This window comes from Streptomyces sp. NPDC042259 (genome assembly GCF_055582085.1).
The window spans coordinates 283,775-327,149 of record NZ_JBVJDW010000009.1; the positions used below are offsets into that span (position 1 = coordinate 283,775).

At 72.3% G+C, this 43,375-nt stretch carries 35 protein-coding genes (1 of these 35 only partly in view); 22 read left to right on the forward strand and 13 right to left on the reverse strand.

The genetic code is table 11. The features are described from left to right. Nucleotides 1-1,174: the 3' portion of an ATP-binding protein gene (locus ACZ6MA_RS24150; protein WP_469436001.1), read on the forward strand. The gene continues 104 nt to the left of window position 1, outside the view; 1,174 of the gene's 1,278 nt are visible here — the last part of the coding sequence; the start codon falls outside the window, past its left edge; the stop codon is at nt 1,172-1,174. Between the two features lie 38 nt (nt 1,175-1,212). Here the strand turns inward: ACZ6MA_RS24150 and ACZ6MA_RS24155 are convergent, their stop codons facing one another. After that, nucleotides 1,213-1,728: a GtrA family protein gene (locus ACZ6MA_RS24155; RefSeq protein ID WP_469436002.1), complete on the reverse strand. Its 516-nt coding sequence runs from the start codon at nt 1,726-1,728 to the stop codon at nt 1,213-1,215. A gap of 202 nt (nt 1,729-1,930) precedes the next feature. On the opposite strand from ACZ6MA_RS24155, the gene ACZ6MA_RS24160 reads away from it, so the two are divergent. Genes ACZ6MA_RS24160 through ACZ6MA_RS24170 form a run of 3 tightly spaced genes read left to right on the forward strand, consistent with a single transcriptional unit; the run spans nt 1,931 to nt 4,811 of the window. Continuing rightward, nucleotides 1,931-3,082, forward strand: a complete 1,152-nt coding sequence (locus tag ACZ6MA_RS24160; RefSeq protein ID WP_469436003.1) for a 5-(carboxyamino)imidazole ribonucleotide synthase — start codon at nt 1,931-1,933, stop codon at nt 3,080-3,082. Beyond that, complete coding sequence (gene purE / locus ACZ6MA_RS24165; RefSeq protein WP_469436004.1) at nt 3,079-3,603, forward strand: 5-(carboxyamino)imidazole ribonucleotide mutase; 525 nt, start codon at nt 3,079-3,081, stop codon at nt 3,601-3,603. Before ACZ6MA_RS24160 ends, purE begins: the two co-directional genes overlap by 4 nt. Before the next feature lie 2 nt (nt 3,604-3,605). Continuing rightward, nucleotides 3,606-4,811: a dipeptidase gene (locus ACZ6MA_RS24170; protein ID WP_469436005.1), complete on the forward strand. Its 1,206-nt coding sequence runs from the start codon at nt 3,606-3,608 to the stop codon at nt 4,809-4,811. A gap of 81 nt (nt 4,812-4,892) precedes the next feature. Here the strand turns inward: ACZ6MA_RS24170 and ACZ6MA_RS24175 are convergent, their stop codons facing one another. After that, nucleotides 4,893-6,233 (reverse strand): UDP-glucose dehydrogenase family protein, encoded by a 1,341-nt coding sequence (locus ACZ6MA_RS24175; protein WP_469436006.1) that lies wholly within the window; start codon nt 6,231-6,233, stop codon nt 4,893-4,895. A 188-nt stretch (nt 6,234-6,421) separates the two neighbouring features. On the opposite strand from ACZ6MA_RS24175, the gene ACZ6MA_RS24180 reads away from it, so the two are divergent. Both ACZ6MA_RS24180 and ACZ6MA_RS24185 read left to right on the forward strand, forming a co-directional pair. Next, nucleotides 6,422-7,582, forward strand: a complete 1,161-nt coding sequence (locus ACZ6MA_RS24180; protein WP_469436007.1) for an acyl-CoA dehydrogenase — start codon at nt 6,422-6,424, stop codon at nt 7,580-7,582. 139 nt (nt 7,583-7,721) lie between these two features. Next, nucleotides 7,722-8,513, forward strand: coding sequence for a VOC family protein (locus ACZ6MA_RS24185; RefSeq protein WP_469436008.1), 792 nt, complete (start codon nt 7,722-7,724; stop codon nt 8,511-8,513). A 77-nt stretch (nt 8,514-8,590) separates the two neighbouring features. Here the strand turns inward: ACZ6MA_RS24185 and ACZ6MA_RS24190 are convergent, their stop codons facing one another. Next, nucleotides 8,591-9,964, reverse strand: coding sequence for an LCP family protein (locus ACZ6MA_RS24190; protein WP_469436009.1), 1,374 nt, complete (start codon nt 9,962-9,964; stop codon nt 8,591-8,593). Nucleotides 9,965-10,083: 119 nt separating this feature from the next. On the opposite strand from ACZ6MA_RS24190, the gene ACZ6MA_RS24195 reads away from it, so the two are divergent. Then, nucleotides 10,084-10,632, forward strand: a complete 549-nt coding sequence (locus tag ACZ6MA_RS24195; RefSeq protein WP_469436010.1) for an acyl-CoA thioesterase — start codon at nt 10,084-10,086, stop codon at nt 10,630-10,632. Nucleotides 10,633-10,801: 169 nt separating this feature from the next. Here the strand turns inward: ACZ6MA_RS24195 and ACZ6MA_RS24200 are convergent, their stop codons facing one another. Then, a complete protein-coding gene (locus ACZ6MA_RS24200) occupies nt 10,802-12,304 on the reverse strand; it encodes an LCP family protein (RefSeq protein WP_469436011.1) in 1,503 nt (500 codons plus the stop codon). A 187-nt stretch (nt 12,305-12,491) separates the two neighbouring features. On the opposite strand from ACZ6MA_RS24200, the gene ACZ6MA_RS24205 reads away from it, so the two are divergent. Next, complete coding sequence (locus tag ACZ6MA_RS24205) at nt 12,492-13,523, forward strand: glycosyltransferase family 2 protein (protein ID WP_469436012.1); 1,032 nt, start codon at nt 12,492-12,494, stop codon at nt 13,521-13,523. A 206-nt stretch (nt 13,524-13,729) separates the two neighbouring features. On the opposite strand, the gene ACZ6MA_RS24210 is transcribed toward ACZ6MA_RS24205, so the two are convergent. The 4 genes from ACZ6MA_RS24210 to ACZ6MA_RS24225 form a co-directional block, all read right to left on the reverse strand. After that, on the reverse strand, nt 13,730-15,733 hold the full coding sequence (locus ACZ6MA_RS24210) for an LCP family protein (protein WP_469436013.1): 2,004 nt from the start codon (nt 15,731-15,733) through the stop codon (nt 13,730-13,732). 99 nt (nt 15,734-15,832) lie between these two features. After that, nucleotides 15,833-17,605 (reverse strand): LCP family protein, encoded by a 1,773-nt coding sequence (locus ACZ6MA_RS24215; RefSeq protein ID WP_469436014.1) that lies wholly within the window; start codon nt 17,603-17,605, stop codon nt 15,833-15,835. A gap of 240 nt (nt 17,606-17,845) precedes the next feature. After that, the gene (locus ACZ6MA_RS24220; protein ID WP_469436015.1) at nt 17,846-19,177 is read right to left on the reverse strand and encodes an LCP family protein; all 1,332 of its coding nucleotides are present in this window, start codon (nt 19,175-19,177) and stop codon (nt 17,846-17,848) included. A 151-nt stretch (nt 19,178-19,328) separates the two neighbouring features. Continuing rightward, nucleotides 19,329-20,081 (reverse strand): TIGR03089 family protein, encoded by a 753-nt coding sequence (locus ACZ6MA_RS24225; RefSeq protein ID WP_469436016.1) that lies wholly within the window; start codon nt 20,079-20,081, stop codon nt 19,329-19,331. 139 nt (nt 20,082-20,220) lie between these two features. Here ACZ6MA_RS24225 and ACZ6MA_RS24230 point away from each other — a divergent pair, with 139 nt between their 5' ends. From ACZ6MA_RS24230 to ACZ6MA_RS24240, 3 genes are all read left to right on the forward strand, one after another. Next, on the forward strand, nt 20,221-21,765 hold the full coding sequence (locus tag ACZ6MA_RS24230; RefSeq protein ID WP_469436017.1) for a peptidoglycan recognition protein family protein: 1,545 nt from the start codon (nt 20,221-20,223) through the stop codon (nt 21,763-21,765). A gap of 82 nt (nt 21,766-21,847) precedes the next feature. After that, a complete protein-coding gene (manB, locus tag ACZ6MA_RS24235) occupies nt 21,848-22,930 on the forward strand; it encodes a mannose-1-phosphate guanylyltransferase (protein WP_469436018.1) in 1,083 nt (360 codons plus the stop codon). A gap of 97 nt (nt 22,931-23,027) precedes the next feature. Further along, entirely contained in the window at nt 23,028-24,023 is a 996-nt protein-coding gene (locus ACZ6MA_RS24240; protein WP_469436019.1) for a DNA-3-methyladenine glycosylase family protein, read from the forward strand. A 105-nt stretch (nt 24,024-24,128) separates the two neighbouring features. Here ACZ6MA_RS24240 and ACZ6MA_RS24245 read toward each other — a convergent pair whose 3' ends face one another. The 3 genes from ACZ6MA_RS24245 to ACZ6MA_RS24255 all read right to left on the reverse strand — a co-directional run bounded on the left by ACZ6MA_RS24245 (nt 24,129) and on the right by ACZ6MA_RS24255 (nt 27,064). Beyond that, complete coding sequence (locus ACZ6MA_RS24245) at nt 24,129-25,463, reverse strand: coenzyme F420-0:L-glutamate ligase (protein WP_469436020.1); 1,335 nt, start codon at nt 25,461-25,463, stop codon at nt 24,129-24,131. After that, nucleotides 25,460-26,422, reverse strand: a complete 963-nt coding sequence (gene cofD, locus ACZ6MA_RS24250) for a 2-phospho-L-lactate transferase (protein ID WP_469436021.1) — start codon at nt 26,420-26,422, stop codon at nt 25,460-25,462. Before cofD ends, ACZ6MA_RS24245 begins: the two co-directional genes overlap by 4 nt. Before the next feature lie 123 nt (nt 26,423-26,545). Next, on the reverse strand, nt 26,546-27,064 hold the full coding sequence (locus ACZ6MA_RS24255; RefSeq protein ID WP_469436022.1) for a cysteine dioxygenase: 519 nt from the start codon (nt 27,062-27,064) through the stop codon (nt 26,546-26,548). Between the two features lie 629 nt (nt 27,065-27,693). On the opposite strand from ACZ6MA_RS24255, the gene ACZ6MA_RS24260 reads away from it, so the two are divergent. The 3 genes from ACZ6MA_RS24260 (at nt 27,694) to ACZ6MA_RS24270 (ending at nt 33,700) form a co-directional block, all read left to right on the forward strand. Next, a complete protein-coding gene (locus tag ACZ6MA_RS24260) occupies nt 27,694-27,957 on the forward strand; it encodes a WhiB family transcriptional regulator (protein WP_004952403.1) in 264 nt (87 codons plus the stop codon). A 443-nt stretch (nt 27,958-28,400) separates the two neighbouring features. Next, a complete protein-coding gene (locus ACZ6MA_RS24265; RefSeq protein ID WP_469436023.1) occupies nt 28,401-32,177 on the forward strand; it encodes a glycosyltransferase in 3,777 nt (1,258 codons plus the stop codon). After that, the gene (locus ACZ6MA_RS24270; RefSeq protein WP_469436024.1) at nt 32,174-33,700 is read left to right on the forward strand and encodes a DUF5719 family protein; all 1,527 of its coding nucleotides are present in this window, start codon (nt 32,174-32,176) and stop codon (nt 33,698-33,700) included. The genes ACZ6MA_RS24265 and ACZ6MA_RS24270 overlap by 4 nt, the downstream gene beginning before the upstream one ends. A 20-nt stretch (nt 33,701-33,720) precedes the next feature. Here the strand turns inward: ACZ6MA_RS24270 and ACZ6MA_RS24275 are convergent, their stop codons facing one another. Continuing rightward, a complete protein-coding gene (locus ACZ6MA_RS24275; protein ID WP_469436047.1) occupies nt 33,721-34,200 on the reverse strand; it encodes a metallopeptidase family protein in 480 nt (159 codons plus the stop codon). Nucleotides 34,201-34,474: 274 nt separating this feature from the next. Here ACZ6MA_RS24275 and ACZ6MA_RS24280 point away from each other — a divergent pair, with 274 nt between their 5' ends. The 8 genes from ACZ6MA_RS24280 to ACZ6MA_RS24315 all read left to right on the forward strand — a co-directional run bounded on the left by ACZ6MA_RS24280 (nt 34,475) and on the right by ACZ6MA_RS24315 (nt 42,990). Next, nucleotides 34,475-34,915: a DUF3499 domain-containing protein gene (locus ACZ6MA_RS24280; RefSeq protein ID WP_469436025.1), complete on the forward strand. Its 441-nt coding sequence runs from the start codon at nt 34,475-34,477 to the stop codon at nt 34,913-34,915. Nucleotides 34,916-35,094: 179 nt separating this feature from the next. Beyond that, nucleotides 35,095-36,453, forward strand: a complete 1,359-nt coding sequence (locus tag ACZ6MA_RS24285; RefSeq protein ID WP_469436026.1) for a phosphomannomutase/phosphoglucomutase — start codon at nt 35,095-35,097, stop codon at nt 36,451-36,453. 263 nt (nt 36,454-36,716) lie between these two features. Further along, nucleotides 36,717-36,902, forward strand: coding sequence for a Trm112 family protein (locus ACZ6MA_RS24290; protein ID WP_469436027.1), 186 nt, complete (start codon nt 36,717-36,719; stop codon nt 36,900-36,902). A gap of 84 nt (nt 36,903-36,986) precedes the next feature. Beyond that, the gene (locus tag ACZ6MA_RS24295; RefSeq protein WP_469436028.1) at nt 36,987-38,141 is read left to right on the forward strand and encodes an SIS domain-containing protein; all 1,155 of its coding nucleotides are present in this window, start codon (nt 36,987-36,989) and stop codon (nt 38,139-38,141) included. 103 nt (nt 38,142-38,244) lie between these two features. After that, nucleotides 38,245-39,447, forward strand: a complete 1,203-nt coding sequence (manA, locus tag ACZ6MA_RS24300) for a mannose-6-phosphate isomerase, class I (protein ID WP_469436029.1) — start codon at nt 38,245-38,247, stop codon at nt 39,445-39,447. 88 nt (nt 39,448-39,535) lie between these two features. Beyond that, a complete protein-coding gene (locus tag ACZ6MA_RS24305) occupies nt 39,536-40,504 on the forward strand; it encodes a cation diffusion facilitator family transporter (protein ID WP_469436030.1) in 969 nt (322 codons plus the stop codon). Nucleotides 40,505-40,828: 324 nt separating this feature from the next. Next, entirely contained in the window at nt 40,829-42,286 is a 1,458-nt protein-coding gene (gene ahcY / locus ACZ6MA_RS24310; protein ID WP_469436031.1) for an adenosylhomocysteinase, read from the forward strand. 89 nt (nt 42,287-42,375) lie between these two features. After that, nucleotides 42,376-42,990, forward strand: a complete 615-nt coding sequence (locus ACZ6MA_RS24315; RefSeq protein WP_469436032.1) for a hypothetical protein — start codon at nt 42,376-42,378, stop codon at nt 42,988-42,990. A gap of 154 nt (nt 42,991-43,144) precedes the next feature. Here ACZ6MA_RS24315 and ACZ6MA_RS24320 read toward each other — a convergent pair. Further along, nucleotides 43,145-43,375: hypothetical protein (locus ACZ6MA_RS24320; RefSeq protein WP_469436033.1), on the reverse strand; the 231-nt coding region annotated here is incomplete at its 5' end.

Below are 43,375 nucleotides of genomic sequence, written 5' to 3' on the forward strand. Positions count from 1 at the left end.
CGCGCGGGAGAGCGTGCAGTCCGAGGCCGTCCGGCTGGTGAGCATCCTCGACAGCCGGCTGATCGGCGGCGAGCGCGTGGAGTCGGGGGTGCTGCGCGAGCAGATCACCCCCGACCGGTACGCGCGGGTCGACATCCCCGGCCGGGCCCCCATCGAGATCGGCGAGCGCCCCGGGGGCGATGTCATCGCCTCCACGGAGCGGGGCGAGCAGGGCGAGACCGTCCGGGTCGAGGAGTCCCGCTCGGCGGTCAGCAAGGAGCTGGGCCGCACCCTGATGGTGATCCTCACGGTGGCGCTGCTGGCCGTGATCGCGGCCGTCTTCCTCGCCGTGCGCCAGGCGAACCGGCTCACCGCGCCGCTGACCGACCTCGCCGAGACGGCCGAGCGGCTGGGCTCCGGCGACCCCCGCCCCCGCCACCGCCGCTACGGGGTGCCCGAGCTGGACCGGGTCGCGGACGTCCTGGACGCCAGCGCGGAGCGGATCGCCCGGATGCTCACCGCCGAGCGGCGGCTCGCCGCCGACGCCTCGCACCAGCTCCGTACGCCGCTGACCGCGCTGTCGATGCGGCTGGAGGAGATCACGCTGACCGACGACCCCGAGACGGTGAAGGACGAGGCGACCATCGCCCTCACCCAGGTGGAGCGGCTCACCGACGTCGTCCAGCGGCTGCTGACCAATTCCCGCGACCCGCAGTCGGGCTCGGCGGTGACCTTCGACCTCGACGAGGTCATCAAGCAGCAGCTCGAGGAATGGCGGCCCGCCACCCGCAGCGAGGGCCGGGCCCTGGTCCGCTCCGGCAAGCAGGGACTGCGGGCCGTCGGCACGCCCGGGGCGGTCGCCCAGGTGCTCGCCACCCTCATCGAGAACTCGCTGATGCACGGGGACGGCACGGTCGCCCTGCGCACCCGCGTCACCGGCAACCAGGCGGTGGTGGAGGTCACCGACGAGGGCCCCGGGGTGTCGCCGGACCTCGGATCGCGGGTCTTCGAGCGGACCGTCAGCGGCCGGAACTCCACGGGCCTGGGGCTGGCCGTCGCCCGGGACCTGGCGGAGGCGGACGGCGGGCGGCTCGAACTCCTCCAGCCGTATCCGCCGGTCTTCGCGCTGTTCCTGAGCCGGGAGGCGGGCGACCACGGGGACTGGCAGCCGGAAACGGGCCCGCCCGACGCCTGAGGACGCGCCCGCGGGGCGCTCGCCGCCGCGGGCCGGTCCTACCGGCCCGTTTCGCCGGCGCCGGCCCGCTGCGGCCGGTTGTCCAGGAACGATTCAGCAGTCTCCACGGCCACACGGGCGGGCAGTGCCCGGAACACCCAGGTGCGGTAGGACCAGAAGCGGAAGACCGTGCCGAGGCCGAGGCCGACGACGTTCTTGGCGATGTTGTCCGCCAGCGGCGAGGTCAGCCCGAAGCCGTAGTGCGAGAGCGCCAGAATGCCGTTCTCGATCACCAGCCCCACGCCGCTGAACAGCAGGAACAGCGTCAGCTCACGGCTGCGCCGGTTCCTGTCGCCGGCCCGGTAGGTCCAGTAGCGGTTGCCCACGTAGTTGGTGCCGATCGCCACACCGGTCGCTATGACGCCCGAGCGGACCACCGCGAGATCGAGGCCGTGCCGGCAGATGTTGAAGACGATGAAGTTCACCACGAAGCCGACGGCACCCACCGCCCCGAACTTCGCGACCTCGCGGGCCAGTCGCTCCAGCCGGGCACGCACTGCGGACCGTTGACTCATAGGGATCGTCAGGCTCCGTTGCTGGGCGAAACTGGGCAGAGGGCAGCCTTCATGCTAACCAGCGGGGCCCGCCGGCAACCCTGGAGCCCGGTGAACGGCCGGCGAACGCACCCCCCTTACGGCCCCGGCCGGGGCACCCCGGCTCTTGGACGATCCTCCAGGGGCGGTCGGCACGGATCGTCCGTACGGATACTCTGGGAGCGTGACGTTCCCGGTAGTCGGCATGGTCGGCGGCGGCCAGCTCGCCCGTATGACCCACGAGGCGGGCATCCCCCTCGGCATCAAGTTCAAGCTGCTCAGCGAGACCCCGCAGGACTCGGCGGCCCAGGCGGTCGGGGAAGTCGTCATCGGCGACTACCGCGACCTGGACACCCTTCGTGCTTTCGCACAAGGCTGTGACGTGATCACCTTCGATCACGAGCACGTCCCCACCGAGCACCTACGGGCCCTGGAGGCGGACGGCATTCCCGTCCGCCCCGGGCCCGACGCGCTGGTCCACGCCCAGGACAAGGGCGTGATGCGGGCCAAGCTCATGGAGATCGGAGTGCCGTGTCCCCGGCACCGCATCGTCGAGGACCCCGCCGACGTGGCGCGGTTCGCGGCGGAGGGCGACGGGTTCCCCGTCGTGCTCAAGACGGTGCGCGGCGGCTACGACGGCAAGGGGGTGTGGATCGTCCGCGGCGTGGAGGACGCGAGCGAGCCCTTCCGGGCCGGCGTGCCCGTCCTCGCGGAGGAGAAGGTCGCCTTCACCCGCGAGCTGGCCGCCAACGTCGTCCGCTCCCCGCACGGCCAGGCCGTCTCCTACCCGGTCGTGGAGTCCATCCAGGTCGACGGCGTCTGCGACACCGTCATCGCGCCCGCGCCCGATCTCTCCCCCGAGCTGTCCGCCCACGCGCAGCGGCTCGCCCTCAAGGTGGCCGCGGAGCTGGGCGTGGTCGGACACCTCGCCGTGGAACTCTTCGAGATCCGCAACGCCGACGGCTCCCACGAGGTGCTCGTCAACGAGCTGGCGATGCGCCCGCACAACTCCGGCCACTGGACCCAGGACGGCGCGGTCACCTCGCAATTCGCCAACCATGTGCGGGCGGTGCTGGACCTGCCGCTCGGCGACCCGCGCCCGCGCGCCAAGTGGACCGTCATGGCCAATGTGCTCGGCGGCGACTATCCGGACATGTATTCCGCGTACCTCCATTGCATGGCACGCGATCCCGGGTTGAAGATCCACATGTACGGCAAGGACGTCAAGCCCGGTCGCAAGGTCGGACACGTCAACACTTACGGCGACGACCTGGCGGAGGTGCGCGAGCGCGCCGCCCACGCCGCCGGATACCTGCGAGGAACGATCACGGAATGACTGCTCCTGTTATCGGCATCGTCATGGGCTCGGACTCCGACTGGTCCGTCATGGAGGCCGCCGCCCAGGCCCTGGACGAGTTCGAGGTCCCCTACGAGGTCGACGTGGTCTCCGCGCACCGGATGCCGCGCGAGATGATCGCGTACGGCGAGGGTGCCGCGGGCCGCGGGCTGAAGGCGGTCATCGCGGGCGCGGGCGGCGCGGCCCACCTGCCCGGCATGCTGGCGTCCGTCACCCCACTGCCGGTCATCGGCGTGCCCGTGCCGCTGAAGTACCTCGACGGCATGGACTCCCTGCTCTCCATCGTGCAGATGCCCGCCGGCGTGCCCGTCGCCACCGTCTCCGTCGCGGGCGCCCGCAACGCGGGGCTGCTCGCCGTCCGGATGCTCGCCGCCCACGACACCGAGCTGATGGCCCGGATGCGGCACTTCCAGGACGAGCTGAACGAGCAGGCCACCGAGAAGGGCAAGCGGCTGCGCGCCAAGGCCATGGGCAACGCCCGCTTCGGGTTCGGGAAGTGACCATGAGCGCCACCCCGGCCGCCGGTCACCTCGCCCGCGCCCACGAGCTGCTCGCCGCGCACCCCGTCGTCGACGGCCACAACGACCTCCCCTGGGCCCTGCGCGAGCAGGTCCGCTACGACCTGGACCGGCGTGACATCGCCACCGACCAGAGCGGCACCGGCCTGCACACCGACCTGCCCCGGCTGCGGGCGGGCGGCGTCGGGGCCCAGTTCTGGTCCGTGTACGTCCGCACGGACATGGCCGGCGACGAGGCGGTCAGCGCGACGCTCGAACAGATCGACGTCGTGCGGCGGCTGGTGAATCGTTACCCCAAGGAGCTGCGGCTCGCGCTCACCGCCGACGACATGGAGGCCGCCCGCGCCGAGGGCCGCATCGCCTCCCTGATGGGCGCCGAGGGCGGGCACAGCATCAACTGCTCCCTGGCCACCCTGCGCGCCCTGCACCGCCTCGGTGTCCGCTATATGACGCTGACCCACAACGACAACGTCCCGTGGGCGGACTCCGCGACCGACGAGCCCGTGGCGAACGGTCTGACCCGCTTCGGCGAGGAGGTCGTCCGCGAGATGAACCGCCTCGGCATGCTGGTCGACCTCTCGCACGTCTCGGCCGACACGATGCGGGACGCGCTGCGGGTCACCGACGCGCCGGTGGTCTTCTCGCACTCCTCGGCGCGCGCCGTCTGCGACCACCCGCGCAACGTCCCCGACGACGTGCTCGGCTCGCTCGCCGCGAACGGGGGCGTGGCGATGGTGACCTTCGTGCCGAAGTTCGTCCTGCCCGCCGCCGTCGAGTGGACCCGCCGGGCGGACGAGAACATGCGCGCCAACGGTCTGCACCACCTCGACACGTCCCCCGCCGCGATGGCCGTGCACCGCGCCTTCGAGGCCGCGAATCCGCGCCCGGTCGCCACGGCGGCGACGGTCGCCGACCACCTCGACCACATGCGCGAGGTCGCGGGCATCGACCACATCGGCATCGGCGGCGACTTCGACGGCACGGCGTTCACCCCGGCGGACCTCGCGGACGTGGCCGGCTACCCCAACCTGATCGCGGAACTGCTGCACCGCGGCTGGTCCGACACCGACCTGGCGAAGCTGACCTGGCAGAACGCGGTACGGGTCCTGAGGGCGGCGGAGGACGTGGCCCGCCGGCTCCAGACGGTGCGGGGCCCGTCGATCGCGACGATCGACCAGCTGGACGGCTGAGGTCAGGGCGCCCTCGATCGCCGGACAGGCTGGAAAATCCAGCCCGTCCGGCGATTGAGGACAGATCTTTGAGCGGCCCGCTCAGGCCCGAGGCCGGCCCATGGCCCGGTAGGTCCAGCCGGCGGAACGCCAAGCGCCGGCGTCCAGCGCGTTGCGCCCGTCCAGGATCCGCCGCTCCGACACGACCTCGCCCAGCGCCGCCGGGTCCAGCTCGCGGAACTCGCCCCACTCCGTGAGGTGCAGCACCACGTGCGCCCCCTGGCACGCCTCCAGGGCGGTCGGCGCGTAGCCGAGGGTCGGGAAGAGGCGGCGGGCGTTGTCCATGCCCTTGGGGTCGTAGACGGTGACCTGGCCGCCCTGCAGGTGGATCTGTCCGGCGACGTTCAGCGCGGGGGAGTCGCGGACGTCGTCGGAGTCCGGCTTGAACGTGGCGCCGAGCACCGCGACCCGCTGCCCGAGGAAGCCGCCGCCCACCGTCTCGCGGGCCAGCTCCACCATGTGGCCGCGGCGACGCATGTTGATGGAGTCGACCTCGCGGAGGAACGTCAGCGCCTGGTCGGCGCCCAGCTCCCCGGCGCGGGCCATGAAGGCGCGGATGTCCTTGGGCAGGCAGCCGCCGCCGAAGCCGATGCCGGCCCGCAGGAACTTCTTCCCGATCCGCTCGTCGTGGCCGATCGCCTCCGCCAGCTTGGCCACATCGCCGTCGGCGGCCTCGCAGACCTCGGCCATGGCGTTGATGAAGGAGATCTTCGTGGCGAGGAAGGAGTTGGCGGCCGTCTTGACCAGCTCGGCCGTCGGATAATCGGCGACGACGAACGGCGACCCCTCGCCGATCGGCTTCGCGTACACCTCGCGCAGCAGCTTCTCGCCGCGCTCACCGGCGACGCCCACCACAATGCGGTCCGGGTGCAGGGTGTCCTGGACGGCGTAGCCCTCGCGCAGGAACTCCGGGTTCCAGGCCAGCTCGACGTCCGCGCCCGCCGGGGCCAGTTCGGTGAGGCGGGCCGCGAGCCGGGCCGCGCTGCCGACCGGGACGGTGGACTTGCCGACGACCAGCGCCGGGCGGCGCAGATGCGGGGCCAGGGCGTCGAAGGCGCTCTCGACGTAACTCATGTCGCACGCGTACTCACCGTGCTTCTGCGGGGTGTTCACGCAGACGAAGTGGACGTCGCCGAACTCGCCGGCCTCCTCCCACGACATGGTGAAGCGCAGCCGGCCGGTCGATCCCTCGATCCCGGCGACGTGCCGGCGGAGCAGTTCCTCCAGCCCCGGCTCGTACATCGGCACCTTGCCGCGCCCGAGCATCTCGATCTTCTCGGGCACCACGTCCAGGCCGAGCACCTCGAACCCGAGCTCGGCCATGGCCGCGGCGTGGGTGGCACCGAGGTAGCCGGTGCCGATCACGGTGATCTTGGGGGCCATGCGTGCGCTCCATGTGCTGGCGGGCTGGACTGTGCGCCGAGCATAGTCGGGGCCCGGAGCGGGAAGGTCCCGGGGAGATCCCGGCGCCGCCCGGGCGCTGTCGGCAAGCTCACGTATCCCCGTGCGGGGGGCCGCCCCTAGAATCGGGTTACTAAACGGTAGTTAACTCTTTGGGGAGTGAATCCACCTTGGCGGGATCAAAGGACTTCGACCTGTACCGGCCGTCCGAGGAGCACGACGAGCTCCGTAAGGTCGTGCGCTCGCTCGCCGAGGCGAAGATCGCGCCGTTCGCCGCCGAGGTGGATGAGGAGGGCCGCTTCCCGCAGGAGGCGCTCGACGCGCTGGTCGCCTCCGACCTGCACGCGATCCACGTGCCCGAGGAGTACGGCGGCGCCGGCGCCGACGCGCTCGCCACCGTCCTCGTCATCGAGGAGGTCGCCCGGGTGTGCGCGTCCTCCTCGCTGATCCCGGCGGTCAACAAGCTCGGCTCGCTGCCGGTCGTGCTGTCCGGCTCCGAGGAGCTGAAGAAGCGCTACCTGAGCCCGCTCGCCAAGGGCGACGGCATGTTCTCGTACGCCCTCTCCGAGCCCGACGCGGGCTCGGACGCGGCCGGCATGAAGACCAAGGCCGTGCGCGACGGCGACTTCTGGGTCCTCAACGGCGTCAAGCGCTGGATCACCAACGCGGGCGTCAGCGAGTACTACACGGTGATGGCCGTCACCGACCCCGAGAAGCGTTCCAAGGGCATCTCCGCGTTCGTCGTCGAGAAGTCCGACGAGGGCGTCTCCTTCGGCGCCCCGGAGCGCAAGCTCGGCATCAAGGGCTCCCCGACGCGCGAGGTCTACCTCGACAACGTCCGGATCCCCGCCGACCGCATGATCGGCGAGGAGGGCACCGGATTCGCCACGGCGATGAAGACCCTCGACCACACCCGTATCACCATCGCCGCCCAGGCCCTCGGCATCGCCCAGGGCGCCCTCGACTACGCCAAGGGCTACGTCCAGGAGCGCAAGCAGTTCGGCAAGCCGATCGGCGACTTCCAGGGCATCCAGTTCATGCTCGCCGACATGGCCATGAAGATCGAGGCCGCCCGCCAGCTGACGTACGCGGCCGCCGCCAAGTCCGAGCGCGGCGACAGCGACCTCACCTTCCAGGGCGCGGCCGCCAAGTGCTTCGCCTCGGACGTGGCGATGGAGGTCACCACCGACGCCGTCCAGCTCCTCGGCGGCTACGGCTACACCCGTGACTACCCGGTCGAGCGCATGATGCGCGACGCCAAGATCACGCAGATTTACGAAGGCACGAACCAGGTCCAGCGCATCGTCATGGCGCGCAACCTGCCGAAGTAACCCTTCGGGCGCCCGCCGCGACGGCCCCCGGCAGTCCGCCGGGGGCCGTCGCGCGTACGGGTGAACGCCGGTGGCGGTATCGGGCCGGGGCGCCGAAGGTGGGGGCGGTGGGGGTCGTACTGCCCTGGAGGCTCATGACATGCCCGAGGTAACCGCTCCGTACAAGCCCGGCACCCCCTGCTGGGTCGACCTCATGGTCCCCGACCAGCAGGCGGCGCTCGACTTCTACCGCGACGTGCTCGGGTGGCAGGGCGAGATCGGGCCGCCGGAGACCGGTGGGTACGCGGTCTGCACCCTGAACGGGAAACCCGTGGCCGGCATCATGACCTCGATGTCACCCGACCCCGACCAGCCGACCCCGCCGACCGTGTGGACCACCTACCTTGCCGCCTCCGACGTGGACGCCGTCGAGAAGAGGATCGCCGACAACGGCGGCACCGTGGTGATGCCGGGCATGGACGTGCTCACGCTCGGCCGGATGTCGGTCGTCGCCGACCCCACGGGGGCGATCTTCGGGCTCTGGCAGGCCCGGGACTTCCCCGGCGCGCAGGTCGTCAACGAGCCCGGGGCGCTGATCTGGAACGAGCTGAACACCAGCGACCCACAGGCCGCCGCCGCCTTCTACTCCGCCGCGCTCGGCATCGAGACGCTCCCCATGGAAGGAGCGGAGGACTACTCGGCGCTCCAGGTCGAGGGCCGGGCCGTCGGCGGCACCCAGGGGCTGGACAAGCTGCCGCCCGGCACGCCCTCGCACTGGCTGTGCTACTTCGCCGTCGACGACACCGACAGCACCGTCGACGCCCTGACCCGGGGCGGCGGCAGCGTGCTCGTCCCGCCCTTCGACATGGTGGCCGGGCGGATGGCCATCGTGCGGGACCCGCAGGGCGGCACCTTCGCGGTCATCGACGCGGCGGGGCCCGCGTCCCCCTAAGGCACCGCCGCCCGCAGGGGAACACGGCAGGGCCCGTGGCCGGTCACCGGCCACGGGCCCTGCCGTCATGCCCGCGCTCACTTGTCGGAGACGGTGACCTTCTGGTCCTTCTTGAGCTGGTCGAAGAGCTGCTTGGCCTTCGCCGTGTCCCACTTCACCGCGACACCGTCCGTGCGGGTCGGGTAGTTCGCGCTCGCGATCGGCACGGTCATCTGCTTGCCGTCACCGCCCGTGGCGCCCTTCATCGCCCAGAACATCGAGGCGAGGTCCCACAGCTCCATGTCCTTGTCGACGATGAGCGTGTCGAGACCGGAGCCGATGACGGGGTAGAGGCGGAACGGATTGAGGATCGTCGAGGGCGAGGCCGCCTGGTTGGCCAGGGTGTTCAGGAACTTCTGCTGATTGCGCATCCGGCCCAGGTCCTGGTCCGCCTCCTGGTGGCGCTGGCGCACGAAGGCCAGCGACTGGGCGCCGCTCAGCTCCTGGCAGCCCGCCTTGAAGTCCGCACCCGAGTCCCGGTCCTTCAGCGGCTTGTCCAGGCACATCTCCACGCCGCCCAGCGCGTCCACCAGATTGCGGAAGCCGCCGAAGCCGATCTCCGCGTAGTGGTCGATGCGCAGGCCCGTGTTGAACTCGATGGTCTGCGCCAGCAGCTCCGGGCCGCCGTCCGCGTACGCCTGGTTCAGCTTGTGCGTGGCGGCGGGGAAGCTCTTGCCGGACTCCTTCCCCTTGAAGGCGGGGATGGTGACGTAGGAGTCACGCGGCAGGCTCAGCATCGTCGTGCCGTTGTCGCCCGTGTGCACGATCATCATCGAGTCGGTGCGCTTGCCCTCCGCCGACCCGGTGTGCAGTTCCTTCTTGTCTCCGTCCGAGAGGCCCTCGCGGCTGTCGGAGCCGACGATCAGGTAATTGGTGCCCTCGCCCGCCGCCGGACGGTCCTTGACCTGACCGAGGTCGACCTCGCGGCGCACCTTGGAGTCGGCCCAGAAGTACGTGCCCACCGAAACGGTCAGCAGCGCCGCGACGAACGCGATACCGCCGATCTTGACGCGCTTGCGCCAGTCCGGGGCGCCGGCCCGCGAACCGTGCGGGCGACGGCCGCCCGGGCCGCCGCCCGGACCGCCGCCGGTGGGGCCGTGCCGGTGTCCGCCGGGGCCGGACGGGCCGCCACGGCCGTAGACCTGGCCCGTGTTGTAACCGTCGCCCGGGCCGCCGGCCGCGTGGGCCGCGCCCTCGCCGTACCCGCCGCCCTGGCCCGGCACACCGTGGCCGCCGCCCGGGGCCCGCGCGTAGCCGGGCCCGGGGGCCGGCTCGGCGGGGCGGCGCTGCGGGGGCGGGGCGGTGCGCCGGATCCGCGGCATGGCACGCGCGCCTTCCGGCTCGGCGTTCGCGGCGCCGTTTCCGTACCCGTCCTGGCGGTCGTCGGTCCGCCCATCGGCCCAATTGCTCATGACACGAGTGTGCCCGCTGTGGCGACCCGCCTTACAGGGGGGAGACGGGTTCGGGGCCGGGCTGTAGCAGAGCTGATGCAAAGCCGCCGGTGCCCCCGGGCCCGCATACAGTGGTGGACATGACCAATCAGGACCGCAGCCCGGAGGCGGAGATACCGGGCAAGCCGACGTCCGCTTCCCGCACGACGCTCTCCCACATCATGACCGGCAGCGACACCAATCTGCTGGGCACCGTCCACGGCGGCGTGATCATGAAGCTGGTGGACGACGCCGCGGGCGCGGTCGCCGGGCGGCACTCCGGCGGCCCCGCCGTCACGGCCTCGATGGACGAGATGGCCTTTCTCGAACCGGTCCGGGTCGGTGACCTCGTCCATGTGAAGGCCCAGGTCAACTGGACCGGCCGGTCGTCCATGGAGGTCGGCGTGCGGGTACTCGCCGAGCGCTGGAACGAGTCGACGCCCGCCACCCAGGTCGGCAGCGCCTACCTGGTCTTCGCCGCCGTCGACGAGGAAGGCAAGCCCCGGCGCGTTCCGCCGGTGGTCCCGGAGACGGAGAAGGACAAGCGCCGCTACCAGGAGGCCCAGATCCGGCGCACGCACCGGTTGGCTCGCCGCCGGGCGATCATGGAGCTGCGCGAGAAGAGGATCGCCGAAGGCTTCGGGGACTGATCCCGGCGGCGGCGAGCGCCCTGCGGGCGCGTCCTCAAACGCCGGACGGGCTGGAATGGGCTGAGCCCGGCCCCATCAGCCCGTCCGGCGATTGAGGACACCGCCGCGCAGCGGTGGTGCGCACACCACGGGTCGCAGCGCCCGCCCACATGACCCGCCGGGCTACGGCCTACGCGGCGGACGGGCAGACCACCTGGTCTCCCCGGACGGCCGTCGGTGCGGCACCGGCCTGCTGGGGCGGGTCCTGGGCGCGTACCTGCTGCACGCCCTTGAAGTCCGTGCCCAGCGTCACCTTCATCAGCGGGCCCTGCCCCGGCGCCGGGCGCAGCTCCGCGCCCGGCAGCGCCGCCGCGACCGAGCGGACCGAACGGTCCCAGCGCGGATCGTAGGAGATCACCGTCCGCTGAGCCGGCGGCCCGGGCGCGTCCGTGGGCAGCCCGGTGGTGGCGAAGCCCGTCGCGTGCAGCGCCTGGTCGGTCTCGCGGCCCAGCCCGGGGCGGCCGCTGCCGTTGAGGACCTGCACCCGGATCTGCCCGGGGGCCACGTCCACCGGCGTCGCGGGCTGGTTCGCCGACGGGCCCTGCGGCTTCGCGTCCTGCGGCCGCCGGGGGGCGTGCACGGTCAGCGGCCGGTCCTCGCGCAGGGCCTGGAACATCTTCTGGGCCGCCGCCTCGTCCCACTTCACCGTCGAGCCGACGCGCGGGACGGGGAAATTCGCGATGCCGATCGGCACCGACGCGAACTCCGCCGAGGCGGGCGTCAGATTCTTCATCCCCTGGGCCAGCCCGACCAGCTCGTCGCTGCCGAAGCCCCGGTCGGCGCGCACCGAGCCGAGCAGCGTCGTCGACACCTCGTGGAACTTCACCGGGTTCAGCAGGCCGTCACCGCCGGCCGCCTTGTGGATCAGCGAGGCGAGGAACCGCTGCTGCCGCTGCATCCGGCCGAGGTCGGAGCCTCCGTCGAGATGCCGGGAGCGCACGTACTGGAGCGCCTGCCCGCCGTTGAGGTCGCTGGGGCCCACGGGCAGGTCGAGACCGGTGTAGGCGTCCTTGAGCGGCCGTACCGTGCACACCCGGACCCCGCCCAGCACGTCGACCGTCTTCATGAAGCTCGCGAAGTCGACCTCCAGGTAGTGGTCGACGTGCACCCGGGTCAGCTGTTCCACCGCCCGGACGGTCAGGCTCGGGCCGCCCTCCGCGTACGCCGCGTTGAGCTTCTGCGGATGGGCGGGACGGATCCGCCCCTGCGCGTCGGCGCGTTCGGGGATCTCGACGTAGGTGTCGCGCGGCAGGCTGATCACGGTGGCCCGGTCGTGCCCGGCGGAAAGGTGCACCAGCATCACCGTGTCGGTGCAGTGACAGGGCGCGCCGCCCAGCCGGTAACGGGTCCGCTCCTCCGCCGTGATCTTGTCGCGGCCGTCCGTGCCGACGACGAGGATGTTCTTGCCCTGGCTGCTCCGCGGCCGGTCCGACAGCCCCCCGAACGGATCCACCCGCCCGATGCCGCCCTCGATCCCCGCGACCACCGCGTGTCCGATGCCACCGGTGCCCAGCACGGCCACGGCGGCTCCGGTGGCCAGCCGCAGTCCCCAGCGCGGGCGGCGCGGGGCGCCGTGGCGGGGCCGGTTCGGGCGGGGGCGGGCCTGGCGGGGGGAGCGGGCCGGTGCGGTCACTTCGAACCTCCGCGACGGACTGGGCAGAACCGGGGAAACGGTAGGCCCATACGATCGTCGGTTCGCGGCCCCACGCCGTCCGAGCGGGGCCTGCCACCCGGGCGGGGCGCTTTCGGGTGCCCCATTGGCGTAACGTGACCGACGATCCGCCGTCCGCCGGGGGCACCCCCCGTACCGCCGAGGAACCATGCCCGATCAGCAGCCGCCCGCCGTTTCCGTCATCATGCCGGTGCTCAATGAGGAGCGGTATCTGCGCACCTCCGTGCGGCACATCCTGGAACAGGACTACGCCGGTGAACTCGAGGTCGTGATCGCCCTCGGTCCCTCCACGGACCGCACCGACGAAATCGCCGCCGACCTGGTGCGGGAGACCGCGAACCACCCCCGCGCCCGGGTCCACACCGTGCCGAACCCGACCGGCCGCACCCCCGCCGCCCTCAACGCCGCGATCAAGGCGTCACGCCACCCGATCGTGGTACGGGTCGACGGTCACGGAATGCTCTCGCCGAACTACATCGCGACCGCCGTGCGGCTGCTGGACGAGACCGGTGCCCAGAACGTCGGCGGCATCATGCACGCCGAGGGCGAGAACGACTGGGAGCGGGCCGTCGCCGCCGCCATGACCTCGAAGATCGGGGTGGGCAACGCGGCCTTCCACACGGGAGGCGCGGCCGGCGAGGCGGAAACCGTGTATCTGGGTGTCTTCCGGCGGGAGGCCCTGGAGCAGCAGGGCGGGTACAACGAGGAGTTCATCCGGGCCCAGGACTGGGAGCTGAACTTCCGGATCCGTGAGGCGGGCGGGCTGATCTGGTTCTCCCCGGAACTCAAGGTCTCCTACCGGCCCCGCCCCAGCGTGCGGGCGCTCGCCAAGCAGTACAAGGACTACGGGCGTTGGCGGCACGTCGTCGCCCGCTTCCACCAGGGCTCGATCAACATGCGCTACCTGGCCCCGCCGACCGCCGTGCTCGCCATCGCGGCCGGGATCGTGGTCGGCGCGACCGTCACCCCGTGGGGTCTGCTGGTCCCGGCCGGGTACCTGGCGGCGATCACCGCCGGTTCGCTGCCGGCGGGCAAGGGACTGTCGCCGGCCGCCCGCGTCCGGATCCCGGTGGCCCTCGCGACGATGCACATGTCCTGGGGATTCGGCTTCCTCACGAGTCCGCGTGCGCTGGCCAAACGGGTCATCGCCAGCCGTCGCCCGGCCGTCCGGGCGGGCTAGGCCTGTCCTCAATCGCCGGACGGGCTGCTGTTCTGTGTCCTCAATCGCCGGACGGGCTGGATTTTCCAGCCCGTCCGGCGATTGAGGACGCGCCCGCAGGGCGCTCGCCGCCGCAGGCGGCAACGGCCCGCAGGCGAAGAACCGCCGGCCAGGCGAGAGGCGCCCCGCCGCCGCAGGCGGCACAACCGGCCGTTGGGCGAGGCGATTCAGAAACGATTCAGCGGATTGACGTTCATGCACGCCGACGTGTTGTCACCACTGAGCGGGTCCGAACTCTTGGGTGCCTTGTTGTCGCCGTCCTTGTCGCCCTTGCCGTCCTTCTTGCCGCCGTCACCGTTCTTGGCGTCGTCCGACGCCCCCGCACCGGCCGTCGGCTCGGCCGACGCGTCGCTGTCCTCGGCTTCGCCCGTCTTCGGGTACTTCGTGCCCGTACGCCAGTCACCGCCGATGACCAGCGTCACCCGGTCGACGGTCGGCGACATCCGCAGCGCGCTCTCCGGCAGCCCCAGGGCCTTGGCCACCGCTTCGGCGTCCGGGCGCTCGGCGGTCTTCGGGTAGGTGATGGTCGTGTCCGCCTGCGCGCGCGGAGCGGAGTCCGACATCGCCTTGGTGAAACCCGCCTTCACGAGGAACTCGGCGATGTCCGAGGCCCGACGGGTGGCCGGCGGCTGGGCGGCGGTGCCGGTGCCGTTGAACACGGTGAGTTCGATGGCGCCCTTCGGCGCGGCCGGCGCCGTGGGCTTCGGGCCGCCCTTGTCGGACTTCTTGTCCTTGCCGTCCAGCGCGATGTCGTTGCGGACGAGCGAGAAGAGCTTGTCGGCGTCGCCCGGCTTGGGTATCACGTGCGCTTCCGGGTCCAGCGGGTCCGGCAGCCACGGCATGGTGGACATCGTGATCCGCTCGGACGGCACCCGCTTCATGTCGTTGCCGAGGTCGTAGAGCTTCTTGACCGAACCGAGGTCCTTGTCGACGGTGAGCGACTTGGTGGCGGCCTCCGCGAGATCGGTGAGCTGACCGGGGTCGGAGAGCTTGGTGCCGGACTTCAGCTGGCGGACCATGGCGTTCATATAGATGTGCTGGGCGTGGGTACGGCCTATGTCGCTGCCGTCCTCGAAGCCGTGCCGGGTGCGCAGCCACTGCAGGGCCTGCTTGCCCTTGACCTTGTGCGAGCCCTTGGTCAGCCGCAGTCCGGAGTCCTTGTCGTACACATTGGCGTCCACGCACACCGGAACGCCGCCGACCGCGTCGGCCATGCTCACCACACCGGCGAAGTCGATCATCATGAAGTGGTCGACGGGGATGCCGGTCAGCTCCTCCCAGGCGGCGACCGTGCAGCCCGGGCCGCCGTTCATCAGACTGGTGTTGATGATCTGCCGGTCGGTCTCCGGGTAGACGGTGCCGTCTTCCGGGTCGGTGCACTTGGGAATCGTCACCCGGGTGTCGCGCGGCACGCTGATCACCGACATGTTGCTGCGGTCGGCCGAGACGTGCACCAGCATCTGGACGTCGGCGAGGGGCTTGCGCCCGACGTCCTCGTGGGCGCCGCCGAGCGCGACGTTCTCCTTGCTGTTCCGGCTGTCGGAGCCCAGGATCAGGATGTTCAGGGGGCGTTGGCCGGCCGCGTTGGCCGCACTCCGGTCGAGCTGTTTGTCGCCGAGGTTGAGGTCGCCCTTTTTGAGGTTGCCGTTGAGGTGCTCGTAGTAGAAGTACCCGGCGGTCGCCGCGCCGAGGATGAGGACCGCGAGGGAGAGCGCGGTCCAGCGGGCTATTCGCGCGGTACGGCGGCGCTTGGCCGCGCGGGCTTCGGTGGCCTTCTTGGCACGGGTGGCCTTGCGGCCGGGCCCTGCGCTTTCGGCGGCCGGGAGGGACGACGCGGCAGCACCGCTGCCGGCACCCTCGGCTCCGGTAGCGGCTTCGGCGGGTTCGCCACCGGTGGCGTCGTCCCCGGAACCGTCGCCCCGGGGGCCGTCGCCCCCGGAACCCGTACGAGCGCCGGCGCCGGCTGCGTGCTTCTTCGCCCGGCGGCCCCGGCGCCCGGACTTCCTGGCGTTCGGGACCGTGCCGCCGGTCCGCGCGGCACCGGCCGACTCGCCGGCCGAGGCGCCGGCCAGCTCGTCAGCCGACTCGTCGGCCGACGAACCAGCCGACGAACCCGCCGTTTCGTCGGCCGAGGCGCCGGCCGCCCCCCGCACGCCTCTGCTCTGCCGCATCGGGCCTCCCCTGAATGGTCCGTCCGGCCCGAAGGGCAGGCGTGTTGAACCTGGTGTAACTCTTGTTACCGGCCTAGATGCGGCAGCGGGGGGCCAGGTTCATTTGGCGCAGATGTTCTTGTCGTCGGCTTCGATCTTTTGGATCTCTTTGGGTGCTTTCGCGGGGGCCTTCGTGACGACCGGAGTTCCGGCCGCCTTGAAATCCGCGCCCAGGACGAGCGTCATCCCCGCCGTCGGCGCGGCGTCCGCGGAACCCTGCTTGAGGGCCTCGACCGGCAGGCCCATGATCTCCGCGAGCCGGCGCGCCTGGTCCGCCTGATTGGGGGCGAACTCCAGGATCGTCTTGTCCTTCTTGCCGCCGGTGGCGTTGCCGCCGTTGCTCGTGAGACGCATGCCCTGGGAGTTCTGCATCCAGGTGACGGCCTCCTGGGCGGCGCCCACCCGGCCGCTGCCGTTCTGCACCTTCACCCGTACCGCCGAGGGCTCCGCCTTCGGCCCCTTGAGCAGGGCGGCCTGCTTGGCGTCCGCCTCCTCGCTGGCCTTCTTCTCCTTCGCCTTCACCTCGGTGAGGGAGACGTCCTGACGAACCATGGCGAACAGCGGATCGGCCTTGGGGGGGTCCAGGACGACCGTCTTGTGGTTCTTGCCCTCGGCGGGGTTGTCCTTGACGGGGACGGTCGCGAAGGTGATGTTCTCGAGGTTGACCTTGCTGAGCTCCTTGCCCAGGCTGGTCAGTTTGCTCACGGAACCTATGCCGGTGTCGACGGTGAGCGACTTGGTCGCCGCGTTGCCCAGGTCGTACAGCTTCTTGGGGTTGGAGAGCGTGTCACCGGACTTCATCTTCCGGATCATCGAACTCAGAAACTGCTGCTGGAGCTTGATGCGGTCCAGGTCGCTCTCGAAGCCCACGCTGTGCCGGGTCCGGACGAACGCGAGGGCGTCCTCACCCTCGATCTCGTGCCGGCCCTTGCTCAGCTTGAGGTGCGACTTGGGGTCGTTGATGTCCTTGCCCAGGCACACCTCGACACCGCCGACCGCCGACGACAGCTCCTTGACGGCGTTGAAGTCGGCCATCATGAAGTGCGTGACCTTCAGCCCGGTGAGCGACTCGACGGTCCGCCAGGTGCAGCCCGGGTCGCGGCCCTCCTGGCCCAGGCTCTCGTTGAAGCGGACGCCCTTCGTGCCCGGGATGACGGTGGTCTTGCCGTCCTTCTTGGTGGGGCACTCCGGGATGTCGGTGATCATGTCGCGGGGGATGGAGAGCGCCGTGGCGTTCGTCCGGTCCTCCGAGACGTGGAACAGCAGCGTGGTGTCGGCGTGGCCGACGCTGCCCTCGTCGCCGTAGCCCTCGTTGCCCTTGCCGTCGCGCTTGTCGGTCCCGATGACCAGGATGTTCACCGGGCCGTCGATGACCGCGTCGTTGTTTATCCCGACATCGACCTTGTCGATGTTGTTGTTGAAGTGCTGGTAGACCAGATAGGCCGCCACCGAGCCGCCGACCAGGACGAAGGCGAGCGTGCCGCCCGTCCACATCAGGGCCTTCTTCTTCTTGCTCTGCTTCGGCTTCGGCTTGCGCCGCCCCTGTGCCGGTTTCGCTCCGGCGCGGCGGGGGTTGCCGCGCTGTCCGGGCACCGTACGGCGGCCGGGTTTGCCCTGGGTACCGGTCCGCGATCTCGCGGGGGCCGGTACGGCAGGGGAATCGGAACCTGCGGAGGCAGGGGACGAAGCCGTCGCGGACGTGCCGCTCCCGGGAGTCGCCTCCGACTCCTCGGCATGGTCAAGACGCAGCTCGTAGCTGCCTGTTTTCGGGTCGAAGACCCACTGGTCGGCGGGATCGATGTCGCCCGCCCGCCCACGGCCCTGCGCGTCCACGGTCGCTTGAATCCTCCGTCGGTGCCACGCGGCGCCTACCCCCCCGAGGCGCTCGGTCACGTCGTCTGTGCAGTGCGCGGTCAGCCCGGCCGTGCGCACCGGATCGCTCACACTATCCGCCCAGTTCAGCGTCAAGCGACGCCGGTGACAAATTGCACTCCCCTACAACTGGGCATTCTGCCCAATCCTTTCGCCCGAACGATCATCCGGAGGAAAAGGTGATCGTACCTTTCGGCAAAATCATCCACACATGCCACGTGCTGCGGTGGTTCCCTCGTACGTGGGCGGAGTGGTGGGGTTGGGCGACCCCGTGGACGGTCCCGTGGGCGGTGCCGAAGTGGCGGGGTCCGCCGGTGCCGGTGGGGCCTGCGCGGGGGTCTCCCCCTCGGCCGCCCCGGATTCCCCCGCCTCTCCCGGGGCCACGGGAGGCATCGGCTCCTCGTCTCGTCCGGGCTTGTCGCCGGCCGCCCGCACATGCCGGCCGACCGCCACCGGGCGGTCCTGCCGCAACTGCTCGAAGAGCTGGTCGGCGTCCGGCTGCACCAGTTCGTCACGGGCACTGTTGTAGACGTACGGGCGGCGCGGCACGGTGAGGAACTGCACCCGGTCGGAGGGGATGTTCCGTACGGTTCGCACCAGGTCGTACAGCTTGCGGAGGGTGTCCAGCCCGGAGTCCGTGGTCAGCGAGGAGGTGGCCGCGTCGAGCACCGGGTAGAGCCGGGCGGGGTTGAGCAGCACACCGCTGCTCTGCATCTCCCGGAACAACGACCCCAGGAACTCCTGCTGGCGTCCCATCCGTTCGGTGTCGCTGCCGTTGCCGAGGCTGTAGCGGGCCCTGACGTACCCCAGGGCCGCCTCCCCGCGCAGCACCTGGCGGCCCGCGGGCAGCCGCAGCTTCGCCTCGTGGTCGTCCACGGGCTGCTGGAGGCAGACCTCGACGCCGTCGATGGCGTCGACCAGCCGCTTGAAACCGGTGAAGTCCACGATCACGTGGTGGTCGACGCGGATCCGGGTGATGTTCTCGACCGTACGGATCGTGCAGGCCGCGCCCGCCAGCTCGTACGCCCAGTTGAACTGCGCGAACCGCTCATTGGTCCGGGAGCCGTCGGGCTGCCGGCAGCTCGGGATCTTCGCCATCAGGTCCCGGGGGAGGCTGACGGCGGTCGCGCTGCGCCGGTCCGCGGCCAGGTGCAGCAGGATCGTGGTGTCCGAGCGCTGGGTGCCGCTGTCGGTGCCGTACGCGCCGTTTCCGGCGCCGCGGGTGTCGGAGCCGATGATCAGGATGTTCTGCGCGCCGTGCACCAGGGCGACGGGCCGTTCCTTCTCCCAGCGCGCCAGCTCGTTCGCGGTGTCGGTGTCGGTGGTGATGTTGCCGTCGAGCCGCTGGTAGAGCGTCCAGCCGATCCCGGCCGCGGTGAGCACCAGCATCGTCAGCCCCAGCGCCAGCCAGCGCGGCCAACGGCGCTTTCGCCGGGGCCGGGGCTCGGGGGCGGGCGGCGGGGCGCCCCACGCCCCGCCGGTGGGGCCGGTGGGTGTGCCGGGGCTGCTGGGATCTCCAGGACGGTCGGTCACGGCTGCGGCCCTCCCTCACGGAGTCGGCGGCCTCGCACCAGTGGGAGCCGTAGCGGAGGGCCGGGGTCCGGCCCTCCGCGCCCTGGTGTGGCGTACGTAACGTCGTGCGGCGTACGTACGATCATCGCGCGATCCGGGCGCTCCGGCAGCGTCAGGGGGCCGTCACGGTGACGCGCTCGCTCTCCCGGCGCTTGTCCAGGGCCCCGGCGGAGAGCCGGTCGAGGTGGCGGCAGAGCACCACCGAACCGCCGGCGGCGAGCGGTGCGTACAGCCCGGCGGACAGCCCGTGCCAGCCGTTGTAGGGCAGGCCGGACAGCAGCCGGGAGCCCTCGCCGAGCCCGTGCTGGGCGGCGTCGGTCCGGGCCCGTTCGACGATCTGCGCACCGGTCAGCTCCGTGCCGTCCACGACGAGCGCGGGGGCGTTCGGGTCCACCGGTGCGAAGGGGGCGAAGCGGTCGCCCTGGCCGGGCACCTCGACGGCGTAGTCGGCGAAGCCCTGGGGGGCCTGCGGGAAGCGCCCGCCCAGGGGGCGCAGTGCGAGCGCGACGCGCTCCCCGGAGCAGGCGCGTGCCTCCTCCAGGGCGTCCGGCCCGCTGACGACGAGATCCGCGTCGGCCGGGTCGCCGCCGACCTCGGCGACGACGCCGACCGAGGAGCAGGCGAGCAGCCAGACGGCCGTCTGCCAGTGGGCGGGCAGCAGGAGGGCGAGGCGGTCCCCGGGCCCGGCGGCGAGATCGCCCTGGAGCAGGTTGGCGGTCTTCGCCACCCAATTGGCGAAGGTGGCCACGGAGAGTTCCACGCGCTCGCCGGTGGCGTCGTCGTAGAAGGTCACGAGCGGGCGGGCCGGGTCCGCGGCGAGCGCGGAACGCAGCAGGTCGGCAGGGGTGCGATCGGTGGCGTTCATCGTCGTCAGCGTACGTGGCGGGCGTGTTGACGGTCAGTCGGACGGGCGAGCGGCCCGTCCGGCCGGAGGGCGGGTACGACCGACTGGCCGTCACCTTTCAAATGGACAGATATCTAGTGATATGACCAGGATTTTCACTATGCGTGGAATCTTCGTTACTTCTACCGTCACCGCCTGTGCCGCCGCCCTCACCCTGCCGCTGTTCACCACCCCCACCGGCGCCGTCACCCCGCCCGCCGCCCGGGCCGTTCCCGCCCTCCCCGACGGGGGGAGCGGAGTGCCGGGCACGACCCGGTCGGTGCCGCTGGTCCCGCTCACCGGCAGTGACCGCGCGTCCGGCGCCGGTGCCGCCGAACGGGGGCTGCCGGCCCGGGAGGTCGAACCGTTCTCCCTCGTCGGCATCGTCTGGGACAACGCCGCCGCCGAACTGCGCGGCCAGGCCCAGGTCCGTACCCGCGCGGTGGGCAGCGGCCGGTGGTCCGAGTGGCAGGACGTACAGATCCACGACGACGACCGCCCCGACCTCGACTCCCCCGAGGGCGTCAGCGGCCACCGGCGCGGGGCCACCGCGCCGCTGTGGGTCGGCGCCTCCGACGCCGTCCAGGTCCGCGTCCGCGCCGAGACCGTGACCGACCGGACCCCCGAGGGGCCGGCCTTCCCCGTGGGGCTGCGCCTCGAACTCGTCGATCCCGGCAAGGACCCGGACCCGGCCGCCGAACCCGCCCGGCCCCAGGCCCAGACGCCGTCGGTCCCGGCGCCCGCCACGCCCCTCACGCCCGCCACGGGCGCCTCCCCGCCCCGGAAGACCGAGGAGCAGCCCGTCACCTCGCCCCCACGCCTCAGCGACGTGGAGGCCGCCACCTCGGCGGCCAATACCGCCCTCGCCCCCCTGGGCGCCACCGAGATCCCCGCCCGCGACAAAATGGCGTCCGGGGCCGACATCGCCGCCACCGGCCCCGGCGACGCCCCCGTCAAGAGCCCGCCCCAGGACCCCGACACCGACGGCGACCCGGACGTGGACACCACGGGCGGTGACGTCACCGACCAGGGAGCACGCCTGGTCGAGGCCGCCGGCGAGTACATCGGACCGCGCCCCCGCATCGTCACCCGGGCGGGCTGGGGCGCCGACGAGTCCCTCCGCGAGCGGGGCTTCGTCTACACCAAGACCGTGCGGGTGGCGTTCGTGCACCACACCGCCTCCGGCAACAAATACAGCTGCTCCCAGTCCGCCTCGGTCATCCGGGGGATCTACCGCTACCACGTCAAGAGCAGCGGCTGGCGGGACCTGGGCTACAACTTCCTCGTGGACAAATGCGGCACCATCTACGAAGGCCGAGCGGGTGGGGTGGCGAAAGCCGTCATGGGTGCCCATACGCTCGGTTTCAACTCCAACAGCATGGGCATCGCCGTTCTCGGGACATTCAAAAGTTCCAACCCGTCCACCGCCGCGGTCGACGCCGTGGCCAGACTCACCGCTTGGAAGCTCGGGCTGTTCGGCCGCAACCCCCTCGGCTCCACGACCCTGGTGTCCGCCGGCGGGAACCTGTTCAAGAAGGGGACCAAGGTCAGACTCAAGGTCATCTCGGGGCACCGCGACGGCTACGTCACCGAATGCCCCGGGGACCTCCTCTACAACAAGCTCGGCCAGGCCCGCAGCACCGCGGGCCGCCTCCAGGGACGCTGACCGGGGCGAGCCGGGACACAGGGTCTGCATACACTGGCCGCCGATCACGGCCCGGCCCCCAGCAGGAAGCAGAGACGACAAGGTGACAGAAGCGATCCTCCTGGTCGGGGGCAAGGGCACCAGGCTGCGCCCGCTCACGGTGCACACGCCCAAACCCATGGTTCCGGCGGCCGGAGTCCCCTTCCTCACGCACCAACTGGCGCGGGCGCGCGCGGCGGGGATCGAGCACATCGTGCTCGCCACGTCCTATCTGGCCGAGGTCTTCGAGCCGTACTTCGGCGACGGCTCCGCGCTGGGTCTGCACCTGGAGTACGTCACCGAGGAGGAACCGCTCGGCACCGGCGGAGCCATCCGCAACGTCGCCTCCAAGCTGCACTCCGCCCCGGACGACCCCGTGCTGATCTTCAACGGCGACATCCTCACCGGCCTCGACATCGAGGCGCTGGTCGACACGCACCGCACCGCGGGCGCGGACGTCTCCCTGCACCTGACCCGGGTCGAGGACCCCCGGGCCTTCGGCCTCGTGCCCACCGACGCCGACGGCCGGGTCACCGCCTTCCTGGAGAAGCCGCAGACGCCCGAGGAGATCGTCACCGACCAGATCAACGCGGGCGCGTACGTCTTCAACCGGTCCGTCATCGACACCATCCCGGCCGGCCGGCCCGTCTCCGTGGAGCGCGAGACCTTCCCCGGACTGCTCGCCTCGGGCGCGCACCTCCAGGGCATGGTCGACTCCACGTACTGGCTCGACCTCGGCACCCCGCAGGCCTTCGTCCGCGGCTCCGCCGACCTGGTCCTCGGCCGCGCCCCGTCCCCGGCCGTACCGGGCCGCTGCGGCGACCGGCTGATCCTCGACAGCGCCGACGTCGCCCCGGACGCCAAGATCACCGGCGGCTCGGTCATCGGCGCGGGAGCCCGCGTCGAGCCCGGCGCGCGCGTCGACGGCAGCACGGTGCTGGACGGCGCGGTCGTCGAGGCGGGCGCGGACATCCGCGACTCGCTCGTCGGCGCGGGCGCGCACGTAGGGGCGCGCACGGTTTTGACGGGCGCCGTCATCGGTGACGGCGCGCACATCGGCGCCGACAACGAACTGCGGGACGGGGTCCGGGTCTGGTGCGGCGCGGTCCTGCCGGACGGCGCGGTGCGCTTCTCCTCCGACCAGTAATTCCACCAGGGGTTTCACCAGAAGCGGCCGGGAGCCGTCGCCGGATGTCAGCGGGTGCGCCTACGCTCGTAGGTGCACCCGAACCCAGGACATCCCCGTGGAACCCACCGCCGACCGGCTGACCCGAACCACCGTGCGCGGTGGTCGCACGGCCGTGCCCGGGAGCAGGCCCCGACCGGTGGCGGCGGGTTCGCGGACCCGCCGCTGGACCCCACCGGGCCCGCTGCACCTGGGCGTCACCCTCGGCCCCCTGCGCCGCGGCCCGGGCGATCCGACGTTCCGCGTCACCCCGGACGGATCGGTGTGGCGGGCCTCCTGCACCCCCGCCGGCCCCGGCACCCTGCGCGTCGCCCGCAGCGGGGAGACGATCGAGGCCGAGGCCTGGGGCCCGGGCGCCGACTGGCTCCTGGACGGCCTTCCGGCCCTCCTCGGCGCCGAGGACGACCCGGCGGGCTTCACCCCCCGCCACCGCGTCGTCCACGAGGCCCACCGCCGCAACCCCGGCCTGCGCCTCACCCGCACCGGCCTGGTCCTGGAATCCCTGATCCCCTCGATCCTGGAACAGAAGGTCACCGCCGACGAGGCCTACCGCGCCTGGCGCCTGCTCGTACGCCGGTACGGCCCCCCGGCCCCCGGCCCGGCGGACCGGATGCACACACCGCCGGACCCCCGCACCTGGGCCCGCATCCCCTCCTGGGACTGGCACAAGGCGGGAGTGGACGGCAAGAGATCGGCCACGATCGTCCGGGCCGCGAAGGTCTTCCCCCGCATGGAGGAAGCGACGACGATGGACGCGGAACGGGCCACCCGGCGCCTGTGCGCCGTCGACGGCATCGGCCCCTGGACGGCGGCCGAGACCCTCCAGCGCAGCAACGGCGCGCCCGACGCGGTCACGGTCGGCGACCTCCATCTGCCGAAGATCATCGGCTATGCCCTCACGGGCCTCCGCGACACGGACGACGCGACGATGCTCGACCTCCTGACCCCCTACGAGGGCCATCGCCACCGGGCGGCCCGCCTGATCCTCCTCAGCGGCCTGGTTCCACCCCGGAGGGCACCGAGGCTGTCGGTGAACGACATCAGGGCGCTGTAACGGGCTGCTGTCCTGTGTCCTCAATCGCCGGACGGGCTCGAATTAAGCCCGTCCGGCGATTGAGGACAAAGCAGGGCGCCCGCCGCCGCAGGCGGCGAACCGTGGCTACCGAACCGTCACAAACTCCGCAGCGCTCCGCGCAGCCCGTTCCGGCGGGGGCGCCGCCGCGTGGCCCACGGCCACCGCGCCCATCGGGTCCCAGTCGGCCGGCAGGCCGAGCACGTCCCGCACCACGTCGCGGCAGAACATCGTCGACGACACCCACGCCGACCCCAGCCGCTCGGCCGCCAGCGCCACCAAGAAGTTCTGCACGCCCGCGCCCGCCGCGACGACGAACATCTCCCGCTCACCGGCGTTGCGCCGGGCATCGGGGTAGGTGTGCGAACCGTCCGTCACCAGGCACGGCACCACCAGGTACGGGGCCTTGCGCAGCACGTCCCCGCGGCGTACGCGGCGGGCGATGTTCTCCTCGGTGAAGCCGTCGCCGCGCAGGTCGGCGATCCAGGCGTCGCGCATCGCGTCGAGCAGCCGCACCCGCGCCTCGGCCGACTCCAGGAGTACGAACCGCCACGGCGTCGTGTGATGCGGGGCGGGCGCCGTGACCGCCGCGGCGACGGCCCGGCGTACGGCGCCGCCGTCCACCGGTTCGTCCGTGAACTCCCGGACGGTGCGCCGCAGCGTCATCGCTTCGCGGATTGCCTCGGACGTCCCCAGCCGGAACATGTCGTCGGCCGCGGGGCGCACGAGCGCCCGGGCCCCCGCGTCGCCCTCACCGGAGCCCTCGTCCGCGGACACGACGTGCGCCAGCCCCCGCACCACGGCGACCGGCAGCCCTCCCGTCTTGCCCTTGACCAGGTCACCCGCGGCCGCCAGCTCGTCGGCGGTGGCCACGACGGTCGCGCTCAGCGGGTTGCCGTGCGCGTCCGTGCCGCCGCGCAGGTCGTCCAGGACCCGCACCCCGGCCGCCCCGATCGCGACGTCCGTCAACCCGCCGCGCCACGGTCGCCCGAACGTGTCCGTGACGATGACGCCGACGTTCACACCGAGCGCGTCCCGCAGGGCCGTCCGGATCCGCCGGGCCGAGGCGTCGGGGTCCTCGGGCAGGAGCAGGACCGTGCCCGAGGGGGTGTTGGAGGCGTCGACCCCGGCCGCGGCCATGATCAGACCGAGCCGGTTCTCGACGATGCGCAGCGGGCCGCGCCGGGCCACGACCCGCACGGTCTCGGCGTCGATGGCGGCCTCACGGTCCGCGGCCTGGACGACCCGGCCCTCGGCCTTGCTGACGATCTTCGAGGTGACCACCAGGACGTCACCGTCGGCCAGACCCGGCAGCCCCTCGGCGGTCGCCGCCGAGGCGATGAGCTTGGCGAGGTCGTCCCCGGCGCGCACCTCGGGGATGCCGGGCAGTGCCCAGACCCGGTACGCGGGCAGCCCGGTCACGCGCGGACCTCCTCGGCCAGGGCGAGGGCCTCGGCGGCCATCCGGGCCGTGGCGTCGACGTCGGTCATCATCAGCGGCACGGCGCGACAGCGGATGCCCGCGGCCTCCACCTCGGGCACGGCGCCCGCGTCGACCGTGTCGACCAGCCAGCCGTCGATGAGGTCCGAGCCGTAGTGCCGGGCGACCGCGGCGGCCGTGGACTCGACGCCGACGGCCGCGAGGACCTTGTCGGCCATGCCGCGCACGGGCGCGCCCCCGACGATGGGGGACAGGCCGACGACGGGCGCCTTCGACGCCGCGACGGCCTCCCGCACGCCGGGCACCGCCAGGATCGTGCCGACGCTGACGATGGGATTGGACGGCGGGAAGAGCACGACGTCGGCGGCGGCGAGGGCCTCCAGGACACCCGGAGCCGGCTTCGCCGCCTCCGCACCGACGGGGATGATCGCGTGGGCGGGCACGGAGGCCCGCAGCCGCACCCAGTACTCCTGGAAGTGCACGGCCTTGCGCCCGCCGTCGGCGTCGTCGACGAGGACGTGGGTCTCGACGCGGTCGTCGGTCATCGGCAGCAGCCGGACGCCCGGCCGCCACCGGTCGCACAGCGCCTCGGTGACCGCGCTGAGCGGATAGCCCGCGCCGATCATCTGCGTACGGACGATGTGCGTGGCGAAGTCGCGGTCGCCCAGCCCGAACCACTCGGGCCCCACGCCGTAGGCCGCCAACTCCTCCTTCACCGCGAAGGTCTCGTCGGACCGGCCCCACCCCTGCTCCTCGTGGATGCCGCCGCCGAGGGTGTACATCACGGTGTCGAGGTCGGGGCAGACCTTGAGGCCGAAGAGGTGGATGTCGTCTCCGGTGTTCCCGACGACGGTGATCTCCGCGTCGGGGACTGCTGACTTGAGGCCGCGGAGGAAGCGGGCGCCCCCGATTCCGCCGGCCAAAACCACAATGCGCTGCATGAGCGCAGTCTGTCAGCCGGGGGCGGCCGCGCCGCAGAGTGGTGGGCGGGTGCCGGGCCCGCCGGTCACCCGCCCACCGAAGTCACTCGTACGAGGGATCCTCGACGGGCCGTGAGCGGGCCGTCAGCGGGTGACGGCGCCCTGGGCGACGGACGGCACGACGTTTACCTGGGGAGCCGCGTGATGCATCGGCATCTCGGTCAGACCGGGGGAGTAGATGTGCAGGCTGACGGCCGGTTCGAGGGAGTCGTTGACGACCTCGTGGGCGTAGCCGGGGGCGAAGACGCGCTGGTCACCGGCACGGAGCCGACGGCGGGCGCCGCCGGTGGCGCCGGTCACCTCCGTCAGTTCGCCGCTCAGGACGGTCAGCACCCCGGAGGAGGGGCCGTGGTCGTGCTGCCCGCTGCCCTGGCCGGGCACCCAGCTCAGCAGCCACACCTCGTAGCCGGGGCCGGTGCGCAGCCGGTGGTACCAGCGGCTGGCGGCGTCGTAGCGGACGAGGTGGGCCCAGCCCTCACGGTCGGCGGCGATCGCGCGGGCCAGACCGGCGAACTCGGCGACGGTGGAGGGGTGGGCGGGCGCGGGCGGCATGAGGTGGGGGACGGCGAGCGGGTCGCCGGCGATCTGGACGTCGCTGTTCATGTGCGGGAGTTCCTCGGCAGGGATGCGGGCGGCACGGGGAGACAGGCGAGCACGGAGCGTACGCGCGCGGAGGCACGGCGCCATGCGGGAGAAAGATCAGCTGGAGCTCGGTGGCTTCAACAGCTGGAACAGCGACAGCGGGCCTGCACAGCGCAGCGGGACCCGTAAGCACGGGTCAGGCGGAGCGCGGAGGTTGCTGGCATGGCATCAAGGAGACCGGTTTGGAAGCGCTCTGTCAACCACGTGTCTGGTTTGAGGTAAATCTTTCACCTCATCCGGTTACTGTGCGCGATGAAAGGTTTGTGGTTGTGGAGGTGCGGACAGGTGGCGCTCCGACCGGTTCCGTAAACATCGTTCAGCCGGAGCGGTGCAACGGGTTGGGCGTGAGTGTCGTCCTCTCTTCGAAGAGAAAGACGAGATGACTGCGGCAGGCGGGTGGAAGTGTCCAAACTTGTGACATTTTGGCCACTTTCCGCTTAGCCTTGGTTCCGCAGAGTGAATATGGGGCCCAATAGCAGATCTCGGCTTGACTGGCCCGGATCGGCACACTTGTAATTTCACTCGTGTCGTTCTGCCGCACCCGATGGCGGCAGCACCACGGGGACGCAAATGACAGACGAGGGGCGCACATGACCGAGCTGTTCCAGCAACTGCTGGTCGAGGAGGCGGACGAGGAGCTCGGCTGGCAGGAGCGCGCGTTGTGCGCCCAGACCGATCCCGAGTCCTTCTTCCCCGAAAAGGGCGGATCCACGCGGGAGGCGAAGAAAGTCTGCCTCGCCTGTGAAGTCCGTTCCGAGTGCCTTGAATACGCCCTTGCCAACGACGAACGCTTCGGTATCTGGGGCGGTTTGTCCGAGCGTGAGCGCCGCCGCCTGAAGAAGGCCGCGGTCTGATTTCACCTCTCGCCTGGTCGGCGGTTCGTCGGCTACGGGCCGTCGTGGCCGCCTGCGGCGGCGAGCGCCCTGCGGGCGCGTCCTCAATCGCCGGACGGGCTTGAGGGGGCTGGCCTCAGCCAAACAAGCCCGTCCGGCGTTTGAGGACAGAGCGCAGCAGCCCGTCCGGCGTTTGAGGACACAGCACGGCAGCCCGTCCGGCGCTTGAGGACAGAGCACAACAAGCCCGTCCGGCGCTTGAGGACACCACCACCCAACGCGCCGTGGCGCGATACGCGCGATACGAGCGGGCCGCCGTCCACTCATGCGAACCGCCGGACGGCCTAAGGTAGGGGCCCGTCCGCGACGTGCCGACGCCCCAGTGGGCGCGCGCGTCCAGCGCAGTCCAGCACCGCGTCTTCCGGGGGCATTCCCCGGACCCCGGCCGGAGGGCCCGTACCCCGATGTCCGTGCACAGCAATACGGCGGCCCCCTACCCGGCCGCCTCGTTCGACCAGCCCGCCGGCCCCCCGGCGTTCCCCCGCCACGTCGTCACCGCCGTGCTCGTCGCCCACGACGGCGCCCGCTGGCTGCCCGACGCCCTCGCCGGACTGCTCGGCCAGGAACGGCCCGTGCAGAACGCGGTCGCCGCCGACACCGGCAGCGCCGACGACTCCGCCCGGCTGCTCACCGAGGCCCTCGGCGCGGACCGGGTCCTGCACCTCGCCCGCCGCGCGGGCTTCGGCACCGCCGTCGACGAAGCCGTCCGCGCGGCCCCCGCGCCCACCGCCGACGAGCTGCCGTACCTCAAGAGCTCCAGCGGCTGGGACCCCGTCAGCCGCACCTGGCGCGACGACGACTACGACGCGTACGGCCGGGACGGCACGGGACACCGCGACCGCGACCTCGAACCCGTCCACTGGCTGTGGCTGCTGCACGACGACTGCGCACCCGAACCCGGCGCCCTGCACGAACTGCTGCGCGTCGCCGACGCCGAACCCCACGCCGCCGTCATCGGCCCCAAGCTGCGCAGCTGGTACGACCGGCGGCAGCTGCTGGAGGTCGGCGTCTCCATCGCCCGCAGCGGCCGCCGCTGGACCGGCCTGGAACGCCGCGAACAGGACCAGGGTCAGCACGACCAGGTGCGGCCCGTGCTGTCGGTGTCCACCGCCGGCATGCTCGTCCGCCGCGACGTCTTCACGAAGCTCGGCGGCTTCGACCCGCGGCTGCCCCTCATGCGCGACGATGTCGACCTGTGCTGGCGCGCCCACGCCGCCGGCCACCGGGTCCTCGTCGCCCCCGACGCCGTGCTCCGGCACGCCGAGGCCGCCGCCCGCGAGCGCCGCCCCGTCGACTGCGCGGGCCGCACCGCCGCCAATCCGCACCGCGTCGACAAGGCGGGGGCCGTCTACACCCTGCTCGCCAACACCCGTGGCGCGCTGCTGCCGTACGTCATGCTCCGGCTCGTCCTCGGCACCCTCCTGCGCACCCTCGCCTACCTCGTGGGCAAGGTCCCCGGGCAGGCGCTCGACGAGTTCACCGGCCTGGTCGCCACCCTGCTGCGCCCCGGCCGGATCCGCGCCGCCCGCAAACGGCGCGGCACACCGGCCGTCGCCGCGGGCGAGCTGCGGCACCTCTTCCCGCCGCCCGGCGCGACCGTCCGCGCCACCGTGGAGCAGGTCGCGAGCAACTTCGGCGGCACCTCGGAGGCCGAACTCTCCTCCGCCGGCCGCCACGGCGCCGTCGAGTCCGGGCCCGGCGGGGACGACGCCGACTACCTGGAAGTCGAACAGTTCGCCCGGCTCAAACGCCTTGCACGCAAACCCGGCCCCGTCCTCTTCGCCCTGCTGCTGCTCGTCTCGGTCATCGCCTGCCGGGGACTGTTCGGCGGCGGCGCCCTGTCCGGCGGGGCGCTGCTGCCCGTCCCCGACACCGTCTCCGACCTGTGGGCGCGCTACACCGACGGCTGGCACCCGGTCGGCGTGGGCGGCACCGGCAGCGCACCCCCCTACCTGGCGATCCTCGCCGGGCTCGGCACGCTCCTCCTCGGCTCCACGTCCTTCACGCTCACCCTGCTGCTCGTCTGCTCGGTGCCGCTCGCCGGACTCACCGCCTACTTCGCCTCCCGCCCGCTCGTCGACTCCCGGCTGCTGCGGGCCTGGGCGAGCGTGGCGTACGCCTTCCTGCCCGCCGTCACCGGCGCGCTGGCCACCGGCAGACTGGGCACCGCCGTCCTCGCCGTCCTGCTGCCGCTGATGGCCCGTGCGGCCGTCACCGCCGGCGGACTGCGCACGCCGGCCGGCCGGCCGCCGTGGCGGGCCACCTGGACGTACGCGCTGCTGCTCACCGTCACCACCGCCTTCACCCCCGTCGTCTGGCCGCTCGCCCTCGCCCTGGGGCTCGGCGTGCTGGTGCTGCGCTGCGTGCGGGGCGGCGGGGCGGTGCTCACCGCGCACGGGCCGCGTTTCCTGGCCGCGCACGGCACTCCGCTCGTCGTGCTCGCCCCCTGGTCGTTCGGGCTGCTCGGCCACCCGGGCCGGTTCCTCGCCGAGGCCGGGCTCGACCTCGGCGGCACGGCACCCGGCCCGCTGCACCTGCTCACCGCCGACCCCGGCGGCCCCAAGACCCTCGGCCTCCTGCTGCCGGCCGGCATCGTCCTGGCCGCGCTGGCCGCCCTGCTGCGCGCGGACCGACGGCTCGCGACCGGTGCCGCCTGGGTCACGGCGCTCGCCGCGCTGCTCTGCGCGGGGATCACGACCGGATCCGGGTGGGCGGGCCCGGCCACCCTCGTCCAGGGGCTGGCGCTGATCGCCGCGGCCGTCGTCGGCGCCGAGGGCGCGCGCGAACGCGTCGCGGCGCTCAGCTTCGGCTGGCGGCAGCCCGTCGCGGCCCTGATCGCCCTCGCCGCGGGCGCCGCCCCGCTGGTCGCCGCCGTCGCCTGGATGGCGGGCGGCGCGGCCGGGCCGCTCCAGCGGCGTGACCCGGTGCAGGTCCCCGCGTTCGTCGCGGAGGAGGCGGGCACCCGCGACCAGGCCCGCACCCTCGTGCTCGGCGGTGACCCCGGCCGCGTCACCTACACCCTCGTGCGCGGCTCCGGGGCGCGGCTCGGTGACGCCGAGGCCGCCGCGGCCGCCGGCCGGGACAAGAGGCTCGACGACGTGGTCGCCCATCTCGTCGCGGGATCCGGCGCCGACCAGACGGGCCGCCTCGGCGAGTACGCGGTCGGCTACGTGCTCGTCGGGGGCGACGCCCCGGCGGCCATGAGCCGGGTCCTGGACGCCACCCCCGGCCTCACCCGGCTCAGCCAGGAGGGCCGCAGCGCCCTGTGGCGGGTCGACCGGCGCACCGCCCGCGTGACGATCGTCGGCGGCCCGTCCTCGCGGGGCGGCACCGGGCCGGTGCCCGTCGCCGCCGGACCGGTCTCGGCGCACACCACGATCCCGGACGGCCCCGAGGGCCGGGTGCTGCGGCTCGCCGACAAGGCGGCCCCCGGCTGGCGGGCCACCCTCGACGGCAAGGCCCTCAAGAGCACTACCGTCGACGGCTGGGCCCAGGGCTTCGGCCTGCCCACCACCGGCGGCAAGCTGGCCCTGACCTACGAGACACCGGTGGCGCACACCCTCTGGCTGTGGGCTCAGGGCGCCCTCGCCGTCGTCCTCGTCGTGCTCGCCCTGCCCGGCCGGCGGCGCGAGATCGACGACGACCTGCCGGAGGACGGCGGCGCGGCATCGCCGGTGCGGGCCGTGCCCGTGCCCGCCCAGGCCACGTCCGGCGAGGGCCGGCGGGCCCGCAGGCTGCGGGCCGCCGCCGGTGAGGCCACCGGCGAGCGGCCCCCCGCCCCGGAGGCCGTGGAGTACGCCGCCCCGGCCGCCGACCCGTACGCGCAGCCGACGGCCGACCCGTACGCGGCGGTGCCGCACCAGCGCTACGGGCAGGAGGCCCCGCCCGGCGACGGCTGGGGGAACGACGCGGCCCCCGCCCCGGACTACGCGCAGCAGCCGTACCCGCAGGACCCGTACCCGCAGGACCCGTACGCGGGCCAGTACCAGCAGGCCCACTTCCCCCAGGGGCAGCACGGGGACGGCTCGTACGCCCAGCCGTACCCGGCCGACCCCTACGCCGGCGACGGCCAAGACCCGTACGACCCCTACGACCCGTACGGCTACGGACGGCAGCAGCCCTACGACACGACGTACGGCGGCGGTAACGAGCCCCACCGTGACGGGAGCGAGCAGCAGTGAAGCGCACCACCCTGTCCCTGTTCGGCGCCGTCGCGGCGCTCGCCGCCGTCACGGGTGCCGCCGCGCTGGGGGGCGCGTCGCCCGCTGCCGAGACGGGCGCCAAGGCCCCCACCCGGCTGCCCGTGCAGCGCTCGACCGCGCTGTGCCCGGCGCCCACCTCGTCCGACGTCGGCGAGACGACGTACACCTCCTTCACCCCGCGGGGGAAGGCGGCGGGCGGGCAGAAGGCGGCGGCCCGACTGCTGTCGGCGGCGGGCCCCGCGCCGAGGAGCGACACCAAGGCCGACCCCAAGAAGGCGGGCAAGGGCGCGAAGGCCCCGCAGGAGGCGGGCAAGCCCGTCCTGGCGGTCGCGGAGCCCGGCAGGCCCGCCACCGCCACCACGGGCAGTTCCGACGCCCCCGCCCTCGTCGGCACCGCCGACGGCTCGCTCGCCCCCGGCTGGACCACCCAGCAGACCACGGTGATCGCGGCGGGCGCCGGACGCGGGCTGCACGGGGTGCGCTGCGCGGCCCCCGACACCTCCTTCTGGTTCCCCGGCGTCAGCACCGCCAAGGGCCGCCAGGACTACGTCCACGTGACCAACCCGGACCCGACGGCGGCCGTCGTCGATCTCGAACTCCACGGCAAGGACGGCCGGATCAAGGCGCCCACGGGCGAGGCCGTGAACGTTCCGCCCCGCTCGACCGTGCCGGTGCTGCTGTCGACCCTGACGGACACGCCCACCGAGGACCTGACCCTGCACGTCGCGGCCCGCAACGGCCGGGTGGGGGCGGCCGTGCAGGCGTCCGACGAGAAGCTCGGCGGCGACTGGATCGCCCCGTCCGCCGACGCCGCCCCCAGCGTCGTCCTTCCCGGCATCCCGGCCGACGCGACCTCCGTGCGGCTCGTCGCCCACGTGCCCGGTGACGACGACGCCGACCTCACGGTGCGCCTTGCCGGGCCGACCGGTTCGATCAGCCCGGCCGGCCACGAGACGCTGCACGTCAAGAGCGGTATGACCACCGCCGTCGACCTCGGGGACGTCACCAAGGGCCAGCCCGGGTCGCTGCTGCTCACGGCGCAGGGCGACAGCGCCCCCGTCGTCGCCGCGCTGCGGGTCACCCGCGGCAAGGGCGACAAGCAGGAGACGGCGTACATCCCCGCGACCGCGGCCCTCGACGGGCGCGGGACCGTCGCCGACAACCGCCCCAAGAGCAGCACCCTGTCCCTGGCGGCGCCCGGCAAGGAGGCCCGGGTGAAGGTGACGTCCTCGGCGGGCGCGGACGGCGGCAGCCCGGTGAGCAAGCTCTACACCGTCAAGGCGGGCACCACGCTGGCCGTGGAGCCACCGCAGCCGGGCGGGACGAAGGGGCCCTACGCCGTGACGGTCGAGAAGGTCTCCGGCGGCCCGGTGCACGTCTCACGCACGCTCGCGCTGCCCAAGGACGGGTTGCCCATGTTCACGATCCAGCCGCTGCCGGACGACCGGTCGACGGTGGCGGTCCCGGAGGCGGAGCAGGACCTGTCGATGCTGAACCGCTGACCGCGCCGGGCCGGGGGGCCTCAGTCCTGGCCGTAGCGCGGGTCCACCGACTCCGGCGCGAGCCCGAGGAGTTCGGCGACCTGCTCGACCACCACCTCGTGGACGAGCAGGGCCCGCTCGTCACGGCTCTTGGTGCGGATCTCCACGGGGCGGCGGTAGACCACGATCCGGTCCGGGCTGTCGCCGTGTGCCTCGACGTACCGGCCGAGCGGCACGGAGTCGCCGTCGAGCCCGAAGGGGGCCGGGCCGTCCGGGTCGTCCGGACCGCCGTCACCGCCGGTGACCGGCACCTCGCGGACGATGAAGTCGACCGCGGCCAGCTGCGGCCAGAGCCGCTCGAGCCGCTCGGCGGAATCGTGCACCAGGTCGATGAAGGCCTCACCCCGGCTGACGGACAGCGGAACCTGGGGCGGTGCGATCGGTCCGCGCATGCCGCGTCCGTGTCGGTCGCGGCGGCGTGGGCGCGGTTCGGCCTGGCGGGGCGGTACGGGGCTGTCCATCACCTCCGAGAGTATCCGCCACCCGGCCGCGCGCACGCGGTACCCGCGCATCTCATCGCATGTCGCCTGATGAGCGTTCTGGCCATCTATGCGATCAATTACAGCCAGGTACCAGACCGGCGACCGCATGCCGAATGACACTATGTATGCCGGGTGATGACAGATTTCTTTACCCCCGGGCGCAGGGCCACCGCCGCCCGACACAGGTCGACCAGGAGGTTCGACGGCGGTGCCCGCGGGGCGATCCGGGGCGACACAAAGGAGTGAGGCGGGGGTGAGTCGTCGCGGCCCGCTCAAGAGTGCGGTACCGTCCAACCTCGTGAGCCCTGTACGTCGCTGTTCGCGCACCGCGTGCGGCCGCCCGGCCGTCGCGACGCTGACGTACGTCTACGCCGATTCGACCGCCGTTCTCGGACCGCTCGCCACCTATGCCGAACCCCATTGCTACGACCTGTGTGCCGAGCACTCGGAGCGCCTGACCGCGCCCCGCGGCTGGGAGGTCGTCCGCCTCGCCATCGACAGCGGGCCCGCCCGGCCCAGCGGCGATGACCTCGAAGCGCTGGCCAACGCCGTGCGCGAGGCGGGCCGCCCGCCGGAGCGTGCGCCCGGGCCGGTCACCACGCCCGGTCCCGTCGGTCCGAGCGTCCGGGAGGCCAACCCCATGGAGGTCGCCCGCCGGGGCCACCTCAGGGTGCTGCGCTCGCCCGACTCCTGACGGCACGTACCCCGCCCGAAATGCCGACCTAGCTACCGCCTTTGTGTGTTCTGTCTGGTTCCGCCGTTTCTAGGGGCCTTCTTCGGTCATGACGGAATCCTGTTCTCGTCCGGCGTCCGGATTGTCGGAGCCTCCGGGTAGGTTTGTCTTCCCGTACCGGACTCCAGGAGGGGTTGGCTGTGGCTGATCTGTCGCAGATCGTGAAGGCGTACGACGTGCGCGGTGTGGTCCCCGATCAGTGGGACGAAACCCTGGCCGAACTCTTCGGCGCGGCCTTCGCACAGGTGACGGGCGCGAGCGCGATCGTGGTCGGCCACGACATGCGGCCCTCGTCGCCCGGCCTCTCGGGCGCCTTCGCGCGCGGGGCGGCGGCACGCGGCGTGGACGTCACCGAGATCGGGCTCTGCTCGACCGACCAGTTGTACTTCGCCAGCGGCCAACTCGGCCTGCCCGGCGCGATGTTCACCGCCAGCCACAACCCCGCCCAGTACAACGGCATCAAGCTGTGCCGCGCGGGCGCCGCGCCGGTCGGCCAGGACACCGGCCTCGCCGAGATCCGCACCCTCGTGGAGGGCTGGGCCGACGGCGGCGCGCCCGAGGCCGCGGGCAGCGCCGGTGCCATCACCCGGCGGGACGTCCTCGCGGACTACGCCACGCACCTGCGCGCCCTGGTGGACCTGCGCAAGAGCCGGCCCCTGAAGGTCGTCGTGGACGCGGGCAACGGCATGGGCGGCCACACCGTCCCGACCGTCTTCGACGGCCTGCCGATCGACCTCGTGCCCATGTACTTCGAGCTGGACGGCACGTTCCCCAACCACGAGGCCAACCCGCTCGACCCGAAGAACCTGGTCGACCTCCAGGCCAAGGTCCGGGAGACGGGCGCCGACATCGGCCTCGCCTTCGACGGCGACGCCGACCGCTGCTTCGTGGTGGACGAGCGCGGCGAGCCGGTCTCGCCGTCCGCGATCACCGCCCTGGTCGCCGCCCGTGAGCTGGCCAAGCACCCCGGCGGTACGGTCATCCACAACCTCATCACCTCCTGGTCGGTGCCGGAGGTCGTCAAGGAGCACGGCGGCAAGCCCGTCCGCACCCGGGTGGGGCACTCGTTCATCAAGGAGGAGATGGCCCGCACCGGCGCGATCTTCGGTGGCGAGCACTCCGCGCACTACTACTTCCGCGACTTCTGGAACGCCGACACCGGCATGCTCGCCGCGCTGCATGTGCTCGCGGCGCTCGGCGGCCAGGACGGCCCGCTCTCCGAGCTGGTCCGGCAGTACGACCGCTACGCCGCCTCCGGCGAGATCAACAGCACCGTCGCCGACCAGGCCGGCCGCGCCGCCGCGGTCAAGGCCGCGTACGAGGCCGTCGACGGCGCGCGGCTGGACGAGCTGGACGGCCTGACGGTGACGACCGCCGACTGGTGGTTCAACCTCCGCGCCTCCAACACGGAGCCGCTGCTGCGGCTGAACGTGGAGGCGCGGGACGCGGCCACGGTGGCGCGCGTGCGCGACGAGGTCCTGGCGATCGTCCGCGCGTAGCCTCCGGCTACGGGCCGTCTTGCCGCCTGCGGCGGCGGGCGCCCTGCGGGCGCGTCCTCAAGCGCCGGACGGGCTGATATCGGCGGAGGCCAGCCAAGTCCAGCCCGTCCGGCGTTTGAGGACTACCGCCGCGCAGCGGTGGTGCGCACGACCCGGCCCGGCGGCCAGCCGACGGGGGGGGCGACAGGCCCGATACCTTCCCCAGGCCGGCAAGGCCAGAGGTAGGCTGACCGCACAGAAACGCACATTCCGAAGGGAACCCCATGCCGCTCGAAGCCGGTCTCCTGGAGATCCTCGCCTGCCCGGCGTGCCACGCCCCCCTGCGCGAGGAAGCCGACGCCGAGCCGAACCCCGAGCTGGTGTGCGAGAGCCAGGGCTGTGGGCTGGCCTACCCGGTCCGCGACGGCATCCCCGTCCTGCTCGTGGACGAGGCCCGCCGCCCCGCCTGATCCCCGTACGGCCTGACTCCGTCACCCTGACCCCGTCAGGCACACCGCATGGCTTGTCCCACGGCGACCGGAGGCTGATCAACGGTGTTCGACGAGTCCCTTCTCGATGACCCGGAAGCTCTGTCCCGCGCCGACACCCACGGTCTCCTCCGCGGTGCCGCCGAGTGCGGCGCCCGGGTCCGTACGGCCGCGCGCAACGCGACCGAGGCCGGCGTCGACGCCCTGAAACCGGACGGGCGGCCGCGCGCCGTCCTGGTCGCCGGCCCCGGCCCCACGGCCGACGGCATCGCCGACCTGCTCACCGCGCTCGCGGGCGGCGGCTGCCCCGTCGCCCTGATCCGCCCGGTCGGCGTCGCCCCCGCGCCGGGCGCCCTGACCTGGACGCTCCCCGGCTGGGCCGGGCCGCTCGACCTGCTGCTCGTCGCCAGCCCGGACGGTTCGGAGCCGGGCCTGGCCCTCCTCATCGAGCAGGCCTACCGCCGCGGCTGCTCCATCGCCGGCGTGACACCCGTGGGCGCCCCGCTGGCCGACGCCACCGTCCAGGCCCGCGGCCTGGCGGTCCCGCTGGCCACCGCCCCCTACGAGTCCGTGGCCGGTGACGGAGGCGCGGAAGGCGCCCCCGCCCTGCCCATCGGCCCCGGCACCCTCTGGTCCCTGCTCACCCCGCTGCTCGCCCTCATGGGGCGCATCGGCCTGCTCGACGTACCGCCGACCGCCCTGGAAGCGCTCGCGGACCGCCTCGACGCGATCGCCGAACGCTGCGGCCCCGCCACCGCCACCTACGGCAACCCCGCGAAGACCCTCGCGGCCGAGCTGGCGGACACCCTCCCGCTCATCTGGACCGAGGGCGAGCTGTCCGCCGCCGTGGGCCGCCACTTCGCCACCGTCCTCGCCGCGCTCGCCGGGCGTCCCGCGCTCGCCGCCGAACTGCCCGAGGCGCTGACCACGCACGGCACCCTGCTCGCCGGGGCCTTCGCCGCCGGCGCGGACCCCGAGGACTTCTTCCGCGACCGGGTCGAGGACTCCCGGGAGCTGCATGCCCGGGTCTTCCTCCTCCGCGACCGCGAGGAAGACGTCACCTCGCCCTCGCCCGCAGCCCGCGCGCTGGCCCTGCAACGCGAGACGCCCGTCAGCGAACTGGAGGCCGCCGAGGGCAGCAGCCCCCTGGAGACCGCCGCCGAACTCCTCGCCATCACGGATTTCGCCGCCGTCTACCTGACGCTCGCCTGCACTCCCTAGCGGCGTTCCCCAGACCCCGTAGAAACGATCCAGGTGGTGGGCGCGGCGGCCCGCCCCCGCCCGCAGCCGGGTCACAGCCGTACGAACAGTCAGGAACCGCCCCATGGACCGCCTCGACAACACCGCGCGCCCCTACGCCTGGGGCTCCACCACCGCGATCCCCGAGCTGCTCGGCACCCCGCCCACCGGTGAGCCCCAGGCCGAGCTGTGGATGGGCGCACACCCCGGCGCACCCTCCCGCCTCGACCGGGGCGACGGCCCCCGCGCGCTCTCCGACACGATCGCCGCCGACCCCGAGGGCGAACTGGGCGCCGCGGCCGTGCGGCGCTTCGGGCCGCGCCTGCCGTTCCTCCTCAAGGTCCTCGCCGCCGCCGCCCCGCTCTCCCTGCAGGTCCACCCCGACCTCGCCCAGGCCCGCGACGGCTTCGCCGCCGAAGAGGCACGCGGCGTCCCCCTCGACGCCCCGGACCGCAACTACAAGGACGCCAACCACAAGCCCGAGCTGATCTGCGCGCTCACGCTCTTCAGCGGCTTCTGCGGCTTCCGGGCCCCCACCGCCACCGCCGAACTGCTCGCCGCCCTCGAGGTCGACTCCCTCAAGCCGTACGTCGACCTGCTGCACGCCCACCCCGAGGCGGACGCCCTGCGCGAGGTGCTCACCGCCGTCCTGACCGCCGACCGCGCCGGCATGGCCGAGACCGTCACCCGGGCCGCCGAGGCCACGGCCCGGCTCGCCGCCGAAGACGGCCCGCACCGGGAGGCGTATGCCGCCTACGCCGCCGCGGCACGGCACTTCCCCGGCGACCCCGGGGTCATCGCCGCCATGCTCCTCAACCACGTGCGCCTCCAGCCCGGTGAAGCCCTCTACCTCGGCGCCGGTGTCCCGCACGCCTACCTCGACGGTCTCGGGGTCGAAATCATGGCCAACTCGGACAACGTGCTGCGCTGCGGTCTGACACCCAAGCACGTCGACGTCCCCGAACTGCTGCGCGTCGTCCGCTTCGAGAGCGGTGACCCCGCGATCCTGCGCCCCGAGGCCGACGCGGCGGGCGAAGAGGTCTACGAGACGCCGATCGACGAGTTCCGGCTCTCCCGGTACGTCCTCGCGCCCTGCGCCGAGCCGGGGGCCGTCCTGCCGTCCGGCACCGCGCAGATCCTGCTGTGCACCGACGGCACCGCCGTCCTGCGGGACGCCGACGGCGGTGAACTGCTGCTCGACCGGGGCCAGTCCGCCTTCGTACGGGCCGACGAGCGCATCGAACTGCACGGCGAGGCCACCGTCTTCCGCGCCACAGTGATGGCCTGACGCGCGCCGCCGTCCCACGGCTGCGACAATGACCCGCCGTAAAGGAAAAGCAAAGCAATTCCAGGGGCGGAAGGGACAAAGGGCACACATGAGTGCATCAGGCGGAACCAAGGCCATCGTCGCCGCGCTGGGCGCGAATCTGGCCATCGCCGTGGCGAAGTTCGTCGCGTTCGCGTTCAGCGGCTCGTCGTCGATGCTCGCCGAAGGCGTGCACTCGGTGGCCGACTCGGGCAACCAGGCCCTGCTCCTCCTCGGGGGCAAGAAGGCTCAGAAGCAGGCGAACGAGGAACACCCCTTCGGCTACGGCCGCGAGCGGTACATCTACGGATTCCTCGTCTCGATCGTCCTCTTCACCATCGGTGGCGTCTTCGCCCTCTACGAGGGCTACGAGAAGATCAAGCACCCGCACGACCTGGACAACTGGTACTGGCCCGTCGGTGTGCTCGCCTTCGCGATCCTCGCCGAGGGCTTCTCGTTCCGCACGGCCATCAAGGAGTCGAACGAGCTGCGCGGCAAGCAGTCGTGGGGTTCCTTCATCCGTACGGCCAAGGCCCCCGAGCTGCCCGTCGTGCTGCTGGAGGACTTCGGCGCGCTCGTCGGCCTCGTGCTCGCGTTCGGCGGCGTGCTGCTGACCATGGCCACCGGAGACGGCGTCTGGGACGGCATCGGCACGCTGTGCATCGGCGCCCTGCTCGTCCTGATCGCGCTGGTCCTGGCCGCCGAGACGAAGTCGCTGCTGCTGGGCGAGGCGGCCGGACCGGACCAGGTGGCGAAGATCCGCACCGCGGCCGTCGACGGCGCGTCCGTGACCCGGGTCATCCACATGCGCACCCTCCACCTGGGCCCGGAGGAGCTGCTGGTCGCCGCCAAGATCGCGGTACCGGCCGAGTCGTCCGCCACCCAGGTCGCCGCGGCGATCGACGCGGCCGAGGCACGGATCCGCGAGGCCGTCCCGATCGCCCGGGTGATCTACCTGGAGCCGGACATCTACAGCGCGGCCGCCGCCGCCGCGGGCCCGGACCCCGCCAGCACCCCCGGCGGCCCGGCCCACCACTGACACACGGCGGGCACACGTCGGGCATTCCGGCCCCTCGAACCACGGCCCCGGCTGGGCCGCTGAGGGGCCGGAACCCGTCCCTCCGCCCAGCTCGGGCCGAACGGGGCTGGGGTTCACCGGGTAGCCCGGTGTAGATTCGTGACCAGAGCCAGACGTCGCTGCTGATGGCGGTCGGGCGGCCCGCACGACGGACCGGCCGAGGGAGAGAGGGCCTCCGACGGACTGCGCTGCGGCCAGGGGACGAGTATGTACACAATGTCCAGCAGCCTGACCGCGTGCACGGCCGTACCCACCCTCGCTCGCCCCTCAGGAGGAGCAGCCCGTATGACCACCACCTCCACCGGCCAGGACTTCAAGGTCGCGGACCTGTCGCTGGCAGCTTTCGGTCGCAAGGAGATCACCCTCGCCGAGCACGAGATGCCCGGTCTGATGGCGATCCGCAAGGAGTACGCGGAGGCGCAGCCGCTGGCGGGCGCCCGTGTCACCGGTTCGCTGCACATGACCGTGCAGACGGCCGTGCTCATCGAGACGCTGGTCGCGCTGGGCGCCGAGGTGCGCTGGGCGTCCTGCAACATCTTCTCCACCCAGGACCACGCCGCCGCGGCCATCGCCGTCGGCCCGGACGGCACCCCCGAGGACCCCAAGGGCGTCCCGGTCTTCGCCTGGAAGGGCGAGACCCTGGAGGAGTACTGGTGGTGCACGGAGCAGGCGCTGACCTGGCCGAACACCCCCACGGGCGGCCCGAACATGATCCTGGACGACGGCGGTGACGCCACGCTCCTGGTCCACAAGGGAGTCGAGTTCGAGAAGGCCGGCGCCGCTCCGGACCCGGCCACCGCGGACAGCGAGGAGTACGCACAGATCCTCACCCTGCTGAACCGCACCCTCGGCGAGAACCCGCAGAAGTGGACGCAGCTGGCGTCCGAGATCCGCGGTGTCACCGAGGAGACCACGACGGGCGTCCACCGCCTGTACGAGATGCAGCGCGACGGCAACCTGCTCTTCCCGGCGATCAACGTCAACGACGCCGTCACGAAGTCGAAGTTCGACAACAAGTACGGCTGCCGCCACTCGCTGATCGACGGCATCAACCGCGCCACCGACGTCCTCATCGGCGGCAAGGTCGCGGTCGTCTGCGGCTACGGCGACGTGGGCAAGGGCTGCGCCGAGTCGCTGCGCGGCCAGGGCGCCCGGGTCATCGTCACCGAGATCGACCCCATCAACGCGCTGCAGGCCGCGATGGACGGCTACCAGGTCACCACCCTGGACGACGTCGTCGAGACCGCCGACATCTTCATCACCACGACGGGCAACAAGGACATCATCATGGCCGCCGACATGGCCAAGATGAAGCACCAGGCCATCGTGGGCAACATCGGCCACTTCGACAACGAGATCGACATGGCCGGCCTGGCCAAGATCCCGGGCATCGTCAAGGACGAGGTCAAGCCGCAGGTCCACACCTGGACCTTCTCCGACGGCAAGGTCCTCATCGTGCTCTCCGAGGGCCGCCTGCTGAACCTGGGCAACGCGACCGGGCACCCCTCCTTCGTGATGTCGAACTCGTTCGCGGACCAGACCCTGGCCCAGATCGAGCTGTTCACGAAGCCGGAGTCCTACCCGACCGACGTCTACGTGCTGCCGAAGCACCTGGACGAGAAGGTCGCCCGTCTCCACCTCGACGCCCTGGGCGTCAAGCTCACGACGCTCCGCCCGGAGCAGGCCGCCTACATCGGCGTTCCGGTCGAGGGCCCGTACAAGCCGGACCACTACCGCTACTGAGCGCACCCGCGCCGCAAGCCGGTAGATCACGGCCTAGGCCCCCGCCCTCCGGCGGGGGCCTGTCCCGTTCCCCCGTCAAGGACCCAACGATGCCCCGCGGCCGCTACTCCCTCCACGATCCGCACGATCACACCCCCCTGGGTGCGGAGCACTTCCACTGCGCCACCGGCCCGTCCGGCTGGCGCTACGTCTCCCAGACCACCGCCCCCTCCGGCGATCACTCCGGTTCCGTCGACCTCACCCTCGACGAACTCGGCCGCCCGATCCGGCTCCAGCTCCATGCCGCGAGCTGGCAGGTGCGCGGTGCCGCGCTCGACGGCGTGACCTGGGTCCGTACGGACCCGACCGGTGCGCACGCGACAGAGGGCAACGTCGCGGCCCACACCTTCACCGGTGCTTCCCCGGCCTTCTACGTGGCCGTCTCCCGTCTCCTCCGGCTGTCTCCCGGCGGGGGAGCAACTCGCGTCCGACTCGTCGCCTTCACCGCCCCCGTCCTCGCCCCGCGCACCCTCGACCAGTCGTGGGCGCTGATCGGCAGGACGGCACACGCCACGGACACCGGCCCGCTGGAGGTGGACGAGTACCAGGTCAGCGCCCTGGACACCGGTGAGCAGCACATGGTCCACCTCGCCGGCGACGTGGTCCTGTCGGCCCCGGGCATCGAGCTGGAGGAACTGGAGAGCCCGCCCTCCTCGTTCGCCTGAGGCCACGCCACGACCGACGCGGCGCCGGCGGATGTGCGTCGAGCCCCGCTGACCTGCTAGTGTCCTCTTCACCCCAGGAAACCTGTTGACACAGGATGACGGGGGAGGTAGATTTGAGCAGTTGCAACGAACTGGACAAGTTCACTCGCAACCGTTAAGATCTGAATCGCTTCGGACTGTGGATTGAATTCACGCCGAGCATCTTCGACTCCTTGTTGGAAGCGGAAAGGCCGATTAGCTCGGCCGGAACGAGTCTGATAAAGTCGGAATCGCCGGAAAGCGAAAGCAACAAGGCGAAACCCCTTTCGACGGGGATCGGAAACGAATTCGAGCCGGGAACGGCACGGAAAAGGATCTGATAGAGTCGGAACACGAAATACCGAAG

Excerpts from the sequence above, each read along its gene's own strand:
- ACZ6MA_RS24155 (WP_469436002.1), bottom strand. The coding sequence starts at position 1,728 with ATGAGTCAACGGTCCGCAGTGCGTGCCCGGCTGGAGCGACTGGCCCGC.
- purE (WP_469436004.1), top strand. The coding sequence starts at position 3,079 with ATGACTGCTCCTGTTATCGGCATCGTCATGGGCTCGGACTCCGACTGG.
- ACZ6MA_RS24170 (WP_469436005.1), top strand. The coding sequence starts at position 3,606 with ATGAGCGCCACCCCGGCCGCCGGTCACCTCGCCCGCGCCCACGAGCTG.
- ACZ6MA_RS24175 (WP_469436006.1), bottom strand. The coding sequence starts at position 6,233 with ATGGCCCCCAAGATCACCGTGATCGGCACCGGCTACCTCGGTGCCACC.
- ACZ6MA_RS24185 (WP_469436008.1), top strand. The coding sequence starts at position 7,722 with ATGCCCGAGGTAACCGCTCCGTACAAGCCCGGCACCCCCTGCTGGGTC.
- ACZ6MA_RS24190 (WP_469436009.1), bottom strand. The coding sequence starts at position 9,964 with ATGAGCAATTGGGCCGATGGGCGGACCGACGACCGCCAGGACGGGTAC.
- ACZ6MA_RS24195 (WP_469436010.1), top strand. The coding sequence starts at position 10,084 with ATGACCAATCAGGACCGCAGCCCGGAGGCGGAGATACCGGGCAAGCCG.
- ACZ6MA_RS24205 (WP_469436012.1), top strand. The coding sequence starts at position 12,492 with ATGCCCGATCAGCAGCCGCCCGCCGTTTCCGTCATCATGCCGGTGCTC.
- ACZ6MA_RS24210 (WP_469436013.1), bottom strand. The coding sequence starts at position 15,733 with ATGCGGCAGAGCAGAGGCGTGCGGGGGGCGGCCGGCGCCTCGGCCGAC.
- ACZ6MA_RS24225 (WP_469436016.1), bottom strand. The coding sequence starts at position 20,081 with ATGAACGCCACCGATCGCACCCCTGCCGACCTGCTGCGTTCCGCGCTC.
- ACZ6MA_RS24230 (WP_469436017.1), top strand. The coding sequence starts at position 20,221 with ATGCGTGGAATCTTCGTTACTTCTACCGTCACCGCCTGTGCCGCCGCC.
- cofD (WP_469436021.1), bottom strand. The coding sequence starts at position 26,422 with ATGCAGCGCATTGTGGTTTTGGCCGGCGGAATCGGGGGCGCCCGCTTC.
- ACZ6MA_RS24255 (WP_469436022.1), bottom strand. The coding sequence starts at position 27,064 with ATGAACAGCGACGTCCAGATCGCCGGCGACCCGCTCGCCGTCCCCCAC.
- ACZ6MA_RS24260 (WP_004952403.1), top strand. The coding sequence starts at position 27,694 with ATGACCGAGCTGTTCCAGCAACTGCTGGTCGAGGAGGCGGACGAGGAG.
- ACZ6MA_RS24265 (WP_469436023.1), top strand. The coding sequence starts at position 28,401 with ATGTCCGTGCACAGCAATACGGCGGCCCCCTACCCGGCCGCCTCGTTC.
- ACZ6MA_RS24275 (WP_469436047.1), bottom strand. The coding sequence starts at position 34,200 with ATGGACAGCCCCGTACCGCCCCGCCAGGCCGAACCGCGCCCACGCCGC.
- ACZ6MA_RS24290 (WP_469436027.1), top strand. The coding sequence starts at position 36,717 with ATGCCGCTCGAAGCCGGTCTCCTGGAGATCCTCGCCTGCCCGGCGTGC.
- manA (WP_469436029.1), top strand. The coding sequence starts at position 38,245 with ATGGACCGCCTCGACAACACCGCGCGCCCCTACGCCTGGGGCTCCACC.
- ACZ6MA_RS24305 (WP_469436030.1), top strand. The coding sequence starts at position 39,536 with ATGAGTGCATCAGGCGGAACCAAGGCCATCGTCGCCGCGCTGGGCGCG.
- ahcY (WP_469436031.1), top strand. The coding sequence starts at position 40,829 with ATGACCACCACCTCCACCGGCCAGGACTTCAAGGTCGCGGACCTGTCG.
- ACZ6MA_RS24315 (WP_469436032.1), top strand. The coding sequence starts at position 42,376 with ATGCCCCGCGGCCGCTACTCCCTCCACGATCCGCACGATCACACCCCC.